Source organism: Alteromonas sp. HB246098 (assembly GCF_054890645.1).
In genome coordinates this window covers 173015-230685 of record NZ_JBTZUG010000001.1, presented here as the reverse complement: position 1 = coordinate 230685, position 57671 = coordinate 173015, and the positions used below count along the sequence as shown (strand labels likewise).

55 protein-coding genes and 1 other RNA gene (2 of these 56 running past the window's edge) are annotated in these 57671 nt (G+C 43.9%); 16 read left to right on the top strand and 40 right to left on the bottom strand.

The window, feature by feature from the left end; all coding sequences use genetic code 11:
- Nucleotides 1–802: the 5' portion of an ABC transporter permease gene (locus ACYTPF_RS01020; protein ID WP_461850878.1), read on the bottom strand. It extends 641 nt beyond the left edge of the window; the window shows 802 of its 1443 coding nt (coding positions 1–802); the start codon lies at nt 800–802; its stop codon lies off the left edge, out of view.
- Nucleotides 799–1521 (bottom strand): ABC transporter ATP-binding protein, encoded by a 723-nt coding sequence (locus ACYTPF_RS01015; RefSeq protein WP_461850877.1) that lies wholly within the window; start codon nt 1519–1521, stop codon nt 799–801. The genes ACYTPF_RS01020 and ACYTPF_RS01015 overlap by 4 nt, the downstream gene beginning before the upstream one ends.
- Nucleotides 1522–1835: 314 nt before the next feature.
- Between ACYTPF_RS01015 and ACYTPF_RS01010 the strand changes: the two genes are divergently transcribed.
- Entirely contained in the window at nt 1836–2438 is a 603-nt protein-coding gene (locus ACYTPF_RS01010; protein WP_461850876.1) for a thiamine biosynthesis protein ThiC, read from the top strand.
- A 125-nt stretch (nt 2439–2563) separates the two neighbouring features.
- Here ACYTPF_RS01010 and ACYTPF_RS01005 read toward each other — a convergent pair whose 3' ends face one another.
- The 3 genes from ACYTPF_RS01005 to ssrA form a co-directional block, all read right to left on the bottom strand.
- On the bottom strand, nt 2564–2938 hold the full coding sequence (locus ACYTPF_RS01005; RefSeq protein ID WP_461850875.1) for a helix-turn-helix domain-containing protein: 375 nt from the start codon (nt 2936–2938) through the stop codon (nt 2564–2566).
- A 32-nt stretch (nt 2939–2970) separates the two neighbouring features.
- Nucleotides 2971–3273 (bottom strand): type II toxin-antitoxin system HigB family toxin, encoded by a 303-nt coding sequence (locus ACYTPF_RS01000; protein WP_461850874.1) that lies wholly within the window; start codon nt 3271–3273, stop codon nt 2971–2973.
- Between the two features lie 222 nt (nt 3274–3495).
- Nucleotides 3496–3855, bottom strand: a transfer-messenger RNA (tmRNA) gene (gene ssrA / locus ACYTPF_RS00995).
- A gap of 394 nt (nt 3856–4249) precedes the next feature.
- On the opposite strand from ssrA, the gene ACYTPF_RS00990 reads away from it, so the two are divergent.
- Entirely contained in the window at nt 4250–5473 is a 1224-nt protein-coding gene (locus tag ACYTPF_RS00990) for an NADH:flavin oxidoreductase/NADH oxidase family protein (RefSeq protein WP_179983282.1), read from the top strand.
- Between the two features lie 99 nt (nt 5474–5572).
- Here ACYTPF_RS00990 and smpB read toward each other — a convergent pair whose 3' ends face one another.
- Nucleotides 5573–6052, bottom strand: coding sequence for an SsrA-binding protein SmpB (smpB, locus tag ACYTPF_RS00985; protein WP_179983283.1), 480 nt, complete (start codon nt 6050–6052; stop codon nt 5573–5575).
- 145 nt (nt 6053–6197) lie between these two features.
- Between smpB and ACYTPF_RS00980 the strand changes: the two genes are divergently transcribed.
- Both ACYTPF_RS00980 and ACYTPF_RS00975 read left to right on the top strand, forming a co-directional pair.
- Nucleotides 6198–6629 (top strand): type II toxin-antitoxin system RatA family toxin, encoded by a 432-nt coding sequence (locus ACYTPF_RS00980; protein ID WP_179983284.1) that lies wholly within the window; start codon nt 6198–6200, stop codon nt 6627–6629.
- On the top strand, nt 6626–6973 hold the full coding sequence (locus ACYTPF_RS00975) for an RnfH family protein (RefSeq protein ID WP_461850873.1): 348 nt from the start codon (nt 6626–6628) through the stop codon (nt 6971–6973). The genes ACYTPF_RS00980 and ACYTPF_RS00975 overlap by 4 nt, the downstream gene beginning before the upstream one ends.
- A gap of 87 nt (nt 6974–7060) precedes the next feature.
- On the opposite strand, the gene ACYTPF_RS00970 is transcribed toward ACYTPF_RS00975, so the two are convergent.
- Entirely contained in the window at nt 7061–7537 is a 477-nt protein-coding gene (locus ACYTPF_RS00970; RefSeq protein WP_012518305.1) for a MarR family winged helix-turn-helix transcriptional regulator, read from the bottom strand.
- 30 nt (nt 7538–7567) lie between these two features.
- The gene (locus ACYTPF_RS00965) at nt 7568–9538 is read right to left on the bottom strand and encodes a BCCT family transporter (protein ID WP_461850872.1); all 1971 of its coding nucleotides are present in this window, start codon (nt 9536–9538) and stop codon (nt 7568–7570) included.
- 322 nt (nt 9539–9860) lie between these two features.
- On the opposite strand from ACYTPF_RS00965, the gene ACYTPF_RS00960 reads away from it, so the two are divergent.
- Together ACYTPF_RS00960 and ACYTPF_RS00955 are read left to right on the top strand one after the other, a co-directional pair.
- Nucleotides 9861–12560 (top strand): TonB-dependent receptor, encoded by a 2700-nt coding sequence (locus ACYTPF_RS00960; protein ID WP_461850871.1) that lies wholly within the window; start codon nt 9861–9863, stop codon nt 12558–12560.
- 224 nt (nt 12561–12784) lie between these two features.
- Nucleotides 12785–14764 (top strand): tetratricopeptide repeat-containing sulfotransferase family protein, encoded by a 1980-nt coding sequence (locus ACYTPF_RS00955; RefSeq protein ID WP_461850870.1) that lies wholly within the window; start codon nt 12785–12787, stop codon nt 14762–14764.
- A gap of 80 nt (nt 14765–14844) precedes the next feature.
- Here ACYTPF_RS00955 and ACYTPF_RS00950 read toward each other — a convergent pair whose 3' ends face one another.
- On the bottom strand, nt 14845–15309 hold the full coding sequence (locus ACYTPF_RS00950; RefSeq protein WP_156086370.1) for a hypothetical protein: 465 nt from the start codon (nt 15307–15309) through the stop codon (nt 14845–14847).
- 301 nt (nt 15310–15610) lie between these two features.
- On the opposite strand from ACYTPF_RS00950, the gene ACYTPF_RS00945 reads away from it, so the two are divergent.
- Complete coding sequence (locus tag ACYTPF_RS00945; RefSeq protein ID WP_461850869.1) at nt 15611–16324, top strand: diguanylate cyclase; 714 nt, start codon at nt 15611–15613, stop codon at nt 16322–16324.
- A 214-nt stretch (nt 16325–16538) separates the two neighbouring features.
- Here the strand turns inward: ACYTPF_RS00945 and ppsR are convergent, their stop codons facing one another.
- Nucleotides 16539–17351, bottom strand: coding sequence for a posphoenolpyruvate synthetase regulatory kinase/phosphorylase PpsR (gene ppsR / locus ACYTPF_RS00940; protein ID WP_049586695.1), 813 nt, complete (start codon nt 17349–17351; stop codon nt 16539–16541).
- Between the two features lie 271 nt (nt 17352–17622).
- Here ppsR and ppsA point away from each other — a divergent pair, with 271 nt between their 5' ends.
- Both ppsA and ACYTPF_RS00930 read left to right on the top strand, forming a co-directional pair.
- Entirely contained in the window at nt 17623–19995 is a 2373-nt protein-coding gene (ppsA, locus tag ACYTPF_RS00935; RefSeq protein ID WP_461850868.1) for a phosphoenolpyruvate synthase, read from the top strand.
- 294 nt (nt 19996–20289) lie between these two features.
- Entirely contained in the window at nt 20290–20439 is a 150-nt protein-coding gene (locus tag ACYTPF_RS00930; RefSeq protein ID WP_179981858.1) for a hypothetical protein, read from the top strand.
- Nucleotides 20440–20847: 408 nt separating this feature from the next.
- On the opposite strand, the gene ACYTPF_RS00925 is transcribed toward ACYTPF_RS00930, so the two are convergent.
- The 3 genes from ACYTPF_RS00925 to ACYTPF_RS00915 form a co-directional block, all read right to left on the bottom strand.
- Nucleotides 20848–23109: a xanthine dehydrogenase family protein molybdopterin-binding subunit gene (locus tag ACYTPF_RS00925; RefSeq protein WP_461850867.1), complete on the bottom strand. Its 2262-nt coding sequence runs from the start codon at nt 23107–23109 to the stop codon at nt 20848–20850.
- The gene (locus tag ACYTPF_RS00920) at nt 23106–23612 is read right to left on the bottom strand and encodes a (2Fe-2S)-binding protein (RefSeq protein ID WP_461850866.1); all 507 of its coding nucleotides are present in this window, start codon (nt 23610–23612) and stop codon (nt 23106–23108) included. Before ACYTPF_RS00920 ends, ACYTPF_RS00925 begins: the two co-directional genes overlap by 4 nt.
- 352 nt (nt 23613–23964) lie before the next feature.
- The gene (locus ACYTPF_RS00915) at nt 23965–24180 is read right to left on the bottom strand and encodes a PGPGW domain-containing protein (protein WP_179983293.1); all 216 of its coding nucleotides are present in this window, start codon (nt 24178–24180) and stop codon (nt 23965–23967) included.
- Nucleotides 24181–24597: 417 nt separating this feature from the next.
- Between ACYTPF_RS00915 and ACYTPF_RS00910 the strand changes: the two genes are divergently transcribed.
- Nucleotides 24598–25014: a DUF4826 family protein gene (locus ACYTPF_RS00910; RefSeq protein ID WP_461850865.1), complete on the top strand. Its 417-nt coding sequence runs from the start codon at nt 24598–24600 to the stop codon at nt 25012–25014.
- A gap of 47 nt (nt 25015–25061) precedes the next feature.
- On the opposite strand, the gene ACYTPF_RS00905 is transcribed toward ACYTPF_RS00910, so the two are convergent.
- From ACYTPF_RS00905 to ACYTPF_RS00875, 7 genes are all read right to left on the bottom strand, one after another.
- Entirely contained in the window at nt 25062–25520 is a 459-nt protein-coding gene (locus ACYTPF_RS00905) for a GNAT family N-acetyltransferase (RefSeq protein ID WP_118495114.1), read from the bottom strand.
- Between the two features lie 9 nt (nt 25521–25529).
- Nucleotides 25530–26696, bottom strand: coding sequence for a cupin domain-containing protein (locus tag ACYTPF_RS00900; RefSeq protein WP_461850864.1), 1167 nt, complete (start codon nt 26694–26696; stop codon nt 25530–25532).
- 354 nt (nt 26697–27050) lie between these two features.
- Nucleotides 27051–27893 (bottom strand): adenylate/guanylate cyclase domain-containing protein, encoded by an 843-nt coding sequence (locus tag ACYTPF_RS00895; protein WP_461850863.1) that lies wholly within the window; start codon nt 27891–27893, stop codon nt 27051–27053.
- 104 nt (nt 27894–27997) lie between these two features.
- Nucleotides 27998–29365, bottom strand: a complete 1368-nt coding sequence (purB, locus tag ACYTPF_RS00890) for an adenylosuccinate lyase (RefSeq protein WP_179983297.1) — start codon at nt 29363–29365, stop codon at nt 27998–28000.
- A 13-nt stretch (nt 29366–29378) separates the two neighbouring features.
- Nucleotides 29379–30005 carry a high frequency lysogenization protein HflD gene (hflD, locus tag ACYTPF_RS00885; protein ID WP_179983298.1) on the bottom strand — a complete coding sequence of 209 codons (627 nt, stop codon included), beginning with the start codon at nt 30003–30005 and terminating at the stop codon, nt 29379–29381.
- Nucleotides 30005–31132, bottom strand: a complete 1128-nt coding sequence (gene mnmA / locus ACYTPF_RS00880) for a tRNA 2-thiouridine(34) synthase MnmA (RefSeq protein WP_461850862.1) — start codon at nt 31130–31132, stop codon at nt 30005–30007. Before mnmA ends, hflD begins: the two co-directional genes overlap by 1 nt.
- Nucleotides 31133–31517: 385 nt before the next feature.
- Nucleotides 31518–32060, bottom strand: a complete 543-nt coding sequence (locus tag ACYTPF_RS00875) for an rRNA large subunit pseudouridine synthase E (protein ID WP_461850861.1) — start codon at nt 32058–32060, stop codon at nt 31518–31520.
- Between the two features lie 514 nt (nt 32061–32574).
- Between ACYTPF_RS00875 and ACYTPF_RS00870 the strand changes: the two genes are divergently transcribed.
- Complete coding sequence (locus tag ACYTPF_RS00870) at nt 32575–34794, top strand: NADP-dependent isocitrate dehydrogenase (protein WP_461850860.1); 2220 nt, start codon at nt 32575–32577, stop codon at nt 34792–34794.
- Between the two features lie 554 nt (nt 34795–35348).
- Here the strand turns inward: ACYTPF_RS00870 and cspD are convergent.
- The gene (gene cspD, locus ACYTPF_RS00865; RefSeq protein WP_014949330.1) at nt 35349–35567 is read right to left on the bottom strand and encodes a cold shock domain-containing protein CspD; all 219 of its coding nucleotides are present in this window, start codon (nt 35565–35567) and stop codon (nt 35349–35351) included.
- Nucleotides 35568–35812: 245 nt separating this feature from the next.
- Between cspD and clpS the strand changes: the two genes are divergently transcribed.
- Complete coding sequence (clpS, locus tag ACYTPF_RS00860) at nt 35813–36133, top strand: ATP-dependent Clp protease adapter ClpS (protein ID WP_118495106.1); 321 nt, start codon at nt 35813–35815, stop codon at nt 36131–36133.
- Nucleotides 36134–36157: 24 nt separating this feature from the next.
- A complete protein-coding gene (clpA, locus tag ACYTPF_RS00855; protein ID WP_461850859.1) occupies nt 36158–38434 on the top strand; it encodes an ATP-dependent Clp protease ATP-binding subunit ClpA in 2277 nt (758 codons plus the stop codon).
- A gap of 162 nt (nt 38435–38596) precedes the next feature.
- Here the strand turns inward: clpA and infA are convergent, their stop codons facing one another.
- The 4 genes from infA to trxB all read right to left on the bottom strand — a co-directional run bounded on the left by infA (nt 38597) and on the right by trxB (nt 41373).
- Nucleotides 38597–38815 (bottom strand): translation initiation factor IF-1, encoded by a 219-nt coding sequence (infA, locus tag ACYTPF_RS00850; protein WP_008844395.1) that lies wholly within the window; start codon nt 38813–38815, stop codon nt 38597–38599.
- Between the two features lie 75 nt (nt 38816–38890).
- Nucleotides 38891–39613 (bottom strand): arginyltransferase, encoded by a 723-nt coding sequence (locus ACYTPF_RS00845; RefSeq protein ID WP_461850858.1) that lies wholly within the window; start codon nt 39611–39613, stop codon nt 38891–38893.
- Nucleotides 39610–40356, bottom strand: a complete 747-nt coding sequence (aat, locus tag ACYTPF_RS00840) for a leucyl/phenylalanyl-tRNA--protein transferase (protein ID WP_461850857.1) — start codon at nt 40354–40356, stop codon at nt 39610–39612. Before aat ends, ACYTPF_RS00845 begins: the two co-directional genes overlap by 4 nt.
- 51 nt (nt 40357–40407) lie before the next feature.
- On the bottom strand, nt 40408–41373 hold the full coding sequence (gene trxB / locus ACYTPF_RS00835; protein WP_118495102.1) for a thioredoxin-disulfide reductase: 966 nt from the start codon (nt 41371–41373) through the stop codon (nt 40408–40410).
- Between the two features lie 586 nt (nt 41374–41959).
- Here trxB and yfbV point away from each other — a divergent pair.
- Complete coding sequence (gene yfbV, locus ACYTPF_RS00830) at nt 41960–42409, top strand: terminus macrodomain insulation protein YfbV (protein ID WP_179983305.1); 450 nt, start codon at nt 41960–41962, stop codon at nt 42407–42409.
- Nucleotides 42410–42495: 86 nt separating this feature from the next.
- On the opposite strand, the gene ACYTPF_RS00825 is transcribed toward yfbV, so the two are convergent.
- The 3 genes from ACYTPF_RS00825 to ACYTPF_RS00815 form a co-directional block, all read right to left on the bottom strand.
- Nucleotides 42496–42948, bottom strand: a complete 453-nt coding sequence (locus ACYTPF_RS00825; protein WP_461851519.1) for a SprT family zinc-dependent metalloprotease — start codon at nt 42946–42948, stop codon at nt 42496–42498.
- A 105-nt stretch (nt 42949–43053) separates the two neighbouring features.
- Entirely contained in the window at nt 43054–44919 is a 1866-nt protein-coding gene (sppA, locus tag ACYTPF_RS00820) for a signal peptide peptidase SppA (RefSeq protein ID WP_461850856.1), read from the bottom strand.
- 195 nt (nt 44920–45114) lie between these two features.
- On the bottom strand, nt 45115–45300 hold the full coding sequence (locus tag ACYTPF_RS00815; protein ID WP_461850855.1) for a hypothetical protein: 186 nt from the start codon (nt 45298–45300) through the stop codon (nt 45115–45117).
- Nucleotides 45301–45344: 44 nt separating this feature from the next.
- Between ACYTPF_RS00815 and ACYTPF_RS00810 the strand changes: the two genes are divergently transcribed.
- Nucleotides 45345–45956, top strand: a complete 612-nt coding sequence (locus ACYTPF_RS00810; RefSeq protein WP_179983308.1) for an HvfX family Cu-binding RiPP maturation protein — start codon at nt 45345–45347, stop codon at nt 45954–45956.
- Nucleotides 45957–46153: 197 nt separating this feature from the next.
- A complete protein-coding gene (locus tag ACYTPF_RS00805) occupies nt 46154–46705 on the top strand; it encodes an NAD(P)H nitroreductase (protein WP_179983309.1) in 552 nt (183 codons plus the stop codon).
- A 130-nt stretch (nt 46706–46835) separates the two neighbouring features.
- On the opposite strand, the gene ACYTPF_RS00800 is transcribed toward ACYTPF_RS00805, so the two are convergent.
- From ACYTPF_RS00800 to nadD, 12 genes are all read right to left on the bottom strand, one after another.
- Nucleotides 46836–47675, bottom strand: a complete 840-nt coding sequence (locus tag ACYTPF_RS00800) for a DUF2797 domain-containing protein (RefSeq protein ID WP_179983310.1) — start codon at nt 47673–47675, stop codon at nt 46836–46838.
- Nucleotides 47676–47782: 107 nt separating this feature from the next.
- A complete protein-coding gene (gene ansA, locus ACYTPF_RS00795) occupies nt 47783–48790 on the bottom strand; it encodes an asparaginase (RefSeq protein ID WP_461850854.1) in 1008 nt (335 codons plus the stop codon).
- 138 nt (nt 48791–48928) lie between these two features.
- Entirely contained in the window at nt 48929–49891 is a 963-nt protein-coding gene (gene lipA, locus ACYTPF_RS00790; protein ID WP_179983312.1) for a lipoyl synthase, read from the bottom strand.
- Nucleotides 49884–50468 (bottom strand): lipoyl(octanoyl) transferase LipB, encoded by a 585-nt coding sequence (gene lipB, locus ACYTPF_RS00785; protein WP_461851518.1) that lies wholly within the window; start codon nt 50466–50468, stop codon nt 49884–49886. The genes lipA and lipB overlap by 8 nt, the downstream gene beginning before the upstream one ends.
- 87 nt (nt 50469–50555) lie before the next feature.
- A complete protein-coding gene (gene ybeD, locus ACYTPF_RS00780) occupies nt 50556–50819 on the bottom strand; it encodes a DUF493 family protein YbeD (RefSeq protein WP_269916520.1) in 264 nt (87 codons plus the stop codon).
- 101 nt (nt 50820–50920) lie between these two features.
- Nucleotides 50921–52105 (bottom strand): D-alanyl-D-alanine carboxypeptidase family protein, encoded by a 1185-nt coding sequence (locus tag ACYTPF_RS00775; protein WP_179983315.1) that lies wholly within the window; start codon nt 52103–52105, stop codon nt 50921–50923.
- Between the two features lie 410 nt (nt 52106–52515).
- On the bottom strand, nt 52516–53523 hold the full coding sequence (locus ACYTPF_RS00770; RefSeq protein WP_461850853.1) for a septal ring lytic transglycosylase RlpA family protein: 1008 nt from the start codon (nt 53521–53523) through the stop codon (nt 52516–52518).
- A 5-nt stretch (nt 53524–53528) separates the two neighbouring features.
- The gene (rodA, locus tag ACYTPF_RS00765; RefSeq protein ID WP_269916522.1) at nt 53529–54644 is read right to left on the bottom strand and encodes a rod shape-determining protein RodA; all 1116 of its coding nucleotides are present in this window, start codon (nt 54642–54644) and stop codon (nt 53529–53531) included.
- Nucleotides 54641–56557, bottom strand: coding sequence for a penicillin-binding protein 2 (mrdA, locus tag ACYTPF_RS00760; RefSeq protein ID WP_179983318.1), 1917 nt, complete (start codon nt 56555–56557; stop codon nt 54641–54643). The genes rodA and mrdA overlap by 4 nt, the downstream gene beginning before the upstream one ends.
- A 30-nt stretch (nt 56558–56587) precedes the next feature.
- Nucleotides 56588–57058 carry a 23S rRNA (pseudouridine(1915)-N(3))-methyltransferase RlmH gene (gene rlmH, locus ACYTPF_RS00755; RefSeq protein WP_179983319.1) on the bottom strand — a complete coding sequence of 157 codons (471 nt, stop codon included), beginning with the start codon at nt 57056–57058 and terminating at the stop codon, nt 56588–56590.
- A 114-nt stretch (nt 57059–57172) separates the two neighbouring features.
- Nucleotides 57173–57493, bottom strand: coding sequence for a ribosome silencing factor (gene rsfS, locus ACYTPF_RS00750; RefSeq protein WP_118495087.1), 321 nt, complete (start codon nt 57491–57493; stop codon nt 57173–57175).
- Nucleotides 57494–57510: 17 nt separating this feature from the next.
- Nucleotides 57511–57671 carry the final stretch of a nicotinate (nicotinamide) nucleotide adenylyltransferase gene (gene nadD / locus ACYTPF_RS00745; RefSeq protein WP_461850852.1) on the bottom strand. 541 nt of this gene lie beyond the right edge of the window, so only the last 161 of its 702 coding nucleotides appear in the window; its start codon lies beyond the right edge, outside the window — the gene reads right to left on this strand; its stop codon occupies nt 57511–57513.

The following is a 57671-nucleotide window of genomic DNA, read 5'->3' as shown; positions in this document are numbered from 1 at the left end:
CTGCATTCGTTGCGACGCTGCTCCCTAGGCGAGGAAGCAACACACACGCAGCCATCCAGATAACAATAAGTACGGTGAAGCTAACGCTACTTTTCTCAAATAACGCTGAACACGCAGTTACAACGGTAGCCCATAGCAAGAAGTAAACGGCGTAACTTAAGCAAAATAGCAGCACTACTAGCGGGCTTTCGCTTGAAAAAACAACATATAAGCAGGCCAGAAGCAAAGGGAGTAAGAACAACCCGCTAGCAGTAATTAGGGCTAAGAGTTTTCCTAACATTAGCTGCCAGCGCGTAGTACCTTGCGACAATAACAAAGTAAGTGTGCCGGCCTCGCGCTCTCGCGATACGCTGCCGTAACCAATGAGAATAATAAACAGTGGCGCGAGTACTAACGCAAGGAAGCTAGGGGTTAAGCTACTAAAACGCGTAAGCCCGGCCGATTGTCGCTGCTCTGCAAACATGGCGCTATTTTGTCGGTGCCCTTCTAGAAAAATAGCGTTGCCTGTGTAGGTGTCGACGCCAGGTTCAATCACGCTCAATGGAGTAGGGGCACGAAAGACATAGTGACCGTAATGCACCATGCGGTGAGGGTGCTTATCAGGCTGCGCTTTAAAGCGTTCTTCTGCTTCAGTTTGAAGGTGATCTCTAGCGTGCGCGGCCTCTTCAATGTGAAATGCATTTACAACTAGGGCTGCAAGGGTCAGTATGGCCCCTAACAACAGTACCGTTGCGGCGACTTTAGTGCGCAGCCAATAGCGCCACTGATCTGCACATATGGTTTTTGCTACACTAAATATCATGCTTTGCGCCCTGCAAATGCTGCGTGTACCGCTTCAGTATCAATAGGCGTATCGCCAACACGCTCGAAAGAGCCGGTTAGCTTACCGTTACTTAAAAGCACAATGCGGTGAGCGACCTGGCAAGCACCATACACGTCGTGGGTTACCATAAAAATGGTAGCGCCGCTGGCCGCAAGTTCAGAAACCAACGCATTAAACTCGTCAATAGCGGCAGGGTCTAAGCCTGAGGTAGGCTCATCTAAAAACAGCACTGGGGCATTACGCAACAAAGCAAGCGCAATTGCGGTTTTCTGACGCATACCTTTCGAGTAGTTTGATAACGCCTTATTCCATGAATCTTCTTGAAGAGCCACTTTGCGAAGTGCCGCAAAAATGTCTTCGTCTGATTTTTCTACACCAGCTACTGAGAGAAAGTAACTGATATTTTCCAAGCCAGAAAGGTGACCATAAAGGGTTACAGATTCAGGTAAATAAGCGACAGACTTTTGAACATCGTTAGGGTGAGTAGTGGCGTTGTGGCCCAGCACAGTAGCGCTACCACTGTTTGCTTTCATCAAACCTAAAAAGGTTTTAAGCGTAGTTGATTTACCGGCACCATTACCGCCTAAAAGCGCGAAAACTTCACCCTTACCAACATTGAAGTTTAGATTGTCTAAAAGCGTGCGGTTTTCAACGCGCACGGTAAGCGCATCTGCGCATATTACTGAATTTGTTTGCATTGTATAACGTGCTGTAACAGAAATTTGTGCGCAATGTTATATTATAACTAATTAGATGGAAATACGTTTTACTCTTAAGTGACAGTGGAATGACCAATCGAAAAGAAAAAGTAGTGCTTGAATAGAAAATTGCTGAAGATCTGAACGAAAAAGACTGGCCGATTGGTAGTGGTCTACCTTAATAGGCTAAGTTTCTCCTCTTTATAGATGATTTGCCATTTTTACCTAATTAAGTGAAATTATTAATTTGTTTTACCTGTCTTATAGCAACATCAATAAATGCTACTTACATATTTTAAAAAAAGAGAGCCATAATGGAATTTACTCATAAGCGCACCATACAAGCGACCGCATCACTATTACTGCTATTAGCAATAACACAGGCTGTTTTTACAGCGCTTTATAGCAGCGGAATTAGTTTTTCGAGGCAGTATGCCTGGGGATTTGAGGCCGTAATTTTTACCGTACTCGCTGCTTTTGCTAGTACCGCTATGGTGCAAGCAAAAAACGCGCAGCTAGGCTGGTCGGCAATTACTTTTAGCGCCGTTCTAAATATTGTGCAGGTAAGTATTGGCCTAACGTTATTTTCAACCTTCGGTCAGGTTGCTGGCGCAGTAGAAGGCGCTAAACCTTTGATTGGCGGTGTAGTATCTTTGTCTTTCATGATTTACTACGCAGCGAAATTGTTATTAGGATTAGCAGCCGTCGTTTTCGGCCTATTCTTCGTGGTAAAAGGCGGTAAAACGATTGGTGGTCTTACCGCTATAGTTGGCATGGTCGCTATGTTTGCTAATACCATACTAATCATATTTGGTCGTGATGGCTTTTTACCATCAGGTGTAGCTGGCGCTTCAGGTATGATTGCGACATTGTTGTTGGCTATCTGTTTGATCAGCTTAAACCGCAAAGCTAACTAGAGCTTAGTATCATCACTAGTGAGCAACCTAGTTAGATAAACTATGCAGTACGGCTTTTATTTGGGGGAAGACGACTAAGGTGATTGCGCCCCCATTCTATAACACCTTCAATGTCCTGGAAAACCTTATGTTTGAGTATGAGTTTGCGGTGGCTTTATCAGAGATTCGGCCGGAATACCCAAGCCCTCATGCAGTTTCCAGATCATTTTTAGCGTGAGTGAGCGTTTGCGATTGAGAATTTCATAGACTCGATTGCTTTTGCCAATCAAAGGCTCAAGGTCTTTTACTGTTAAACCTTTACGTTCCATTTCGAACTTTATGGCTTCAACGGGGTCAGGCAGTTCCATAGGGAAATGCTTAGCCTCATAAGATTCGATGAGCGTAACCATGACATCCAGCTTTTCACCTTCCGGGGTATTAGGGGCAGAAGTCATCAGACTTTCAATTTCTGTTAATGCCGCTCGGTAGTCGGCATCAGTTTTAATCGGTTTGATGTCCATGATTTTTCCTCTTGTTTCTACCTTTTGGGCAACTAAATAGTTTGAACGTCAATTTTGTCGTATTGCGAATGGGTACCGATGAATCGGATATAGACCACACGATAGGCATAGTTAATCCAAACGACCAAGCGGTACTTGTTACCCGCAATATTGAAAACTACTCGCCCATCTTTCAGGATACTGGCATTTCTAAAGTCCAGCTTTACATCTGCTGGTGCACTCCAATCGGCGCTTAACGCATGCCGGTACCAAGCGAGCGTTGGCTCTTTAGCGTCCATGTACTCTGGGTGTTCCTCCCAGAAAACTTTCAGTGTCGACAGGGCAATTATTCTCATAGATTTTATGCTAGTCCCATATTGGGACTTTTTCAACTAAAATATTTAGGAAGCCAACTATGTTTAAATATCATTAATAGATAACCAGAAGGGGACTACATAATAGGAGAGAGGTAAGCGAGGTGCCCCGGGAGAAGTTGAACGCGAAATTCTCTAAGTTATTGATTTTACGTTGTTGTAGACATAAAAAAAGACGTCATAGGACGTCTTAATTTATTGAATTGGTGGAGCTGGCGGGATTTGAACCCGCGTCCAGAAAATGTCTACCTTTGGTACTACATGCTTAGTTTGTCATTTATTTAACTGCTTGGAACTCCGACAAACAGGATTTCCTTGCAGCTGGCCTAATACTGTTTCGCGGTTCACCCTTAGACAAGGTTCCCTCGCTATCCTACTTGGATGACCTTCCGAATCCCCGCTAGCAGGAAGAGACTAGGGTGGAAGGGCCTATACCGGTTATTAAGCGGCTAGTGCGTAAGTTTCGTCGTTTGCGACTATTTAAATGCGGCTTTTTTAAGAGGCCAACCGCTCCTCTGCATGCACCTCCGGCTTCCTAGATCCTGTCGAATCCTAATCAGCCCCGAGTGTGATTTTCAATAATAGCACAAATGTTACGTCATTAAATGCTTTCTTTTAGAAAACGCTTTAAATTTTAAGGGTTTGGCTATAAAACAACCAAAAATAACACTTATGTTTTCAAAAGCTTACTATGCGAGCTAAGAAAACAAAGTTACCTTCATAACAGCAAGTCTATTATCGACTTAACTTTGATATGTGGCTAGCAACATTAGTTTTCAAGGGCCTGCTCTAATATAGGGATAAGAAAGCTTAAAAATAGCTTTCTGTTTCCGTTAAAAGGGCCTAACGTTTAATAATTTTTTAGAAAATTTTTAAGGAATAAGTACCTATGTAAGGATGCATTTAGCGGCAAGAACCATTAAAGTACGTCAGCATAATTAAAAGGCTTGTAGTGTAAATGTCTTCAGATTCCATATTGTATTCTCCTTATACCCTGCCGTGTGGCGTAACAGCGCGAAACCGTCTTGTTAAAGCCGCAATGGAAGAAAATATGTCGAGCATGGGAAACATTCCCGGTGAGTCTTTATATTCACTGTATCGATACTGGGCCCATGGTAATTTAGGCATGGTAATTACGGGTAACGTTATGGTTGATAAGGCAGCTATGACAGGGCCAGGTGGTGTTGCACTAGAAAAAGATACCGATATTGCGCCGTTTCATAAGTGGGCGAAGATCATTAAGTCGAATGGCGCATTAGCCATAATGCAAATTAATCACCCTGGTCGCCAAGTATTTAAAGCCATGCAGGGCAAAGCTATCGCGCCTTCTGCTGTCCCCTTAGATATGGGTAAACACTCTAAGCTATTTGCTCAGCCCCGAGAAATGACCTGCCAAGATATCCATGATGTATGCAAGCGCTTTGTCGAAACGGCTAAGCAAGCTGAAAAAGCTGGCTTCGACGGCGTTGAGATTCATGCTGCTCACGGCTACTTGCTTACGCAATTTTTATCTCCGCTTACTAATCAGCGCCAAGACGAGTGGGGCGGTTCTATTATTAACCGCGCCCGTTTATTAATAAATATCGTCAGCCAGGTTAGAGCGGTTTGCGCTAAAAACTTCATTGTTATGGTAAAGCTTAACTCTGCTGACTTTCAAAAGAACGGATTTTCTTTTGACGATGCTTGTGAAGTAGTAAATCGCTTAGAAGCCTTGGGTGTAGATGTGGTTGAACTGTCTGGTGGTAGTTATGAAGCGCCCGCCATGCAGGGCCAAACACGGGACGATACCACCCTTGCCAGAGAGGCATACTTTCTAGAATTTGCACAGGCCTTGGTGAGTAAAACCGATATTCCACTTATGACCACAGGCGGCATTAAAAGGGCCGAAGTGGCAGAAGAAGTGATAGAGCAAGGCTGTGCAATGGTAGGTTTAGCCAGTGCGCTTGCCATTACGCCCGACCTAGCTAAAAAGTGGCAGCAAGAATGGTCTTACTCAGGCATTATTCCACACTGCGCTTGGAAAGATAAATCGCTAGCGAGCCTTGCGAATATGGCGATGGTGCGACGACAGCTTAGGCGATTAGGAAATAATCTAACCACACTAAGAAACCCGTCACCGCTTTGGAGTCTTATTCTTGATATGCTGCATCGAAAGAAGATGACCAAACGAGACGTAGGCTAACGCCAATACCGTTTCGGTAAGGTTTTTTTACAAGGCTGCTTTATTAAAACTCAGCCGAAATCACGCTTCTTTTATAGCGCCACAAATAAAAACACAGCGTTAAACGCTGTGTTTCATCATTCTTTCTTTTTGGCGTTGCCAGTCTTTATCTTTCAAAGTGTCGCGCTTGTCGTGAGCGTGCTTACCTTTCGCTAGGTGAATTTCTAGTTTCACCCAACACTTTTTCCAATACATAGACGTTGCAACGATTGAATAACCTTGGCGGTCACGTGCGCCCATTAATCGATCTATCTCACGCTTTTTAAGCAACAGTTTGCGCGCGCGTTCAGGCGCAGCAATAACGTGGGTAGATGCCTGATTTAGCGGGCTGATTCTACAACCTACCAAATATGCTTCGGCATTTTGGATAATGATGTACGCGTCGGTAATGTTTACTTTACCGGCACGAATACTTTTAATTTCCCACCCTTGAAGCTCAAGCCCGGCTTCGAACTTGTCTTCTAGGAAATAGTCATGACGCGCCTTTTTGTTCTGCGCGATATTTCCTGAGGTGTTTTTGTTGGCTTTATTCTTTTTCATGCTGGCTATTATACTGATTGTTCAAAGGAATGTCTTTAGTTGTCATTGTTATCTTATATTGGGGCATTTGGTTCAAAACCGAATACAAGCGATACAAAATTTCTGTGATACAATGCGACTAAGAGTTTTAATTGTAGTGGGATCAATGCCAAGTATTCATAGAAGCGCGCTTGTAGCTCATAGCGCAGAAGCCATGTTTAACTTAGTCAACGATGTAGCTTCCTACCCTGAGTTTTTGCCAGGCTGTACCGATAGTAAAATCCTCGACACTTCAGCGCAAAGCATGAAAGCATCTTTGCTAGTTGCAAAAGCCGGCATCAAACAGTGGTTTACAACACACAACGTACTAGAGCCAGGTAAAAGTATTCAAATGCAGCTAGTAGACGGGCCGTTTCGTTCGTTAACCGGCGGCTGGACATTTTCAGCGCTCTCTGATGAAGCGTGTAAGATAGAGCTTAATCTTGAATTTGAATTCAGTAATAAGCTAGCAGAGATGGCATTCGGAAAAGTGTTTAACAGTTTGGCTACTAGTATGGTTTCAGCTTTCACCGACAGAGCGCGGAGTGTGTACGCATGAGTAATAAGCTCATCAATATTGAGGTTGCCTACGCATTGCCCACCAAGCAAACCATCATTGATGTTGCTATTCATGAAAATGCGACAGTAGAGGAGGCGATTAATGCGTCAAATGTGCTTGAGCAGTTTCCCGAAATTGACTTGAAAGCCACAAAAGTAGGTATTTGGAGTCGTGTTGTTAAATTGCGAGATACGCTTAACGACGGTGATCGGATAGAAATTTATCGCCCGCTGATAGCTGACCCTAAAGAGATTCGAAAACGTCGCGCTGAAAAAGCGAAAGAAGAGGGAAGGGCAGACAAAATTACTGGCGGAAAACTAAACCCGCTGAAAGCTAAGTCGTAGTTTCGTACAATTCGTTTTACCTTCATAGCAAATACAAAAATGGCCTTCATATTGAAGGCCATTTTTTTTTAGAGAAAACAGAAGCTATTAGCTTTTTTCTGAAATGCTGCCTAGTTCCAAGAAAGGCGAGGCATCGATATCTTCAGCATCCATCATGCTAGCAATACGCTGAACGGTAGCTACCATTTGGCTTTGCTCCCATTCTTTTAGCTGAGAAAAACGTTCAACAAAGTGCTCTTGAAGCGGACGCGGGGCGTCTACCACCGCTTCTTTTCCGCGTTCGGTTAAGAACACACCCACTTTTCGTTTGTCTTGCGTACTTCTAATGCGCGTAGCTAAGTCTCTAGACTCTAGTCTGTCCAAAATATTGGTGATAGTTGCAGGGCTTAAATTAATATTTTCTGCAATTTCGCGCACCATAATGCCGGGGCGCTCTTCAATATTTTGCATTACTAACAGTTGGGGGCCTGTCAAACCCACGTGTTTACTTAGCTGCTTGCTGCGTAGGTCTACAGCGCGAATAACGCGCCGTAGTGCCACTAATAGTTCTTCTTCTTTTCGCATGTTACTTCCAACAAATGCGTAACCACGTGGTTACTTAAGCAAATGAATAAAATGTTGGTGCTTATGGTAGTGATCGATTACGTCATTAATTACTGAAATTTTCGACCAACCCATAATGTCATAGTTCTGACCACCTTCACTCAGGTGAACCTCGGCGCGATAGTACGTTGCCTTTTTGTTTTCGTCCAGTGTTGGTGTGTCACTTGGACCAAATTCCGGCTGTTCTGTCGGCACTAGGTATACCGCGTAGATAAATTCGGGGTCGTTACCTAAATCAACGGTCAGGATAAGAGCTTCTTCATTATCTTCAATATTAATATTGAACTGCTGAGACTTAAACTCTTCACCAACTTCTGTTAGCGCAGGCATAACTACCTTGTTTACATATCGGCGAACAGCACTTTCATCCGGAAAGGTTACGATGTTTTCTAATCGGTCTTTCCAGTTTTTATCTGAATCGTTATGTAAAGGCGTACCAGCCATTACCTGCAGACTTTCTCGTTTGTAAGACTCAATCCTCAGTGCTTTTAACAAACCGGAAATAGCGATAAGCAGCACGATAGCAAAAGGCAGAGCAGCTGCAATTGTCATTGTTTGGAGTGCACCTAGTCCGCCAGCATAAAGAAGTATTGAACTTACAATACCTACACCAAGCGCCCAATACACGCGTTGCCACAACGGCGTATCGTTTTCACCGTGGGAACAAAGCATATCAACTACCATTGCGCCAGAATCACACGAGGTTACAAAGAATATAATTACCATAAGTACAGCAATAAAACTAAGAACTGAAGCAAATGGAAATTGCTCTAAGAATACAAACAACGCTACGGAGGTATCGTCGTTAACCATTTGTGCCAGTACGTCTTTTCCTTGCACCAAAACTTGGTCGATAGCACCGTTACCGAATATGGTCATCCAAAATAGTGTAAACGCAGAAGGGATAAGTAAAACGCCCATAACGAATTCGCGAATAGTTCGGCCGAACGAGATACGCGCTATAAATAGACCTACGAAAGGCGCCCATGCTAACCACCAGCCCCAATAGAAGATGGTCCAGCCACCAATCCAGTCTGTTTTTTCATAGGTGTACAGATTAAAAGTGTTTCGCACTATGTCAGACAAGTATGCGCCAGTGTTTTGCATAAAGGCCTGTAGTAAAAATACCGTTGGACCTAACGACAATACAATTAGCAGCAAAATAATAGCCAGCACCATGTTGGTTTCTGAAAGGCGACGAATACCTTTGTCTAGACCAGTTGTTACTGAAATAACCGCCAGGCCAACCACGCCTGCCATAATAGCAATTTGAACACCGGTATTCGAGGGCAAACCAAATAGATAGTTAAAGCCTGCATTAACTTGCGATGCGCCAAAACCGAGAGAGGTTGAAATGCCGAATACCGTTGAGGTTACTGCAAATATATCTACCACGTGTCCAGGCCAGCCATAAATACGGTCGCCGATAAGTGGGTAGAGTGCAGAACGAAGGGTTAAAGGTAAGTTTTGACGGTAGGCAAAATAACCGAGTATGAGTGCGACCACCGCGTAAATAGCCCACGCGTGTATACCCCAATGGAAGAAGGTCGTTTTCATTGCTTCGCGTACGGCGTCTATACTTTCTGCCTGTGCCGTGGGTGGAGACATAAAGTGCATTAATGGTTCAGCTACACCGAAAAACATTAACCCAATGCCCATACCTGCAGCAAACAGCATGCTGAGCCAAGTACCGAAACTAAACTCTGGTGTGGCGTGGTCAGGCCCTAATTTAATTTCGCCATAGCGAGACATGCCCAAATACACCACTGCTAGGACAATGATAGTAACGGTTAGAACGTAAAACCAACTGCCGTTTGAAACAATTACACTTTGCAATTTTTGGAAGACAGAGTCTGCAAGTTCGGGCGTACCCGCAGCGAAGATTAGTAAGCAGATGATTAACGCAGAAGACGTTATAAACACCGGCTTATTGAGTGGAGATTTCTTTTCGTTCTCAATCACGCAGTAATTTCCTTTCACCTTTTATTTCAACTTAGGTTATTACGGCGAAATATACAGCATGGAGCACTTTTAATAAATATCAGATGAAATAATTCGATTTATATGTATTTTAAAATTTCACTCAGTGCTTCGCGCTCGGGGGCTTCTAAATAACCTTCCAATATTAGACCTTCTGCTATTATTTACTACGTTTTGGTTAAATATCAATCGTTAGTGTAGTAATTAATTATAGTTGTTGTATTGTAATATATGATCTTTTTGATATGTGTATGAAGTAAACACAATCCGAAGAATAAAAACCAATTGAAGGAAACACACACAAATGCGAAAAACTCAGCTTAGCTGTGCCATCATCGCTGCATTGGCATCTACCTCTTTGGCTGCGCAAGAATCAGACGCGTCTGCTAAACTTGAAACCATTGAAGTTACCGCCACCAAAAGAAGTGAATCAATCCAAGATGTACCTGTTGCCGTCTCTGCTTTAGACGGTAAGGCGTTAGAGAACCTTGGTATTGATAACTTTCAAGACTACGTAGAATTCTTACCTAACGTAGTTTTCCAGGGTACAGGCCCTGGGCAAAACGAAATTTATATCCGCGGTGCCGCTACCACGCAATCAAGCATCACACTTTCATCGGTTCAGGCGCTTCAGCCTTCTGTTGCTTTTTATCTAGATGAAATGCCAGTTTCAATGGCAGGAAGAAACTTGGATATTTTCGCTACTGACGTAGAGCGTGTAGAAGTACTTCCTGGGCCGCAAGGTACGCTATTCGGTGCAAGTTCACAGGCAGGTACTGTTCGACTAATTACAAACAAGCCTGATCACTCGGGTTTTGCTGCAGGCTTTGATACCAGTATCTCCACCACCAAAGGCGGTGATATGAGTAACACGGTTGAAGCTTACTTTAACGTTACGCCAACTGATAATTTAGCCTTGCGCGTAGCGGCATATAACGATAGCCAAGGCGGTTGGATCGACAACATTGAAAACGATCCTGGCAATGGTGGCTACATTGGAAGTGCAGTGGTTATAGACCGTATATCTGCCAATGCACTTCAGGAGCAAGGTATTGACCCTGCTGACATGGATGCGCGTCGCGAAATCAATGGCTTCGCTCGCAGTGAAGCAGCTGTCGTTACGCCTAGAAACAGTGAACACGTTGAAGATAACTTTAACGATGCGGTTTACTCTGGCGCTCGTTTTGGCTTGTCATACATTATTGATGACAATTGGGATGTAGTGGTACAGCATACCGAGCAAACACTAGATACCGAAGGTGTATTTGCTTACGATCCAACGGTTGAAGGTGAAAGCTCAGCGATTCGCTTCCAAAGCGATGAAAACTCTGATGAGTTTGGTTTAACCACATGGACCTTAAATGGCCGTCTTGAAAAACTAGACGTGGTTTATACCGGTGGTTACCTAGACCGTGAAATAGACACGCTAACCGACTACACGGGTTATACAAACGGTGGTCTATTCTCGGCATATTACGTTTGTAGTTATACTGACCTTGATAGCCCAGACGATGCCCGTTGTCTTGACCCAACTAAGTACTACAAGGAAGACACTACGAGCACTCGTTTAACTCACGAGCTACGCTTTAGCACAACGATGGACACACCATGGCAACTAACCGCTGGCGTGTTTTATGACGAGCAAGAAGTGGCTTCGGTAGGGCAGTTCAAAATTGCAAGTACTGAGATATTCACTGACCTTGCAAAAACGCTTCAAGGTAATAAAGGCATTAACAGTGACGGTGGCCCTTTCTCACCTGAAATTAGCTTTGTAAACGATGTAACGCATACTATCGAGCAAATTGCAGTATTTGGGCAGCTAGGTTATGAAATTACTGACACAGTAACCGCTACCTTTGGTGCGCGCTGGTATCAAATTGACGACATTTACCGCGGCGCTACGTCAACTCGTGACGTAACAAGTCGTTTAGAAGCCTACGGTCAAGGAGTATTAGACCCAGCTGTTTACGATGGTCTTGGTCTTGACGGCCAGGGCGTTGTGGATGCTATTCAAGACGGTTCACTTGATATCAGCCTGTTAGGCGATGACGGCGTATTAACGGTAGATGACACTATCTTTAAATTCGGCCTAGACTGGAAAGTAAACGAAAACGTATTGTTATTCGCGAACTATTCAGAAGGTTTCCGCCCACCGGTAACTAATCGTTTAGGCGGTGACGCAGCAGCAAACAACACAGGCGCCTTTGCAGATTTCCGTGTACCGGTATATTCAACAACAGATACTTTGGACAACTACGAGATTGGTCTAAAAGGTGACTTCTTAGACGGTATATTGCGTGTTAATGCGACTGGTTATTACTCAGAAATTACTGATTTGCAAACGTCACGTTTTGACCCAGCTAATATTAGCTTCCTAGTATTTACCGACAACGTAGGTGATGCAGAAGTTAAAGGTATTGATGCCGACATTTCATGGCTTGCTACCGATAACCTAGTGATTAATGCAGCGTTTAGCGTGCTTGATACTGAGCTTGTACGCATCAACCCTGAGCTTGAAGGTATTGCCGCAGGTGTAGGTAGTGAACTGCCATATTCAGCTGACTTCTCGGGTAATATTAGCGCGCGCTATTTCTTCGAGTTGGAAGGTGGTAAAGAAGGTTTTGTTAACGCATCACTGACTTATACCGGCGACCGTCTTGCTGGCATGGTTATGAATGCCTACGCTATGGAAGACGCCACACGCCTAATCTACGGCACGGGCTCTGGTCTAAAAATTAAAGACGAGGGCGAGGTATTTAACGGTGCAACTTATCCAGGTGCTGACGGCGAAGTTATTCGTGGTGGCCGCTACATTCAAGAAAGTTATGTTATAGGTAATGTGTCTGTAGGTATGTCGTACGAGAGCTGGAAAGTTGAAGCATTCATCGATAATGTTTTCGACAAATCAGCGATTTTGAACATCGACACGCAACAGTACACGCCTAAAGTTGTGACAAACCGTCCACGTACCATCGGCTTGCGCTTCTCTTACGACTATTATTAATAGTTATCAGTGGATGATGTAACGTTAACCACGCAATAGCGTTATCAAACGGCAGACATAAGTCTGCCGTTCTCATTACTAAAGCTAAAAATTTCGGTAGTATCTGTATTTTGTAACCAAGGCGTAAAAGAAAATAGCAGTTGTGCTGAAACGCTCGTATTTATGTATTTAATTAGGCTCATAAAAGCGCGCTATATTTTGCAAATAGAATAATAAAGTAGGCTATGACACCAGAAGAATTTCAACAACAAGTACGCGCTGTAAAGCAGGCACTGCAGCGTGGACAGTTCTCAATTGCAATGGAAAGCATTCAAACGCTTTTTTCTGCATCGTTGAGCGATCAACAGAAGGCGGAAACACACTATTTAACAGCGGTTATTCAAAGGCTGTCTAAACAATATAACGAAGCGTTTAACCATATTGATGCGTTACTTGGCCTTAAGCCAGATTATGGTAGAGGATATCAAGAGTTAGCTTATTGCCATGAAGCCACCGGCAACCATCAAGCAGCGGCTAACGCATTTTTTAAAGCTACGCATTTTAACCCCGCGCTAATTAGCAGTTGGAAAAAGCTCCTTACCATCTATAAAAGCCATGACGACGTACCTGCAGTAACTATGGCGACCCAGCAAATCGAACATCTGCAGTCACTTCCTGCCCCCGTACTCGGTGCTTACGATTTAATGTATGAAAAGCAGTTTTCAGCAGCAGAGCAAGTATGCCGACAGTTTTTAACTAAGCATAAGCATCACCCAGAGGCAATGATGTTACTTGCTGAAATAGGCATGCAGCTTAAGGTATATAGCGATGCTGAATTTCTTTTAGAAAGCTGCGTTGAGCTTTATCCTGACAATGAGCGTGCCGCATTAGCCTATCAAAATGTTTTATCTAAACTAGGCAAATTCCCAGATGCGGTGAAGGTAGCGAGGGCGCGATTAGCGCTGAACCCAGAAAGCTTTGCTATTAAAACCAGCTTGGCCCATGCACTTGTTGGCGTCGGTCAGTTAGATGAAGCAATAAGCCTATACAAAGAAGTGCTGTCACAAAATGCTGATAGACCTAAAGTGTGGGTTGCATTGGGCCATGCGTTAAAAGCAAAAGGCGATACTACGGATGCCGTTAACGCCTATGAAAAAGCGGTTGAATACGCAAATGATTACGGCGACGCTTATTGGAGTTTAGCGAATACAAAAACCTACAAATTTAGCGACAACATGCTGTCGCAAATGTGCAAGCAAGTTGAAGCTAGCTCGATAAAGTTAGACGATAAAATTCACATCTGTTTTGCGTTAGGTAAAGGGTTTGAAGACAAAGGCCAGGCAGATAAAGCGTTTGCCTACTATGACCAAGGCAATAAACTTAAACAAAGTACGCTTCAATTTGATATTAGTAGAACAGAGAAGGCCTTAGACGCTCAGCAGCAGGCTTTCACGGCGAGTTCTTTCAATTCAAAACAGGGCTGCCAAGCTCCCGATCCTATTTTTATTGTGGGCTTGCCTCGCGCTGGTTCGACATTATTAGAGCAAATCCTCGCGTCACATTCGCAGGTAGACGGCACCATGGAGCTACACGATATATTAGGTATTGCTTCATCATTAAGTCATCAAAAAACACCTTATCCGCTTAACGTGAGCGAACTGGATAGTGCAAGCCTAGAAAAGCTTGGTGCCCGTTATATTGAGCAGACTAAAGCTTACCGACAGGGCGCGGCATTTTTCATTGATAAAATGCCTAATAACTTCATTCACATAGGCTTAATTAAAAAAATACTGCCTAACGCCAAAATTATTGATGCACGCAGACACCGAATGGACTGTTGTTTTAGTGGCTTTAAACAGTTGTTCGGTGAGGGGCAAGAGTTTAGCTATTCACTTGACGATATTGGCCGTTACTATAATGCTTATGAACAGCTTATGGATCATTGGCATAGTGTATTGCCTGGGGAAATTTTAACTGTACAGCACGAAGATGTTCTTGATGATTTGGAAGGGCAGGTTAAACGCATTTTAGATTTTTGTGGTTTAGACTTTGAAGATGCATGCTTAGCGTTTCACCAAACCAAACGGGTGATAAAGACCCCAAGCTCTGAGCAGGTTCGCCAACCTATATACAAAACTGGAATGGGGCAGTGGAAGCCTTTCGAAAACTATTTAGCTGAGCTTAAACAAGCACTAGGCAGAGACACGTCAAAGACAGATAATTAATGGATAGCCAAAAATGAAGAGTCATGGCTGTCTTTAAGCCATGACTCTTTTTTAATTAGTTAAAACGTATCAACCACTTTTTAAGGCTGATACGGTAGCGAAGATTGATGAAGGATAATGCGAATTTTTCCGTCTTCACATTGTTTGAAAACAAAGCTCTTGTTTACGAAAATATGGCTGTCGTCTTCGCCGATAAAGTGTACGTTACACTGAACAATGGCAAGTTCACCGTTTAAGATAAAGTCTTCTTTGCTATACCAAACTTTTACCCATGGCTTTAATTTAAACCCATTGTCGTTTGGATAGTCGCTATTACCGCCTACGAAATAAGATAAAGCGCCTTCTTTAGTTGGGCGAAATGTTTGAGAGCCAAAAGTAAGCGTAGGTTTAAAGAGTACTTTTCCATTATCGTAGTCGTAGTTATCTGACAGTACTTGTGAAGCGAATGCTTTTACATCGCCACCTTCAGCGTGCACTTTACCTACCGCTACTACATTGTCGCACCAAGTTTGTAGTGCGGTATGAACCATTTCTTCGGTGAACATGTTATTTCTCCTAAAATAATTTGCAATGTTATATTGTATCATTTGGTTTATTTACAATATCGATAATTTAATGAATTGTAACTGTTTATCCGTGATAGTCATTTTCTATCAGCAAGCGCTAAGACGTGTCGATTGCATAACTTCAACTTTTCCCATAAGAAAACCTGTTACCTATTAGACATTAAAAAATGTTAATCATTCTTAATCTAATCTTCTGTTTTCAACGTTACAACGTTATCTGGTGTCGAGTTTACAAGCTCTTACATCTGTAATGCTTAGACTTAATGTAGAAGGTTTAGTCATGAATGACGTTACACAGCTAATATTGATGTATTTCATCATACCGCTGTGGTTCACAGCAGGGATAGTCGACTGGTTTTGCCACCGCAGCAGTAATATTGCTGCTACCGCGGGGCCGAAGGAGTCCTTAATTCATCTATTGATGTTTCTAGAGGTAGGAATTCCTCTTTTTATGGTTCTCCTCTTTGAGGTGAATAGTTTAATTATTGCTGCAGGTATTCTGTTTTTCTTCTTACATGAATTAACAGCACTGTGGGACGTTAGCTATGCGGTATCGAAAAGAAGAGTGGGGCCTATTGAGCAACATGTGCACAGCTTTTTGGAAATGATACCGCTGCTGGCATTAATTTTGGTTATTGCCAGACATTGGCCTCATTTTATAGCGTTATTCGGACTAGGCGAAAGTCCTGCTGATTTTGGTCTGCGGTTTAAGCGAGAGCCCCTTCCAACTTGGTATTTATTATCAGTTATCGCCGTTGCTACCGTTCTAGAGTTTTTACCTTATGTAGAGGAGTTAATAAGAGGTATGAAAGCAAAAGAAGAAAGTTCAAAGGAAAAAACGACTGTGTCTTCAGATGAAGAAAATCAAAAAAATAGTGAGGCGGAGGTTTCACATCAAGATGCGGAAGCTGCGAGCCCCTATGCATCATCTGTTGCAGGTGAAGAAGACCCAGGTGTAGCGCTTGAAGAATTGGTAGAAAGCAACAAGAAGTGACGCTTCAATAGTAAATAATAAAAGGGCAAGCAAGACCGCAAATACTAGAGCTACTATCGCCTAGTTAGCCTAAACTTGACCAGAATCTAGGTAATGTGGTGCCTTGTCGCTTTACATAGTTAAAGGCACCACCGCGACATAAAAAGTGTTGTATAAAATACAGCGGGTAAATATGGCAGCTTCGTACAAAGTTACTGAATACTTAAAAGCCCGCTTAGTACTTACGACGTTTGAGCCCCGTCTCTGCCAATATTTTTGCTGAAATCTCTTCAATCGAGTACTTAGTGCTATTTAAAAACGGGATTTTTTCCTTTCTATACAAGTTTTCTACTTCTCGCAGTTCCATTCGACACTGTGGCAGCGATGCATATTTGCTGTTTGCACGGCGCTCTGAACGTATTTGATGGAGTCTATCCGCTGCAATCGTTAGCCCAAAAAGCTTATGTTTGAACCTGCGTAGGGCAGGGGGAAGCTTTAGCATGTCGCCCATGTCTTCCTCTGTAAAAGGGTAGTTTGCTGCTTTTATTCCGTATTGAAGCGCTAAATAAAGGCTTGTGGGGGTTTTACCCGAACGGGATACACCGGTAAGTATGATATCGGCTTCGTCGTAGTCTTTTAGGTTAGAACCATCATCATTGGCCAACGCGTAGTTCACGGCTTCAATTCTAATGTCGTAGGTAGTTTCATGAATACTATGCGTACGATGCTTTTCTGGTTTAGAAGGAACACCCAATACTTTTTCTAACGGCGCGACAAATTGATCCAGAAAATTATAGTTAATACCTACAGATTTAGAGATTATCTTGCGAATATCTACATTCACAATTGTATAAAAAACGAGCGGCCTTTCTCCGGTGTCTTGAAAACTTTCAGAAATTTGCTGCAAAACTTTGTGAGCTTGTTCCTCAGTTTCAACGAAAGGAATGGTGTTGTGGTTGAAAGAAACGGGGAACAGGGAAAGCAGGGCGTGGCCAAAGACCTCTGCAGTGATGGCTGTACCATCTGAAATATAAAAAGCTGTGCGCACAACATATCCTTAACATTGGTGTAATTTAATTACAAAAGTAATAAAGGGTTTACTTTCTGAATTTCCCCATTCTAAGATGATTTCGTCGAAAAGCTACACGGTTCTTGTGAATGACAACAAATTTCAAAGGTTTGCTGTCAAACGTAATGGACAGCGTTAACAGTGGTTTTCACCACATATCGACAACAATTTGATGAGTTTCAGGTGATAAAAAGCACAAACCTGAAATTAACCTCATACCCTACACATAAAAAAGCTGGAGGCTTGGGCTGTGCAAGAATACGTACTTTGGTATCAAGAACTGGGCATGCATGATGTGGGTCGCGTAGGCGGCAAAAATGCATCATTAGGCGAGATGATCTCAAACCTGGCGAACGCCGGTGTGCAGGTGCCGGGTGGTTTTGCTACCACCGCCGAAGCATTTAATGAGTTTCTAGAGCAAAGCGGCTTAGAAGCACGTATCCACGAAGTCTTAGACTCGCTAGACGTAGACGATGTGAATGCGCTTACCGAAGCAGGTAAAAACATTCGTCAGTGGATCATCGACACGCCATTTCAAGGCAAATTAGAAGAAGAAATCAAAACCGCATTCGTCACGCTACAGGGCGATGCAGGTGAAGAAGCATCATTCGCCGTGCGTTCATCGGCCACAGCTGAAGACATGCCTGACGCGTCTTTCGCAGGGCAACAAGAGACTTTCCTAAACGTTAAAGGCTATGAAGCCGTGCTTGTGGCAATCAAGCACGTGTTCGCATCGCTATTTAACGACCGCGCTATTTCTTATCGCGTTCACCAAGGTTACGACCATAAAGGTGTGGCGCTATCTGCTGGTATTCAGCGCATGGTGCGCAGTGATATCGCTTCATCAGGCGTTATGTTTACTATCGATACAGAATCTGGTTTTGAAGATGTTGTATTTATCACCAGTTCATTTGGTTTAGGCGAAATGGTTGTGCAGGGCGCGGTTAACCCTGATGAATTCTACGTTCACAAGCCAACACTTGATAAAGGCCTACCTGCTATTGTTCGTCGTAACCTTGGTAGTAAGCTAACCAAGATGGTGTATTCAGATGATGAAGCACACGGCAAACAAGTATCTATTGTTGATATTGATGCCGCTGACAGCAAAACCTTCTCGTTGACTGATGACGAAGTGATGGAGCTTGCTAAACAGGCGCAGATCATTGAAAAACACTACAAGCGTCCTATGGACATTGAATGGGCCAAAGATGGCGCAGATGGCAAGCTTTACATCGTACAGGCTCGCCCTGAAACGGTACGCAGCCGTGAAGACTCACAAAGCATTGAGCGCTTCCAGTTAAAAGGTCAAAGCAACATTGTTTGTGAAGGCCGTGCAATTGGTCACAAAATTGGTGCTGGTGTAGCCAAAGTACTTGATTCAATTGAAGAAATGGACAAAATCCAGGCGGGTGATGTTCTGGTAACTGACATGACAGACCCTGATTGGGAGCCTATCATGAAAAAGGCGTCTGCCATTGTTACCAACCGTGGCGGCCGGACTTGTCACGCTGCAATCATAGCTCGTGAATTAGGTATTCCAGCGGTAGTAGGTTGTGGTAACGCAACTGAAAGTATTAAAAATGGCGACAAGATTACTGTGTCTTGCGCTGAAGGTGACACCGGCTTCATTTATGGCGACGAACTAGAGTTCGACGTTGTGACCTCACGCATTGACGCAATGCCAGAGCTACCGCTTAAAGTGATGATGAACGTGGGTAACCCCGATCGCGCATTTGATTTTGCTCGCTTGCCAAACGCAGGTGTTGGTCTTGCGCGTCTTGAGTTCATTATTAACCGTATGATTGGTGTGCACCCTAAAGCGCTGCTTAATTTCGACAGCCAACCAGAAGAGTTGAAAGAAGAAATAAGCGACATGATCGCAGGTTACGAATCACCAACGGAATACTATATCGAGAAATTGGTAGAAGGTATTTCAACCATTGGCGCAGCCTTCTCACCCGAGAAAGTTATCGTTCGTATGTCAGATTTTAAATCGAACGAATACTTCAACTTAGTGGGCGGTTATCAATACGAGCCAGATGAAGAAAACCCAATGTTAGGTTTCCGTGGTGCAAGCCGCTACATCTCTGAAGACTTCCGCGATTGTTTTGCCCTTGAATGTGAAGCCATAAAGCGCGTTCGCAACAAAATGGGCTTGACCAATGTTGAGATCATGATCCCGTTTGTTCGTACATTAGAAGAAGGTCGTCAAGTTATCGAGCTTCTTGAAGAGCAGGGACTTAAGAAAGGTGAAAATGGCCTTCGCGTTATTATGATGTGTGAACTACCATCGAACGCATTGCTTGCTGATGAGTTCCTGGATATTTTCGATGGTTTCTCAATCGGCTCTAATGACTTAACGCAGCTAACGCTAGGACTAGATCGCGACAGCGGCCTTATTGCACACTTGTTTGACGAGCGTGACGAAGCGGTGAAAGCACTGCTTTCAATGGCAATCCAAGCTGCGAAGAAACGCGGTAAATACGTGGGTATTTGTGGTCAAGGCCCATCTGATCACGAAGATTTCGCTGCCTGGTTAGTAGAAGAGGGTATCGATTCGGTATCGCTTAACCCTGATACTGTCGTTGAGACATGGCTATACCTTGCTGAAAAGCATGGCTAAAATCCAGGTACAGTGTTCTACGTTTGCAAGGTGACTTGCCAATGTAGCGCTAGGTGGATACGAGTAAAAAGAGACCTTTTGGTCTCTTTTCTTGTTTAAGGAAATCCTTAAAACCTTGTGTCGTTTTTACTAAGATTTATGTCAGCGTTACATTCCTCAAAAAAACTATGGTTATTTCGTAAAAGTATGCGCTTTTGGTCATTGTTCACATGACTTTGTGTAACTAAAAATGTAATATTACAATATGACTTACACATTAAGATTTACATTAACAATTAACTTGGTTGAACTCTTATGGCACATAATGACAGCGCAGTTTCAGTAAAACAATCCGAAGAAAATGTTATGCAATCAGGCTCTGTAGTAGAACAGCTGGCGCAAGCCCAAAAGGAAATTAACGAACTTAAAATGCAGCTAATGTGGATGGAACGCAATTACGAGTAAACATTACCTACAATAAGGTGAGCATTTGCTGGTGTCATTTGAAAGTGGGCTTTGATTTGTGAAAGTTTACAGGTTCACTTTCATTTTAAGTTTTTTGCACAGCCTGTTATCAGCAATATCAGAACATTTTGTGAAGCAGTGCTAGTCGAATTTACGATTGGTCTGATATGCGCGGTATTTGCTTACACAAGTTATGGTATCTTTATCCACCTTTTTATTGCCTGCGTTGTTATATCGATAGCTTGTTTTTGCCTTAGTATTTACAACATTTACAGCCTCTTCTCTTACCCATAAATCGCTTTTTTCACGCTTTTATTGATACACACAGAAATTCGATATAAACGTATAAAAAAGGGTAAACACCCTATGTGTTTACCCTTTTTTATTAGATTGAACCACCCAAGCGCATTAAGCTTTTAGCTGGTCACCTATAGGTAACTGTCGAATACGTTTACCGCACGCAGCAAATATCGCGTTACACAGTGCTGGCGCATATACCGGCGTTGCTGGTTCGCCCACACCCGCTGGTGGCGCATCGCTTTCAATCACTTCTACGTCTACTTCTAGCGGTGAATCGCTCATACGCGGTACGCGGTAGTTGTGGAAGTTACTTTGTTGTACGCGACCTTTATCAAAGGTAATACCATCGCTTATCGCGGTGGTTAGTCCGAAAACTAGCCCGCCTTGTACTTGGTTTTTAACGGTGTCAGTGTTAACCACTGTACCTGCGTCAATCGCAGCCCAAGATTTAATGATACGTAGCTCTCCATTTTCAGTAACTTCAACTTCGACTACAGCGGCAACATAGGTTAGGAAACTACGGTGGGCAGCAATGCCTAAGCCGCGGCCCTTAGGCATTTCCCGTCCCCAATCAGACATGGAAGCTGCTTTTTCGATAACATGTCTGAGGCGGCCTATGTCTAAAGGGTACTCTTCTTTATCTGCACCATAGTTATCGTAGTCAGCGCCTTGTTCAGTAACATCTACAATGCGTGCAGGTCCTATGGTATCCAGTAAATAGTCTTTGGGATCGCGTCCAGCTTTATGCGCAGCCTCAGATATGAAAGACTGAATGGCAAAAGCATGGAAAATATTAGAAACAGATCGCATCCAGCCAACGCGCGCCATGGCTTTTGCGTTTCCTACCTCTAGCTTCAAATTAGGGGTGTTAATTGGGTTATCTGTAAAACCTAAGCGCAATTCGAAGCCCATAGGCGTTGTGGCGCCTTCTTGGAAAAGTGCCGCTATTGGAGAAAACGCAGTTCTATGTAGGTAAGCGTCTATTGCCCCATTTTCATCTAAACTTGCTTCAACGTGTTGAGCAGATACCGCGTGATAGAAACCGTGTTGAATGTCATCTTCGCGGGTCCACTGTACGCGTATTGGCAGCCCAGTCTTCATTGAAAGATAAGCTGCTTCGGCAGAGAAGTCTGGTTTAGATTTTCGGCCAAAACCACCACCTAACATAGTGACGTTGACTTCCACCTTTTCCTTAGGGATCCCTAATAACGCTGAAATCGTCGCCATATCTGCTTGCGGATTCTGCGTGGCGGCCCACACTTTAACCGCTCCGTCTTTAAAGTGTGCTGTGGCGCATGGGGGCTCCATAGGGGCTTGCGCTAGGTGGGGGATATAATAATCTGCAATAAGTTTATCCGACGACTGAGATAACACTGCAGCTGCATCACCTTTTTCTCTAACATGTGTTTGAGATGAGTTAACTGTAGAAAGCAACTCGGTCTTAAAAGCTTCAGAATTGTAGGCGCTATTTTCGCCGTCATCCCATTCTACCTTTAAGGCTTTGCGGGCTTGCCACGCTGCCCAAGTATTTTTGGCAATTATGGCAACTCCGCCTTTCGGTTGAAATTGCAATGCGCCACTAGGCGCCGGTATCTCTACTATATCTACTACGCCTGACATCGCTTTAGCAGCGTTACTGTCAACGCGCTTTACTCTGCCTCCCACAACAGGCGGGCGCATCACAACGGCAACCATAGTGTTAGGAATTCTTACGTCCGCTGCGAAAGTCGCTGAACCAGTCACAAGATCGTGTAAATCGATATGCGCCATTCCAGTGTTAATGTAGCGCCATTCTTCTCTGCTTTTGAGCGTAATTTCTTCTGAAGCGGGAGGAATGAAATTGATAGCGTCTTTTACTAGGTCTTTATACGATAATGTTTTACCCGAAGAGTGGGTCACAACATGCTGGTTTGCTGTACAAGAGTCTGCAGGCACACCCCACCGCTTGGCAGCGGCGTGCTGCATCATGTAGCGTACGCTTGCGCCCATTTCACGAAGTCGTTGCATGTTGTAGCGAATGCTTCTTGAACCGTCTGTGTTTTGGTCGCCGTACTTCGGGTCGCCTTTACCTTGTATAACGATAACCTTATCCCAAGCCGCTTCCATTTCGTCTGCCACAATTTGAGCAATTGCGGTCCGAATTTGCTGACCCATTTCACTACGGTGGCAGGTTACTTCTACCATGCCGTCGGGGCGCAGCGCCACGAATAAGTTTGCGCGCTTTGCGTTTTCTGCTGGTTTAGCTAAAACGCCAGCCATAGCGCGAGGAGCACTGCCCATAAAATAGGTACCTAGTACCAATGCACCTGCTGCAGTGGTCGACTTTAAAAAGCTGCGACGATTCATATCAAAATAGGTATTCTCACTCATGCTTCTTCTCCCGCTTTACTTGGGTCAAAGTAGCTAACACCCGCATTGCCGCCCATAGATTTCGATGCAGACTTTATAGCCTTGTGAATGCGAGGGTAGGTGCCGCAACGACAGATGTTGCCTGACATATTCTGAACAATCTCTTCGTCACTTGGTGTTGGATTAGTTGATAAAAGACTTGCTGCCTGCATTATTTGTCCGCATTGGCAGAATCCACATTGTGGTACTTTGTGTTCTATCCATGCTTTTTGAACGGGGTGGTCGCCATTTTCGCTGAGACCTTCAATAGTCGTAATCTTTTTGCCTTGTACTGCTGACACAGGCATTACGCAAGAGCGTTGTGCCACGCCGTCAATGTGAACAGTACACGCGCCACATTGCGCCATACCACAGCCAAACTTAGGTCCTGTAAGGTTTAATTCGTCACGAAGGTACCACAACACTGGTGTTGAAGGGTCACCAGAGAATTCGTGTTTGTTACCATTAACGGTAAACGTGATCATGGTCTTGTCTCCATAGGTAAGCGATAAATATGAACTACCCAAGCAGTAGTGCGTTATTTGAACACACTACAGAATTCATACTATACGGTTACATTGCCTGATGATACGAACTATCTAAGATGCTGAGCATGCAAAGATAAATGCCACTACTTTTATTATTAAAGGCTTCGCAATTGTTTATTCAAATTACGTTAACACGCATTGCATCTTTACGCATTTACATAAGATTAAATGTTAGGTGTCTGCGATAAAATAACGTAAGAACCGCGAAAGAAATTCTTATGCAGTAAAAGGAGTATAGTGTTGTGTGGGCGAGGCGTGTATATGAAGAGGGGAAAAGCTCCGGTAAGCGCTATCGAAGCTTTCGCATAAGAAGAAAACGGTCTATTTTGCGTGCGCTCATTGTCATTGTTCGCTGGCTATACTTAAGCCAGCCACGTGCTCTTGGCCAGTCGTAACTTAACAGTACTAAACCTGCTACGACAAAAAGGATAGAGCCAGGAAGTAGTGTCAAAACAATTCCGCCAACAAATAAAATTGCTCCCAGAGTAAGTCTTAGTATACGCATTTGCCTGCACTCGTCTTATAAGTTTGGTGTATTTACAGTGTCGCTCAACTCTAGCTTTTTGCCAATAACAAATATGTAAATGTTTGTGCCTGTCTAATATCGGGAGGAAGCCTGTTTGAATATTAGAAAATAATATTAAAGGGCTATTATTAAAGTGCAGGCACAAAGTATGCCTCGCACTATTGATGAATAAATAATCGTTTAAAAGCCCAAGTTTGATGATCGGGCTGATTGCGCTGGAAAGCGTGCTAGAAATACAGTACAAAGAGGCACAGACAAAGTAGTAATTAGCGCTATACCGATATGGTTCTTTGAAAGAAGTGCGGTGTACAACCGTAAACTATAACGCGTGTATTGCTTGGGAATTCACGCAACGAAGTTTTGCGCAATAAAAACAAATATAAGAAGAGACCAATTATGGCTGAACAACAAGAAAGACAACCTATCAGTGAAGAAGAACACGGGGATTGGGTAAGAGAGCAGTTTCAGAAAGCAAATAAGTTTCTAGCAGAAAATGGTATCTTGTTTGACACCGTTATCACTGAAGATAGCCGTTACTTAATGCCGTATCTAGCGGTGTGGAAGATTAAAGCAATGGACGGTAAGCTTTATTGGGTAATAAGCGGTGACTTACCTTCTGATTACACACCAGTAGATAATGCGAAAAATGCGAAAGAAGTATTGCGCCATTTTTCTATGCATTGGCAACTCAAAGCAGAAAATTTGATTAACGCTAAGGGTGCAGACGAAAGCCAAAAGGCGTTTGGAGCGCTTTTAGTGAATCGCGCTGAAAGCTTATTTGCGATGCAAAATACGCCAGATCTTTGGGTGTAACAAGCAAGGCGTTTAATCAGTTCATATCGCGTTAGATAACAAGCGTCTTAGTGAAGTTGGGTGACATCTGGCAGAGGAAATCGCTCTGCCGGACATTGAAGCCTTTGTCTGGGAACGCCCGCGTCCATAAACACGTTTCCGTCCGGTTTAAACCCAATAGATTGGTGATATGAGACGCTTTCCAAATTACAGATAACTTTGATTATGGGAAGGTTATTTTGTTTAGCCGCTGCTATTAAAGCGCCAAACAAAGCGCGGTAAACAGGAAGTGTTCTGTGACAGCGCTTAACGGCAATACGGCCAAGTTCACCTTTTTTCGTTAAGCGCCCCGTGGCAATGGGTTCGTTTTGGTCGTTGACTATCAGCACATGGCACGCCGAGCTATCGTGTTCGTCGAACTCGCTAGCTTCCGGTACTTGCCACTCTAAAACAAATACATGTTCCCTAAGTGCTTTAAGTCGATGTTTATCCTTTTCCCAATCGACGTTTTGTATAGTAAACGCCATATTTTCCTGTTAATCCTCGGCCCATTCCCAATAACCATTGTTAATAAGTGTAGTTAAGGTTTCTAAAAATGTAAAAGAAGGCGCATCTTGGCAGCATGTTGCGTTCAAAACGGCACCCGATGCTAGCACTTCAAACCATTCTTGGTCACTTTTCGCAAAAGTGAATTGACTGCCGTTTACATAAAGAGCGCGCGGTAAGCCACGCTTGCCATCACAAATTAACGCGCGAATGCCGGGCGCGGGAGCAAAGCTAATGCCTGCCGCGAATTCATTTGAAATTTGCTCTAAGGTGACTTCATCTTCGAGTGGGAATTCCGGAACCCCTTGTTCGCTCATGGCTTCTAGAAGGGAATACGTGAAATCTTCACTATTAATAGCGTCTATCAGTTGCTGTTTAAGCGCTGCAACATCGCTGGCGTTAACTAGTGCACTGCTTGATTGTATTGTTCTGCCAGCATCGGTAAAGCGGTAATTTCCAGCACCTTTATCCAGCATCATTGCCAGGCTTTCAGCCAATTGCAGATTGTCTGGTGCGCGATAGCCCACTGAGTAGGTCAGGCTGTCTTCAACTGTTGCGCCATCATGAGGCCAACCCGGCGGCACATAGACCACATCGCCAGGTTCACAAATAACATCTATGACAGGCTCAAAGCCTTCAATTTGTCTTAGTTTCGGGTGTGGGCACACTTCTTTGTAGTTTGCAGGTTTACCTACACGCCAGCGCCTTTTTCCTTTACCTTGAACAAGGAACACATCGTATTGGTCGATGTGAGCCCCAACACCTGCTCCATTTGTAGCGAAGCTTACCATCAGGTCGTCTAGTCGCCAGTTAGGAACAAAAGAAAAAGGTGCGAGAATTGGCGCAACGTCCGGTACATACTTATCTACGCCCTGAACAAGTAGTGTCCATTTACCCTTGCATGCCTTTTCAAAGTCGCTGATTGGCCCTTGTTCAACGTGCCAGTTTCCTTGGTCATTGCTTATGATTCGAGCGTCGACATCTGCCTCTTGTGCGAGCCCTGCCAAGTCGTTTTCATCTATAGGATCTGCAAAGTTTGGAAAAAAATTCTTTATTACCACAGGCTTTTGTTGCCAGTAGTGCTTTAAGAAAGTTTCGGCATTAAAGCCTGTACCTGTTTGTGCATCGATAAAGTACGTATTGTCGTTGGTGCTCATCGCATCTCTTTTTTGTAAGCCAAAATTAGTGGTGTTCCCTCGCGAAGCTTAGTGAAACTGATTACACAAAGCGCGGTTTACATATGAATAAAGCACAAGTTAGCGCAAAGCATAGATGAAAGCGTAAAAATAGAACTAAGGCGAGGTGATAGTGTAAAACCGGCATTATCAATTATTGAAAAGGGGATTGCTACCTTATTGTCTGAAAAGCTTAGCGAGAATATTGGTTGGTGTTGATGATAAACATAGGCTGTGTGTACAGAGCGTGCAAAAAGAAAAAAGTAAAAAGAAAAAGTAATATCAAGCAAAGATAAATGCTTGTTGCTCAAATTGTGTTTTTGCCCTTATGACTATCTAGCAAATGTAAGCATTCAGTAATGCCGCTTTGACTTTAATTTGAGTGTTGTAAAGTGCTCGTTGGCCCACCTGATTAGTTAAAATCCGAATTGAGTTTTGATTGCCGCTAATAGAAGCACAGTTATCAGGTTCACACGGTTTAACTGAATCTTTGGTTATTGGTAAGTCATTTTTAACGCTACCCGTGTGCAGCGCATGATAAGTTTTTTCACAAATCGCAATAGTGTTAGGGGCGGTAGCTTGCTCTAACATTGCTGCTTTGTTCACGGTTGTTCCCCAAATATCAAAGCCTGATGATACGCGAGAAGAGTAACCTGCCAGTAGAGCACCGGCGGCAATACCCGAGCGTAGCTGACAAGACGAAGACATTAATAAAGTGTGGCTGCTAACAAGGTCACGAGCCTTGATGGCAAACTCCATCGCGCAGTGAGCTACGTCTTGAAGTACCCGAAAAGGTTCATGTCGATAAGCGGCGTGGAGGCAAGATTTAGCAAAACTAGATTCACTGCAAAAACCCACGGCAATATACTGGTCGCCGTTGGTTTTAAGCGGTACAAGTGCTAGGTCATTTGCTGTTTCATCAAACTGGCTAAACAGTGTTTCCACAATACCAGTACACATTGTATCGCCGTATTGCTTTGCTAAACCTTGATAATTCGATAGGTCACAGAAAATTACAACGGCGCATTGCACTTCGTGTTTTACGCTTACACCCTTATTGGCATCGTTTTGTACTTGCTTAGCATTTTGTAACGCATTCGGGTGAAGGGGCTTTATAGTCGGCCCGCTTTGGTCACTAGGCGTGACACGGCCTTTATCGTCATTATTACGTAAGTCCATCTACATGCTCCCAATTACTATCCGTTTAACGATTAAATAAAAAGTAGGTATAAAAAAACGCGGTACTCTGACCGCGTTTTTAGTGTAGTGGAAAGCGTAGGGGCTTATAACTGATCTACCAGCCTGATTGCGTCGCCAATGTAAGTTGCCGGCGATAAAGCTTTCAGCTCGGCTTTAGCGGCATCTGGCATGTCTAAATTATCGATAAACTCGGCGATAACTTCAGCATTTACTTTCTTACCACGAGTTAACTCTTTAAGTTTCTCATAAGGCTTTTCAATACCGTAACGACGCATTACCGTTTGAATTGGCTCTGCTAATAGTTCCCAGTTATTGTCTAGCTCGTTAAGCAAGCTCTGCTCGTTAACTTCTAGCTTACTAATACCTTTTAACGTAGCTTGATACGCAATAACTGCATATCCCACACCTACGCCAAGGTTACGAAGAACCGTTGAATCAGTAAGGTCGCGTTGCCAGCGCGAGATTGGCAATTTGGCAGCAAGGTGGTCAAAGATAGCATTGGCTAAACCCAAGTTTCCTTCCGAATTTTCAAAATCGATAGGGTTAACTTTATGCGGCATAGTGGATGAGCCAATTTCGCCAGCAACAGTTTTTTGCTTAAAGTGACCTAGTGCAATGTAACCCCAAACGTCACGATCGAAATCGATAAGAATGGTGTTAAAGCGGGCAACAGCGTCGAACATTTCAGCGATATAATCGTGAGGTTCGATTTGCGTAGTGAACGGGTTCCAAGTAAGTCCAAGTGAGGTAACGAACTTTTCTGAAACGCCATGCCAGTCTACATCTTTATAGGCAGACAAGTGTGCATTGTAGTTGCCCACAGCACCGTTAATTTTGCCAAGCAGTTCAACACCTGCAATTTGACTGCGCTGACGCTTCAAGCGAATAGCCACGTTTGCCATCTCTTTACCCATAGTAGTAGGAGAGGCTGGCTGACCGTGGGTACGGGCCATCATAGGTACATTCTGATAACGCTTAGCAAGTTCTACTAGCGCTTCGATTAATTTGTCACAGTAAGGAAGAATAACAGTTTCGCGGGCTTCACGAAGCATTAGGCCGTGAGAAAGGTTGTTAATGTCTTCAGACGTACACGCAAAGTGAATGAACTCATTGACCGCAGAAAGCTCACTGTTGTCTGCTACTTTCTCTTTAAGGAAGTATTCAACGGCTTTTACGTCGTGATTTGTTGTGCGCTCAATTTCTTTGATACGCATCGCATCTTCAACGCTAAATTCAGCGACTATTTGATCTAATAGCGCGTTTGACGTGTCTGAGAAGGCAGGAACTTCTTCAATTTGTGGGTTAGTAGACAGCATTTGCAACCAACGTACTTCTACTTCTACACGGTATTTTAATAAGCCATATTCGCTGAAAATACTGCGTAATTCTACGCTTTTGCCAGCATATCGACCATCGACAGGGGAAATTGCAGTTAACTGACTCAGTTCCACCTTAAGCTCCTCACTAGTTTATTAATCGTAGTGCTTTAACAGCACTGTTAAGAATGTGTTTGCGTTTAAATAATATGTTTCTTCGTTTACCGCCCATCTGACGCCACATTACCGCTGCCCTTACGCCCGCAAGTAAAAGGGCACGCACTTTGTGTTGATTAGCAGGTTGGCTCAAATAATCTGGGTTGCCCGCCACCTGAATACGCGGAGCTAATGGACTGATGATATCGCTGTAAATACTTGCTAATGAGGACACAATTTGCGGGTTTTGAAAGTCAACGTGGGCAAGCTGGCGCTGAACGTGTGAAATGCGTTCGCCGAGCTCCTGCATAGCTTTAGGCTTTCTGGCTAGCTTTCTTTCAAGGCCTAAGATACTTGCGATATAGCGGGTTAGCTCTGTGTCTTTTGTTGCTTGCTTGTCAGATAATTGCGCAGCAAGGGTGGTGTAACCGGTTTTTAAGTTAGACAATTGCCCAAACACCTGTTGAGGAGTTTCAGGGTCGGTAACCAGTATGCTTGATAAACTTGCTTCGATGGCTTCGTTGTCAGCTGCGCCTCGTCTGGCTAGCTGCTGCACTAGCGCAGCAGCCTGACATACCCCAGCTAGGGCCAAATTATTCTCTATATCAGTATCTAGCATCAGCGAATGTAACTCTCAATAATACCGCCGCCAAGGCAGACTTCTTCACTGTAAAATACCGCCGACTGGCCCGGTGTTACCGCCTTTTGTGGTTCGTCAAACACAACTTCGATAGTGTCGTTTTCAGTTGGCGTAATAGTACAAGGGATATCCGCCTGACGATAACGCGTCTTAACCACCGCCCGCATAGGCTCAGTTAATGTTTTTCTGTCTACCCAATGTAGCTGCTTGGCAACCAAACCTTTTGAATAAAGGCGAGGGTGATCGGCACCTTGTCCTACAATAAGTACATTGCGGGCAACGTCTTTATCTACTACATACCAAGGGTCATCACCGTATTTAGCTAAACCGCCAATGTGAAGGCCTTTACGCTGACCTAGAGTGTGATACATCAAGCCTTCGTGTTGCCCAATTTCTTCACCTTCTGCGGTTTCGATAATGCCAGGCTGCGCTGGTAGGTAGCGGGCTAGGAAGTCTTTAAACTTGCGTTCGCCGATAAAGCAGATCCCTGTTGAATCTTTCTTATCGTGGGTAATCAGCCCTTGCTCTTCAGCAATTTTACGCACCAGTGGTTTTTCAATATCACCCACAGGGAAAAGGGTTTTAGCAACGTGCTCTTCACCTAGCGTATACAAGAAGTAACTTTGGTCCTTGTTGTTGTCGAGACCGCGCAACATCTGCCATTTGCCGTCTACTTCACGGCGGCGAACATAGTGTCCCGTGGCTATATAGTCTGCACCAAGGTCCTCTGCAGCGAACTCAAGAAACGCTTTAAACTTAATTTCTTTGTTGCACATAATATCTGGATTAGGCGTTCGGCCCGCTTTGTATTCTTCTAAAAAATACTCAAATACGTTATCCCAGTATTCTGCAGCAAAGTTGATGGTGTGCAGCTCTATGCCTAGCTTGTCAGCAACCGCTTGCGCATCTTTTAAATCTTCCGCAGCGGCGCAGTACTCATCGTTATCATCTTCTTCCCAGTTTTTCATGAAAAGACCTTCAACCTGGTATCCCTGCTGTTGAAGCAGGTAGGCTGAAACAGACGAATCGACACCGCCGGACATACCGACGATCACTTTTTTGCTGGCGTTAGATTCAATATCACTCACTACAGATTGCACACTCATTTGATTAATAAAAAAGAAGCCTTATTTGCTAATGGGGTCATGCATTAACATACTTATGAATTTGCCAATACAGTTACTTATTTGGTGGGCTATTCCACCAAGCTGCTATGTGAGCTTTAACGTAAGTTACCAAGAACAAATAGGCCTGTTTTCGAGGTCGCGGATTTTATCAGATTCCGATCGGTAATTCACATTTAATCCTTATCTGATTAAGTAATTAAATATGTACGTGGACATGCTCGGTTCTTAACGCATAAATGTTTCTATGCGTAAATAAGCACCACAAGGTGCAGCTATGCCTATCGGTTGATATATTTCCAGCCTCTTGATGCCACATTAGTGTGGTCGTCAAAGGTGAATTCAAGTATCGGATTTGCTTTTATCATCAAAAGCTCACGTACTTACCATTCTCAATGCCATCTATGGTCCAGCTGCCTACTCGATATCTTATAAGGCGAAGGGTAGGGAAACCTACGTGCGCTGTCATACGTCTTACTTGTCGGTTTCTGCCTTCTGTGATGGTAATTGACACCCAACTAGTTGGGATAGATTGTCTGAAACGCACAGGTGGGTTTCTTGGCCATACATCGGGCTCCTTCATCGCTTTTACTTTAGCTGGGCGAGTCATGCCGTCTTTTAATTCAACACCATCGCGTAGCGCCTGCATGGCTTTTTCGTCCATTACACCTTCAACCTGTACCCAATAGGTTTTGCTGGTCTTGGCCTTGGGGTTTGCCAGTTTGTGTTGAAGCTTACCATCATTAGTGAGTACTAAGAGGCCTTCAGAATCTCGGTCTAGGCGTCCCGCTGCGTAAACATCGGGAATATTAATGTAATCTTTTAGCGTCTCTCTACCGTCCGCGTCGGTAAATTGAGAAAGAACTTGAAAGGGCTTATTAAACAGCACCACTTTGGCGTTTGAAGACATGTTACTTCCGCTTGTTGATTGTCGAGATTTCGGTGGGGATTTTACTTCAAATCAAATTAACGCGCTTGAGAAAATTCAGCACAAATAGACGTTTCTGCACAGTAGTTTGTCGATAAATTCGGTGATCTTATGTGCTAAGACAATGGTATGACTTGTAACTCAAACTTTCGACCCTATACTAATGGTCGCTCCCATTTTTATAAGAGAGCGCATCTGCATAATTATTAGACAGTTTTAGCAGTGACAAGCGGGCTTGCTTGTACATTAGACCTTGCCGCTTTGCGTAACTATTAAGTTAAGCGCATAGCAACGAGGGGCTTATTGCTAACATAGGGAATTGAATAATATGCAGGGAAGAAAACAGCAAGTGACCTAATGCTCAATAAAAGCAAAAGGTGGAAAACATCAAATACGTTTCGCAATGACTGTGGGCGTAACATTAAACATGTTACGGGTTGTTGCGACCTAATGGACTAAAGACGACAGTACCCTGTCGAAAAAATTGAGGTATATAATGACCAAGTCTAAGATCATCTATACGAAGACTGATGAAGCGCCAATGCTGGCGACTTACTCACTTCTTCCAATCATCCAGAAGTTTGCAGCAGCTGCAGATATCGACGTTGAGCTAAGCGATATTTCATTAGCTGCGCGTGTATTGGCAAATTTCCCTGAGTATCTTTCTGAAGAACAAAAAGTGCCAGACGCGTTAGCTGAACTGGGTGAGATGACCCAAGACCCGAACGCTAACATCATCAAGCTTCCAAACATCAGTGCCTCAATTCCTCAGCTTCGTGCAACGATAAAAGAATTAAACGATAAAGGCTTCAACGTACCAGAGTTCCCTGATTCACCTAAAAATGCTGAAGAAGAAGAGATTCGTGAGCGCTACGGCAAGGTATTAGGTAGTGCGGTTAACCCGGTACTGCGTGAAGGTAACTCTGACCGTCGTGCGCCTACTGCTGTTAAAAATTATGCGCGCAAGCACCCGCATTCAATGGGTGAGTGGTCTCAAGCGTCTCGTTCACACGTAGCGCACATGCGCGGCGGTGATTTCTACTCTGGTGAGAAATCAGTGACAGTAGAAAAAGACGGTCACGTTAGCATTGAATTTACTGGCAAAGATGGTAGCAAGAAAACACTTAAGCCTCGCGTAGACTTGCTTGCTGGCGAAGTGATCGACGGCATGTTCATGAGCAAAAAGGCGCTTTGCGAGTTCTTCGAAGAGCAAATCGAAGATGCGAAGAACACTGGCGTTCTATTCTCACTACACGTAAAAGCGACCATGATGAAGGTGTCTCACCCAATCGTGTTCGGTCACTGTGTAAAAGTGTTCTATAAAGATTTATTCGACAAGTGGGGCGACCTGTTTGAAGAGCTTGGTGTTAATCCAAACAATGGCCTTGGTAGCGTTTACGACAAAATTGCGAGCCTACCTGAAAGTCAGCGTTCTGAAATTCAAAAAGATATCAACGCATGTTATGCAGACCGTCCGCCAATTGCGATGGTTAACTCTGACAAAGGTATCTCGAACCTACACGTACCAAGTGACGTAATTGTAGATGCGTCTATGCCTGCAATGATCCGTAACTCTGGGCAAATGTGGGGACCAGATGGAAAGGCGCACGACACTAAAGCGGTTATTCCTGAAAGTACTTACGCCACCATTTACCAAGAAGTTATTAACTTCTGTAAGACACATGGTGCATTCGATCCAACAACAATGGGTACGGTACCTAACGTTGGTCTAATGGCACAAAAAGCAGAAGAGTACGGTTCACACGATAAGACGTTTGAATTAGAAGCAGACGGTACTGTGTCAATTGTTGACCAAGACGGTAACGTTCTTATCTCTCACGATGTTGAAGAAGGCGATATCTGGCGTATGTGTCAGGTGAAAGATGCACCTATTCAAGATTGGGTTAAGCTAGCGGTGACTCGTTCACGTCAATCGGGTATGCCTGCAGTATTCTGGCTAGATGACGAGCGTGCTCACGATGCGCAACTTATCAAGAAAGTTGAAAAGTACCTTCAAGACCACGATACAAACGGTTTGGACATTCAAATTATGTCTCCTGTACGCGCTATTCGCTACAGCATGGAACGTGCGCTTCGCGGTTTAGACACTATTTCAGTAACAGGTAACGTACTTCGTGACTACCTAACTGACTTATTCCCAATTCTAGAACTGGGTACAAGCGCTAAGATGCTATCAATTGTTCCATTGATGGCAGGCGGCGGTCTTTATGAAACTGGTGCGGGTGGTAGTGCACCTAAGCACGTACAGCAGTTTGTTGAAGAAGGCCACTTGCGTTGGGACTCACTGGGTGAATTCCTTGCTCTAGCGGTATCGCTAGAAGATGTTGCGATTAAACACAGCAACACTAAAGCAAAAGTAATTGCTTCTGCCTTAGATAAAGCAACTGAGAAGCTACTGAACAACGGTAAGTCGCCACTTCGTAAAGCAGGTCAGCTTGATAACCGTGGTAGCCATGTTTACCTAGGTTTATACTGGGCTGAAGAAGTAGCAAACCAAACTGAAGATGCAGACCTAGCAGCGCAGTTTAAGCCAGTGTATGAAGAGTTATCTGCAAAAATTGATGACATCTTGGCTGAGATTGATGCAACTCAAGGTAGCGCGCAAGAAATTGGCGGTTACTACTACCCAGACGAAGACAAGCTTTTCGCAACAATGTCTCCTAGCCAGACTTTAAAAGCGATTCTTGGCGCATAGATTCTTGACCATAGCGTTTAGACGCGGCTGTATTATTGCATCCGCGTAAGCTTGCCTAGATAGCTGTTAGTGTTATCTAAATACCATTAGAAAGCCCGCTTATATATTTAAGCGGGCTTTTTTTATGCCGCTGACTAGTTAAGGCTGGTATTGAACGTAGGGTATAAGAAGTACGGTATAGCAAAGCGCAGAGTGAAAATACCAAATTAGCAGGATAAGGAAGTGCTAAGTCAGTAAAATTAAAAAGACGCTGAACGGCGAAATGAGAAAGGAATGCCGATTAAAAAGAAACATGAAAGTACGTAAATAGTAAAAACAGCGTCAGCTCGCGCAAACTGGTTTTAGAGATATCGTTAAATCTTAAAAATTTATAATTAAACAGAAAAGAGAGGTGTAGGTTCTAGGAACAAAAGGTCTGAGAATACTGTATTAGAAGATTTAAAGACGACGAAATACCTGACGCCCAATAGCGCCCATATCACGTTAACGTAGCAAAAACCTACAGCGAAAAAATCAAAAGCCCGACGCAAGGGTCAGGCTTTTTGAATTCTTTATTAACGCTCTGGTTCTTCTTTGAAGCCAATGTTCTCAGCGTGAAGACCTTTAGGGCCCTGCTGAACTTCGAACGTTACTTCCTGACCTGCTTTTAGCGAACGATAGCCTTCCATTTGAATCGTAGAGTAATGTGCGAAAATATCTTCACCACCATCCTCAGGCACGATAAATCCAAAACCCTTTGCGTTGTTAAACCATTTAACTTTGCCAACCGCCATACTTCGACTTCCTCTTAATCCTTGAACTCACGAGTATCTGCCCCCATTATAGATCCGGAGACACGGTGGAAAGAGTATTGACTGTAGAAACTTTAAAGTGACTGCTTTAGAGTGACAAACGTGCAATACTCAAAACCACAATACAAAATGTAGATTTTTTAACCATATTATGTCAAGGGCAAATGTGAATAAATTTATACAAAAGTTTGTACACATATGTGCCGGTATACCACTATTATTAAGTTATGAGTAAAGACAACGCTATTAGTATCGAAAAGGAAAAACAAAAAGACGCGCAGCGACAAAAGCCGCAGCCGCCTCCCATGTATAAAGTGTTGTTGAACAATGACGACTATACACCGATGGATTTTGTCATTGAGGTACTCAAAAAGTTTTTCAATATGGACGATGAGAAAGCCAACCAACTTATGCTGACCGTTCATTATCAAGGAAAAGCCGTGTGTGGCATTTTTACTGCTGAGATAGCAGAGACAAAAGTGATGCAGGTTAATCAGTACGCACGCAAGCATCAGCATCCGCTGATGTGCACGATGGAGCAAGCATAAGGTTTTTTGTAGAGGGCGAGCAATATGTTAAATAAAGAATTAGAACAAACGTTAAACGATGCGTTTGTATTTGCCAGAGAGCACCGTCACGAGTTTATGACGGTTGAGCACTTGTTGTTGGCATTGCTTGATAACTCAGCTGCTCGCGACGCGCTCAAGGCTTGTGGTGCCGATATTGAGGCAATCAAAAGCGAACTCCTATCGTTTGTTAAAGATACCACGCCACTTATCTTAGATGACCAGTTAAACGAACGGGAAACACAGCCGACGCTAGGCTTCCAGCGTGTGCTACAGCGTGCGGTATTTCACGTGCAGTCGTCAGGCAAAGACGAAGTAACTGGCGCCAATGTACTCGTTGCTATTTTCAGCGAACAAGAATCGCAAGCCGTTTATATCCTTAAAAAATCTGATGTTACTCGCTTAGACGTTGTGAATTTTATTAGTCACGGCGTTAGTAAGGCGGACGACGATGAGCCCGTTAACCCAGAAGCAGCTGAAGAAGGTGAATCAAGTGAAGAGGGCGGTTCTGCATTAAGCAAGTATGCTACTGATTTAAATCGTCACGCTAAAGATGGCAAAATTGACCCGCTCATCGGCCGCGATTCAGAAGTAGAACGCACAATTCAAATTCTGTGTCGTCGCCGCAAAAACAATCCGTTGCTTGTGGGTGAGGCAGGTGTAGGTAAAACTGCAATTGCGGAAGGCCTAGCTTATAGGATTGTAAACGAAGACGTGCCTGAAGTTATCGCAGAAAGTACAGTGTATTCACTTGATTTGGGCGGGCTGCTAGCTGGCACCAAATATCGTGGTGACTTTGAAAAACGTTTAAAAGCGATTTTAAAAGAGCTTGGCAAAGACAAACACGCAATTTTGTTCATTGATGAGATACATACCATCATTGGTGCAGGCGCGGCGTCAGGTGGCGTAATGGACGCGTCTAACTTGCTTAAGCCTAAACTATCTAGCGGTGAACTTCGCTGCATTGGTTCGACTACTTATCAAGAGTACCAGGGTATCTTTGAAAAAGATCGCGCACTTGCTCGTCGCTTCCAAAAAGTAGATGTGACTGAGCCAAGTGTGAGCGATACTACCAAGATACTACTTGGGCTTAAGAGTCGTTATGAAGAGCACCACAATGTGCGCTTTACACAAAAAGCGATTCAAGCGGCCGCTGAACTGTCAGCTAAATACATTAATGAGCGTCATCTTCCAGATAAAGCTATTGATGTTATGGACGAAGCCGGCGCGAGCCAGCGTCTGTTGCCACCGTCAAAACGCAAGAAAACAATCAATGTAGGCGATATTGAGCAAATTATTGCAAAAATGGCGCGTATTCCTGAGAAATCTGTATCGGCTTCTGACAAAGAAGTTCTTAAGAACTTAGGCCGAAACCTTAAGATGGTTGTGTTCGGTCAGGATAAAGCCATAGAGACGCTAAATGACGCTATTTTGTTATCGCGCTCAGGTTTAGGCAATGAAGCAAAACCTATTGGTAGTTTCTTGTTTGCTGGCCCTACCGGGGTGGGTAAAACAGAGGTAACACAACAATTGGCGAAAACCATGGGCGTAGAGCTAGTGCGTTTTGACATGTCTGAGTACATGGAACGCCATGCCGTTAGTCGCCTTATTGGTGCTCCTCCAGGTTACGTAGGTTTTGACCAAGGTGGTTTGTTAACAGACGCGGTAATTAAGAATCCGTACTCTGTTGTGCTTTTAGATGAGATTGAGAAAGCGCATAGCGATATATACAACATACTCCTTCAAGTCATGGATCACGGCACGCTGACTGATAACAACGGCCGTAAAGTAGACTTCAGAAATGTTGTGTTGGTAATGACTACCAACGCAGGTGTGCAGGAAACGGTGCGTAAGTCTATTGGCTTTAAACAGCAAGACCACAGCCACGATGCAATGTCTGAAATAAACAAGGTGTTTACCCCTGAGTTTAGAAACCGTCTCGATGGCATTATTTGGTTTAATCACCTTGATCCAGAGATTATTCTACAAGTGGTTGATAAATTCATTATCGAGCTTCAGGCACAGCTTGACGTTAAGGGTGTGTCGCTAGAGGTAACCAGTGCTGCGCGAGCTTACATGGCCGAGAAGGGCTATGACAAAGCGATGGGCGCACGTCCTATGGCTCGGGTTATTAAAGACGACCTTAAGAAGGAGCTTGCGAATGAATTGTTATTCGGTGAGCTATCTAAAGGCGGAAATGTGAAAGTAGATTGTGTTGATGACAAGCTTACCTTCGAATACTCAGGCGTTGATGCTAAGTCTGAAGAAGCAGAACCAAGCTAGAATAGCACATTAATACTGAGCAGTGACCTAGCGTAGCGTTAGGCAATACAACTGACGTTGTTTACCTAGCGCTACAGTTTCTTTTTGACACTGTAACCACTAGATACGAAAAAGCCCGATATTAATCGGGCTTTTTTTATGCGTTACCGCTTAAATGGCTCATTATCTTGCGCGATAAATGATACGACCTTTGGTCAAATCATAAGGAGTCATCTCAACAGTGACCTTATCGCCAGTAAGAATACGGATATAGTTCTTACGCATTTTACCAGAGATGTGTGCAGTCACTACGTGACCGTTTTCTAGTTCAACGCGGAACATAGTGTTAGGTAGTGTGTCCAACACAGTACCTTCCATTTCAATACAATCTTCTTTTGCCATGTAAAGCAGTTACCTCAGTAATTCAAAATTTTTGCCGCGCAGACCTTACCCAATCTTGGGTTCGGTGTAAAGCAATTAAGTGTCTATTTTACTATTTTTGCTAAATAGATGCCATTCATTGTCACTAAACTGCTCAAATGGCAAAAATTTATGTTTGTAAGACATTTTTTTACAGCCATCTACGTAGTACCCCAGATAGACGTATCGATGGCCTAAAACCTTCGCTTGCTCAATTTGCATCAATATCATCCAGGTGCCCAAAGAGGCTGAACTATAGTCGGGGTCAAAAAACGTGTAAAGCGCAGAAAGTGCCCCCATGTGTTCGTTGGCATCGACGATATCAGTGACGGCTACAGCAATAAGCTTGTCGCCATCATAGGCCTCTAAATAATGGGTTGTCATCCACTCACACAATACGAAATTATCAAACTGTGTTTTAGATGGCGGGTACATACTCCCATCTGCATGGCGCTCTGTAATATAGCGCTCATATAGGGGGTAGTAAGTCGATTTGGTTTTATCAACGAGCTTTACACTAAACCCTTTATTATTTTTAAGTAGTCGCTTCTGACTACGAGAAGGTGCGAAATCGTGGACCGGTATTCGCACAGATTTACACGCGTGGCAGGCAGGGCAGTGGGGGCGATAAATTTGCTCGCCGCTTCTACGAAAGCCCGCTTGTATTAATTGCGAATATCGCCACGCCTGAAAATCATTATTTTCGGCGTACACTAACAACTGCTCTTGCTCATCAGGCAAATAGCTACATGAAAATGATTGCGTTATACCAAACTTCACGGAGTAATCACTCTTGGCTTCCAACGATTAAGGTAGTCTTCAGACAGCCTACCGTCTTCAGTTAAAGTGTGGTTGTTATTTTCCAGTTTTTCAATAAAGTTTTCGCGAGGCAACACGGTAGCGCCCAGTGATGACAAGTGATCAGTGGGAAGCTGGCAATCGATAAACGCCATATTTTGAGATTTCATATGTTCGACCAAGGCCAACATGGCAAGCTTAGATGTATTGCTTTCAACGTGGAACATAGACTCGCCGCAATAAATTTTCCCAATTCCCACGCCATACAGCCCGCCAACTAGCGAATCTCCATTCCATACTTCTACCGAGTGCGCTAAACCCAAACCATTGAGCTGCCGATAGGCGTCAATCATGTCGTCGGTAATCCAGGTTTCGCTGTTCAATTCACCCGTATTAGGGTTCTTACGAGGTGTTGATGAACAAGCTTCTATCACACGGTCGAACGCATGATTTAAGGTTACTTGATACTTTTTCTTACGAGCGAGCTTCTTAAGGCTTTTCGAAGCAACAAAGTTGTCGAGTTCGATAATGGCTCTTGGGTCAGGTGACCACCACAACAAAGGTTCGTCGTCGCTAAACCAAGGGAATATTCCTTGCGAATAAGCTGAAAATAAACGGGCTGGGCTGAGATCGCCACCAAACGCTAACAGACCGTTGGGGTCTTCCAATGCGGTATCGACAGAAGGGAAGGGAGCGCCTTCTTCTATGTAGTGTAACGCTATCATAATTCAGCCAGAAAAAAGCCCCACAGAATTGTAGGGCTTAGGTATAGAGTATTAACCTTGCTCAGGCATGGTACCGTCTAGGTACTTTTCGGCGTCTAACGCAGCCATACAGCCAGTTCCAGCTGATGTAATAGCTTGACGATAAATGTGGTCGCTCACGTCACCCGCGGCAAATACACCTTCAACGCTAGTTTGAGTTGCGTTTCCGTTAGTTCCACTATTCACTACGATATAGCCATCTTTCATTTCTAGCTGGCCATCGAAGATATCAGTGTTTGGCTTGTGGCCGATAGCTACGAAAAGACCCATAACATCAATCTCTTCCGTCGCCTCACTGTTGGTATCTTTGATACGAACTTTGGTTACGCCCATCTCATCACCAAGCACTTCATCAAGGGTACGATTTAGGTGAAGGACCACGTTGCCATTCTCAGCTTTTTCGCGAAGACGCTTCTCTAGAATTTTTTCGCTTCTAAAGCTGTCTCTTCTATGGATAACGTGTACTTCTGAAGCAATGTTCGAAAGGTATAGCGCTTCTTCAACAGCCGTGTTACCACCACCGATAACCGCTACTTTTTGGTTGCGGTAGAAGAAACCATCACAGGTTGCACAGGCAGATACACCTTTACCCATAAAGGCTTGTTCTGACTCTAGGCCTAGGTATTTAGCAGAGGCACCTGTTGCAATAATTAATGCGTCACAGGTATACGTACCGCTGTCACCATAAAGAGTGAAAGGGCGCTTTGAAAAATCAGTTTTGTTGATATGATCGAAAATAATTTCGGTATCAAACTTTTCTGCATGCTTTTGCATACGAACCATGAGATCAGGACCTGTAAGTCCTTCTGGATCGCCCGGCCAGTTTTCTACTTCAGTGGTGGTAGTAAGCTGTCCGCCTTGTTGAATACCAGTTAACAATACAGGTTCAAGGTTTGCACGTGCAGCGTAAACCGCCGCTGAATAACCCGCAGGGCCTGAACCTAAGATAAGTAGACGGACGTGTCTGCTTTCTGCCATTTTCCTCTCCAAATAATTCACCCTTTATGGGTTACTTATAAAATTCTCTTAGAAAGCTAGGTAGGGGCGAAAATTCGTAAATCAAGCTCAATACCCAGTTACTTTTATTATAGTAATCTGCCAGCGCATTATCTGCAGGTCGTCAGTTAGTTGTGTTAACAAAAGTAACAACTAAGCCATACAAGACTATGTTCAGGCTAAAGCGCTATATGATGCCTTCAAGAGCTAAAAATGTCACTTAAAGATAGGCTCAATTTATACCTTTTAATTATTACGATGCTTTTAACTTTGTAGTACCTTTTAAGCATGACCGCTGAATTTATGTACCGAAGGCATCTAAAAAGTGAGCCAGAACGTAACTAGAGCACAGTGGGGGCGCAGAAGCGCTTTACAGCGGCTTCGACAAAACTTAATTACCCAAATCGTTATCTTATTTGATAAAATGTTTTGTGTCGCGTGTTCCGCATAGGAGGCGCCGCATTCAAAGTAAACAAAGAAAACGAGTAAAAATTACGCAACTAAATTGTAATAGATAAAAAGCAGTTTACAATTTAACTATACCTATCTGAGAACGAAGAGGTGAACCATGTCTCAATCAGTAATGACGATGTTGAAAAACGGTCAGCAGTACATGAAGACATGGCCTGTGAGAAAAGAGCTTTACGCTTTTTTCCCAGAATGCAGAGTAGTAGCAGCCACCAAGTTTGCTATTAAGACTATGCCGCCGGTTGCTATGTTGTCATGTGCGCTTTTATATCAAAACTTAGGTACAGACTATCTCCCCCAAACTATTACGATTGGTGCTTTTTTCTTGAGTTTACCTATGCAGGGTTTGCTATGGTTAGGGCATCGCTCAGATCAATATCTTCCACCACAGCTAAAAAGCTGGTATCAGGAAATTCATTCTAAAATGCGTACGCAGGGAGTGAATATCAGTAATGCTAAGTCAAAGCCTAAATATAAGGAGCTGGCTCAGCTACTTAAAACGGCCTTTAACGATCTAGATAACGCATTCACTAAACACTGGTTTAATTAAAAGCCACCTGTTGTTTCAAAACTCTCGTAGCCTACTAATAGTAGTCTAGCTACTAGGCAAACTTTTATTCTATAAATGGAGAGCGTTTAGGCGGCTCTTAGCAATGCCTGACATTTTCGACACTTATACTGTGCGCCTTTCAAAATATTATTGTGTCTGCGCGTAGATAACGCGTATGTGTCGCAGTCGCAAAAATATTGGAAGGTTTTTGTCACCCGTTTTACATCAAACTGATGGGTGGCTGCAGGTGTACGGTTAAAAACACTATGCATAACCGATTGCCATTCTCTGCCATGGGGTTGAACCTTTCCAAATAACGTCCATACCAGTAAATGACTTACTTCATGAGGTATCACGTCATTTATAAAGGCGTCGACATTTTCTTTGAAAAGAAGAGGGTGAAAGTTTAGGCGGTTTTGCTGCAAAAACGCCGTTCCGGCACTCCTACCTGAACGTCTAAACGTAATGGTCGGGCGTTCAAACTTACGGTTAAAGTAACGCTCTGCTTGTTCAAAACAATAAAAAACAGCGTCGGTAATTACGCGACGCTGTTCATTATTTAAATCATTTGAAGCGATGTTTCTGCCTCACTCTATGTCTTTGCGTAGTTAACGGTATCTAATGTTAAGTGTATTTATTATTAGCTACTCGACATCACAAGGTAAACAAAGCACGTAGGTTCCTTTAGGGTCGTTCAGCTTATTAACTAAACTAAACTCTTTAAGTACGCGCTTAAACTCGTTAACGAGTGACGAGTCGGCGTGAGCAAACTGCCACTTTCCTACGAACGTCATGGCTTGACCGAAAAATTCTTTCCAGAAAATTTCCTGTGCGGTTAACGTGCGCTGTACATAGAAGGTGTCATAGTTCTCAAGTTCTGCAATCTCTGCGGCGGCAGCGACAGCGTCATCGAGTGTTCCTAACTGGTCAACTAGACCTAGCTCAATTGCATCTTCACCAATCCATACGCGACCTTGTGCAACGCTATCCACTTCCTCGACTGACATACCACGAGCGTTAGACACTAGCGATAGGAAGTTACCGTATGTGTTTTCAACGTTACGCTGAAGAATTTGACCAAACTCTGGAGCAAGAGGGCGTACAGTTGAAAAACCAGCAAGTTCTGTTGAGCCTACACCGTCACTGTGAATGCCCAAATAATCAAGCGAGTTTTCGTATGTCATGAACATACCGAATACGCCGATAGAGCCTGTAATAGTGCTTGGGCTTGCAATAATCTTGTCGGTGCTTGCCGCTATCCAGTAACCACCAGATGCTGCGTAAGTGCTCATAGACGCAATAACAGGCTTACCTGCTTGTTGAAGCTGTAGAACTTCCTGGCGAATGATTTCAGAGGCAAAAGCACTGCCACCGGGTGAGTCGATTTGAAGGACAACGGCTTTAACGTTGTCATCTAAGCGCGCTTTTCTCAATAGACGAGCGGTACTGTCTCCGCCTATAGTGCCAGCTTTTTGATTGCCGTCTAAAATTGTACCTTTAGCAACGACGATAGCCACTTTATCCATGTCTGACTCAATGACAGGCATAGGAGGATTAACCACTTTCAGATAAGATTTAAACGTAGTGAGGTTTACACCCTGCTCGTTATCACCTTCGCCCACTAATTCGGTTAACTCTAGCCTTACTTCCTCGCGAGTTTTCAACGCATCAACCCAGTTGTTGTCAAGCGCATACTGGGCGAAGTCACCACCGGCCGCTTCAAATTTTGCTAATAGGCCTTGAAGTGTTTCATCGAAATTTGCTTCATCAATACCGCGAGCGGCTGCAACGTCAGCTTTATACTGTGCCCAATAGCCGTCTAACCATTGCTTTTCAGCTTCTTTAGCTTCCTCAGACATATCATTTCGCATAATCGGCTCAACGGCAGATTTATACGTTCCTACACGGAAGATATGGGTTGTTACTTTCAGCTTTTCCAACATGTCTTTGAAGTACATGCCGTAGCGACCGTAACCTTCAAACATTAATCCACCCATTGGGTTTAGGTAGATGTTGTCTGCGTGGGCTGCCAAGTAGTATTGGTCTTGCGAGAAGTAATCGCCAATGGCGTAAACGGGTTTTCCTGATTCTTTAAATGCATCGATAGCGTTCGCGACAGTGCGCAGTTTATCTAAACCGCCTCCGGTTAACCCGTGAAGGTCAAGTACTAGGGCTTTAATGCGTCGGTCTTTCTTGGCATTCTCTAAAACCTTCATAACATCGCGAACGAGTACTTCCGGGTTTTCGGGCTCGCTACCAAGCGATTCCTGCAAAAACTGTTCAAATGGGTCGATACTTTCCTTTTCAATAACTAGCTTACCGTTCAAGGTAAGATACAACGCGCTATCTTTATTTACTGATAACGGCTCATCGCCCTGACCGGCAATGGCGATAATCAACCCAACAAAAATAACAATGAATATCACATTAAAGAAAAGTTTGCGGGTGAAGTTAAGCATCGTCCACAAGCCAATAAACAAGGATTTAGTCCAATTTCCTTTGGCTGCCATTTTTATCACTACCTTTTTTGAATTAACTAATCAGAGCAAGATGAAACAGGTGTATCAAGCCCAATGTACTGCATCCTATTATGTTACCTAAATCGAGTAAGATCGCTAACTTAATTGTAATTTTTTGTAAGCGCTTTTGGTTTGTGTGACGGCAACGGAGAAATTTAGATTAAAAACAACGGTGGTTAGTGTAGGTCACGGGTTTGTTTCATCCTGCGCTAGCCATTTACTAATTAACTTAGCTATGCGCGCATGATCTTCCTCGCTCATTAGCATGAGGAGCTTTCCGTTACGCGCTTTGTAGTTTGTTTTTTCTTGGCCTTTTCGCATTATTCGAGAGAAGGGGGATGACTTATCTTTGCGAGGTGAAATTTTTTTCATAAAGCGCCGTTCTTATTTTCTAAGCACACCGGATAGGTAAAACAATGACACACCTCTATCAACAATTTGTTACACGGCTTCAATTAGCCGACGGTATCCCATTACTTCTATTGCGCCTATATTTAGCCCCTGTAATGATACAGGCAGGATGGAACAAAGCATCTAGTTTTGACAGTATAGTCGATTGGTTTGGAAACGATGATTACGGCCTTGGATTACCTATGCCACTGGTCATGGCATTTCTGGCTACAGCGGCTGAGTTAGTAGGTGGTATTTTGTTGTTGTTTGGCGCTTTAACGCGATTGGTTAGTATACCTCTTATGATAACAATGGTCGTCGCCATGGTAAGCGTGCATGCGGAAAATGGATGGCTAGCCATAGCGGACGCTTCGTCTTGGTTAGCAGATGGTACTATTTTATTGAACGAGAGCATTATGGCTGCACCGGAAAAGCTGTCGGCCGCTAAGTCGTTGCTTCAAGAGCACGGTCACTATGACTGGCTAACCTCAAGCGGCAACTTTGTTGTACTCAATAACGGTATCGAGTTCGCGGCCACCTATTTCGTTATGTTGTTAGTATTGTTCATTTATGGTGGCGGTCGTTTTTTCAGTGTGGACTACTATTTAGGAAAAATGTTTAGCCGCAAAATGGATTAGTTTTACGGTTATTTATACTCAAGACATTCACGTTAAAAGGCCGGAATTTTCTGGTCTTTTTTGTTTATCAGCCGTAGGATCTACCACATAGTACAGGTATGCTTTTTATCTCTGTCATACCATTTTAATTACGCGCTAGCATATGGGCCAACAACCATATGAGCCAACAACCATATGAGTGAAAAGTAGGGACGTAAATGGACGCATTAACATTATTACTTAATAGAAGTTCTCAGCCTCGGCTGGAAGCACCTGCGCCAAGTGGTGATGCCTTGGAAAATATCATGCAGGCAGCCCTTCGAGCGCCAGATCACGCGTGCTTAACGCCGTGGCGTTTCATTGTATGTACAGGTAAGGGTCTAGATAAACTGGGTGCCCTTTATGAGCAGTCAGCGATAAAAAATGAAAAGACGCAAAAGGAAATTGAGCGTGCAGTTCAACTCCCGAAGCGCGCGCCTATGATAATTGTTGCTATTGCAAAACACAAAGAACACGAAAAAGTGCCCCGTGTTGAGCAAATTGCTTCTGCAAGCTGTGGTGTTATGGCCATGCAAATGGCTGCAGTTGCACAGGGATTTAATGGAATGTGGCGTACTGGTGGCTATGCGCACTGTGAAACAGTGAGAAACGGGTTAGGTTTAAGCGAAGAGGATGAACTAGTGGGTTTCTTATATCTAGGAACGCCGGCGTTTGAACCCGCACCTAAGCCGCAAAGAAATAGTGATGACTACTTTGAATATTGGCAATAAGTGTTAGTTTTCTCGCTAAGTCATCACAGTAAACGATATCCATAGCGAGCTGTTGTCAATACGGGTCTGTTGTTGCTATTAACTAACAATAGACCCAACAACAGACCCAACAACAGATCTGACAGACGTTTTAAAACGATAGATTTACGTTGTAGCCCGCGAACTTTCTTATATTGATAACGCGGTCACCGTCTAGCATCCAATACTGACCTTTAACCCCCTGCAACACGCCGCTAAACGACGGGTCCTTATCAAGATTCAAAGATTTTATCTTAATTGGGTATTCTTCTACCGGGTAGTGAATATCGTGTATCGGCGTAGACACTTCTGAAACGGCTTGAAGACCTTTCTCTTTTTTAAGCGCCTCTAAATCATTTTCAATTTTGCTCATCAGCTCTGATTTAACCTGCTCTAAGTCGACCTCATCGGGCTTTCCTTTAAGCATAGTGCGCCAATTGGTTTTGTCGGCTATATGGTCTTTGCATAAGGTTTCAACTAGGCCACTTGTCAGCCTGTCAGGCACGCGCAACATAACAGTAGCCTGTGTTGCACCTTGGTCCATCCAGCGTGTAGATACGCCGTCTGTGACTTGACGGGTAATACCTACTTTTACGGTACCTGTATTTGCTAAGTAAACAAAGTGTTCGCTAAAGCAATGTTCTTCGCCCCATTGAGGCTCTCTACACGTACCCTCGTGGTAGTGGCACTTTTCTGGTTTAATAATACAACTGTCGCATTGAGCAAGTGAAATTAGGCAGGGGTAGCAATACCCTTGGTTAAAACTTTTCTTAGTTTTACGATTACAATGAACACAGTTAATCTCACCGGAAAAAGTAACGGACACCTCTTTACCGATAAGTTCGTTGATATCCAGTAATGCATCGCCAATAGGCAGTGTATAGTTAACCTTGTTATTTTCGTCAGCAGAGGTACGCATCTTTTTCAGCATACCTGAATAGTTTGTTGTCACTTTTTAAACCTTTACTCTTTGAAATCTTTCTTACTTGGCACTATTGCTACGTTTTAGATAAAGTTACGTCTTAAATAGGGCCTTCAGCGTTAACCTTTTATGTAAGCTTAGTCGCTTAATTCGCCACGCAGATTTTGCGTTAGCAACTTACAGACATCTTCAAAAGGAAGCCCTTTACTTAACAAATAGTGCAGTTTGGCAAGAGCGGCTTCAGGGGTCATATCACTACCTGACAAGACGCCCACTTCCTGCAAACCGTGTCCTGTGGCATAACCTCCCATGTTTACGCGTCCGCGCATACATTGGGTGCAATTTAAAACCGGTATCTCACGAGATTTAGCGTATTTAAGCTGTGCAATAAGCTCAGGGTTCTGGGGGGCATTCCCCACGCCGTAGCTAAGTAAGATTAGTGCATTTACAGGCTGCTGCAGGGTGTTTTTAATTACCTCTGGTGCTATGCCTGGGTATAAACTCACCATGCCGATAGGCTGTGCCGACACGTTAGATACGGTTAAGTTGTTTGTGGGCGCTTTTACGAGTTCTCCTGCCTTAAGGCGGATATTGATGCCAGCCTCCAATAGAGGAGGGAAGTTAGGCGAGTCGAATGCGCTAAATCCGTCTGCATCCACTTTACGGCTTCGGTTACCACGTAAAAGTCGGTTATTAAAGAAAAGCCCGACCTCAGCGATAGGAAAGTTCGCGGCTACAAATAACGCATTGAGTAGGTTAACTTGGCCGTCAGAACGAAGCTCAGCTAAAGGGATTTGTGACCCAGTCACTATTACTGGCTTAGACAAGTCCTCTAACATAAAGCTTAGCGCTGAGGCCGTGTAAGCCATTGTGTCAGTGCCATGCAATATAATGAAGCCGTCATACTTGTCGTAGTTATTGGCGATATCATCGGCAATACGCTGCCAATCCGTGGGATCCATATCTGAAGAATCAATGAGATTGTCGTATTCATGGAGCGTAAAAAGGGGCATCTCCGAACGATGAAACTCAGGCATATTTTTAAGCGTGTCTGACAGGAAGCCCGCGGCTGGAACGTAGCCTTGTTTAGATGGCTTCATACCAATTGTTCCGCCTGTATAGGCGATATAAATATGTTTGCGCATGAAAATGCTCTTACCCTTCAAAGCCCTTGAAAAAAAGGGACTGCGTATTTTGAGGGCATTCTAACAATACCTGTGGGTTTGTCACCCAGAAATAGGGGCAAAAAAAGCGGTGAAGACCACCGCTTTATGTCACATTTTTTATTTTACTTCCTTGCCCGCTGCCTGTTGGTCGGCGTGGTAGCTAGAGCGAACCATAGGGCCGCATGCTGCATGAGTGAAGCCGATCTCTTTAGCATAGTCACCTAAAGCATCGAACTCTTTCGGGTGAACATAACGTTTAACCGGGTAGTGGTGACGGCTTGGCTGAAGGTATTGACCTAAAGTAAGCATATCTACATCGTGTGCACGTAAGTCATCAAGTACACCTTGAATCTCTTCGTTTTCTTCACCCATTCCCATCATAAGACCTGACTTAGTCATAACATCTGGGTGCTGTGCTTTGAACTTTTTAAGTAAGTCCAGTGACCACTGATAGTTTGCACCTGGACGACACTCGCGGTATAAGCGCGGAATGGTTTCAAGGTTGTGGTTAAATACGTCGGGTACGCCGTTTTTGAAAATCTCAAGCGCACGGTCCATACGGCCACGGAAATCAGGGACTAACACTTCAATGGTTGTCGAAGGGCTGTGTTCGCGAATTGCGTTTATGCAGTCTACGAAATGTTGTGCTCCGCCATCGCGAAGGTCATCGCGGTCTACAGAAGTAATAACCACATAACGCAGATTCATTTCAGCGATGGTTTTGGCGAGTTTTTCAGGCTCTTCTGCACTTGGCGGAAGCGGCTTACCATGGGCTACGTCGCAGAATGGGCATCGACGGGTACAAATATCACCTAAAATCATGAAGGTGGCGGTACCGTGATTAAAACACTCTGCTAGGTTAGGGCAGCTTGCTTCTTCACACACAGAGTGAAGATTGTTTTTGCGCAGGGTTTTTTTAATGTGGTCAATTTTCTCGGTAGTGCGAGGAAGTTTGATTTTGATCCACTCAGGCTTGCGCAGCATTTCTTCCTTTTCTGTAGGAATAATGGTGACGGGTATGTGTTTTACTTTTTCATCATCGCGAAGTTTTACCCCCGCTTGAGGTCGTGCGTTACTCATCAAAACCTTCTTTATATGTTGGCTGTGCAAGGGAAAGCGCTTCTAGCAACAGGTGCGTTAATTCCTTACCAGCGGTTTCAAGTGTCTTTGGACCATTAAGGCGCGCGGTATCGATCATTTCCATACCGGCGTAACCACATGGGTTGATACGCTGAAACGGTGATAGGTCCATATTAACATTTAAAGCCAAACCGTGAAACGAGCAGCCATTACGTATTCTTAAACCTAGCGAACAGACTTTCTTCTCGTCGACGTATACCCCAGGCGCGTCGGGCTTTGGATAGGCCTTTACATCATACTTGGCAAGTAGTCCGACCACTGCTTCTTCCATTGCAGTGACTAAATGACGCACGCCTAGCTTGCGGCGCTTTATGTTAAGCATCAAATAAATGACTTGCTGGCCTGGACCATGGTAGGTAACTTGACCGCCACGGTCTACTTGAACCACGGGTATATCGCCAGGCATCAGTATGTGCTCAGCTTTACCCGCTTGCCCTTGAGTAAATACCGCATCGTGTTCCACAAGCCATATTTCATCAGTTGTATTCTGGTCGCGCTCATCAGTAAAGCGCTTCATCGCTTCAAAGATTGGCGCATAAGGCTGACGACCTAGTTGACGTACAATAACGCCATCTACGGTAGCCAATGTCGACTGCTCATTCACTTAAAGTACAACCCTAACAAGCTCTAATTTAGCTAACTCAGTGTAAATGGTTTCCATATGCTCTTTACTGGTAACACGCACGCTAACAGACACCGAGTGGTAAGTACCTTTACTGCTTGGTTTCACCGTAGGTGAATAGTCGCCAGGTGCATGCTGTTGAAGACATCCGACTACTTGTTCTGGTAGGTCTTCGTGGGCAACGCCCATTACTTTAAAGGTTTGGTTTGTTGGAAAATCTAGTAGTTCGTCGAAACGGGTATCCATGCGATATCCTTGGTACTTAAAATATCATATAAAAAAACGGCCAGATTGTAACAAATCTGGCCGCTTCACAACTAGCTTTTTAACGTTTTCAGTATGGTAACTTACTCGTCGTCAAAACCTAGCTGAAGCATAATGTAGTCTTTAGCGCGGTTAAAGAAGCTGCCTTCTTTTACTTCTTGAAGTGTTACCAAAGGGTAACTCGCTACATCTTCACCATCTAGCTGTAGGTAAAGTTTCCCAACAACTTGGCCTTTTGCAAGCGGTGCTTCTAGCTTGTCGTCAAGCTCAAAGTTAGCTTCTAAGTTTGCCGCCTGACCGCGCGGAATAGTAATGGGGGTAGATTGATTAATTCCAAGGTCTACGGTTTCTCTATCACCCATGTAGATACGGTGCGCTACAAAACTATGACCAGCTTCATATGGCGTTAGTGTTTCGTAAAAACGGAAGCCGTATTTAAGCAGCTTTTTGTTTTCAACTTTACGCGCACGTTCGCTGTCTGTACCCATAACCACTGAGATTAGGCGCATTCCACCTTGTTCCGCTGAAGTGATTAGGCTGTAACCCGCGTCAGACGTGTGGCCAGTCTTGATACCGTCAACGTTTAAGCTTTTATCCCATAATAGGCTGTTGCGGTTGTATTGCTTAATACCGTTGTAGGTAAATTCTTTTTCGCTGTAAATTTTGTACATTTCTGGTGTCTCAGCAATAAGCGCGCGAGACAACACAGCCATGTCACGTGGTGTAGTGTAGTGGTCTGGGTCGTGCAAGCCGTGTGCGTTTACCCAGTGAGAACTTGTCATACCAAGTGATGCTGAGTGAGCATTCATCATGCTAGCAAACGCAGATTCCGAGCCGGCTACGTGTTCGGCCATTGCAACACAGGCATCGTTCCCTGATTGCACCACGATACCGCGAAGTAAATCACTTACAGAAACCTGTGTTCCTACTTCGATGAACATTTTTGATGAATCTGGGAATTTCTTCGCCCATGCATTTTCAGAAATAGTGACTTCATCGTCCAGACTAATGTTGCCCGCTTGAAGCTCTTTACCAATGACATAAATCGTCATTATTTTGGTTAAGCTTGCTGGTGCAAGCTGCATATCTGCGTTTTTTGACGCAATAACGTTACCGGTTTCATAGTCGGTAAGTAAAAAACCTTCTGCAGCTACAGTGGGGGCTGGCGGTGTCACTACTGCAGCGTTAGCTGTGTGCAGTAATGTCCCCATCACCAAAAAGGCAAATGAAAGTAATGACGGTTTAGCGCGTTGAATTATTCTGAGCATGGTTCTAATTTCTTTGACCGTTTATCCGTGTGAGTTAAAGCTTACCCTGTTATTGCGATAACCGCGAAGCGAATACCTTAAAACATGGCTACCCAATTTTAGCTTTTGTCCAGTTCGTAACCGAACTCTGACTATTTACCCATATTTTCTTTGGGCAGTACGAGATCTTAACGAAAGGCTGCTTATAAGACTAGGTTTTATCAAAAAAGTTTAAGGGATAGTAGGGATAAGACGAAGAAACCGTGATATTGCCTGCTGAATGACACAAAGCTGCCACAATGTCGTTGATTTTATGAGCGGGAATAAGCTGGCAAGACAACAAGCTTATATTTTTATGCGGGGGCGCAACCTTCTATGGGTATGTATATCTCCGTACAAAAAAGCTGTGAGATTGAGTACTCGGTAACAGCTTATAGCGTTTGTGTAATTGCGTAAGCGTTAGGGTAACCGTTTTGCTTTAATTGCTCGAGCACCTCTGCCACAACAGCTTCGTCGTGAATAGGCCCAAGCTGGAGTTTATAAATGTTATCAGCTACCGGCAGGTGAGCGGGAATTTGATACAAGGCCGATAGTACGTTGGAAATGGACTTTGCTTTTTCAGCGTTTGAGAGCGCTGCAACTTGTATGTAGACAGCATCGGCAACGGTATTGCTGCTAGGTTTAGTTGCTGTTTTATCAGCTTTTGCTGGGTCAAGAGGGGGCTTAGGCGACGTACTGGCTATCTCTCGAGGAGGAGTTACAGCTATGCCTAAGTACTCATCGTAGGTCACCGTTGGGTTATTGCCTACCGTGACATTGTTTTGTTCGTCAAAATGAATAACTTCCAATTTAACTTTTGCAGTGCCTTTACTGTGATAGCCAAGTTTCACTGCGGCGGCGTATGATAAATCTATAATCCTATTATCATGAAAAGGACCGCGGTCGTTAACACGAACTATGGCTTGCTTGTTGTTTTCTAAATTAGTAACGCGTACATAAGAGGGAAGCGGCAATGTTTTATGAGCGGCGCTCATAGCAAACATGTTGTAGGTTTCACCGTTTGAGGTTAAATGACCATGAAACTTCTGGCCGTACCAACTTGCATAGCCTACCTCTTCATAGCCTTTACCGCTATTCATAGGCGTATAGTGTTTGCCCAATACTTTGTATGGCCTGCTGTTGAACATGCGATAGGCTTCGTATTTGGGGACCGCGTCTAATGTTTCAGGCTTTTTTGCAACATGTTTTGGTGCAGAATCTTGCTGTTGAGTGTATCGGCTAGACTGAGAAGGCGCGCTTTGACACCCAGCTAACAAGATGGCGGTAAATACAGCCGCGCTGCAACGCATAAAGTGTTTACGCGCAAATGCGTTTGGTAAGCTTGCTTGAAATGCGCTTACATTAACTAAATCAAGTACCGAAAAAAGGCGCTGAAACATACAAGTTATCTAGACATTAAACGTTTTTGAGTGGCAATGGCCATAAGAATGCCAAAACCTGCCATCAAAGTCACCATAGATGTTCCACCAAAACTCACTAAGGGTAAGGGGACGCCTACCACTGGGAGTAATCCTGAAACCATGCCCATGTTGACAAATACATAAACGAAAAAAGTAAGCGTGATACTACCGCCGAGTAGTTTCGCATAAGCATCTTGTGCGCGACTTGAGATAATAAGTCCGCGCATAATGATAAAAATATAAATTGCCATTAAGCACATGACACCCGTAAGACCAAATTCTTCGCTAAATACAGAAAAAATAAAGTCGGTATGGCGTTCTGGCAAAAACTCTAACTGAGATTGGGTACCCTGTAGCCAGCCTTTACCGTCAACCCCGCCTGAACCAATGGCAATTTTAGATTGAATAATGTGGTAGCCAGAACCGAGAGGGTCACTTTCTGGATTCAAGAAGGTAAGAACTCGTTGTTTCTGATAATCTTTCATTAAGAAAAACCACATAACAGGCGTAAAGGCACCAATAAGACCGCCGACGATAGAAATAAGTCGCCAACTCATTCCGGCCAGAAATATGGCAAAAATCCCCGAGCTTGCTATCAGCAGTGAAGTTCCTAAATCGGGTTGCTTAGCAATCAGGATGGTGGGCACAACCACCAGGCCAAAGCCAACAATGATATGCGTGGTGCGTGGCGGCATGGTGAATTTACTGATATACCACGCTACCATCATAGGTACGGCAAGCTTCATTAATTCAGAAGGCTGAAAACGAATAAAGCCTAGATCGAGCCAGCGCTGTGCGCCCTTACCCATGTCGCCAAACAGCAGTACGGCTATAAGCATTAATAGGCCAGCAGCATAGGCATAGGTTGAGAAAAACCTAAACACGCCTAAAGGGGCTTGGGCTAGAGCGAACATGACGATAAAACTAAATCCCAGCCTAATAAACTGGCGCTCCATTTGCTCCATATCCTGTCCAGACGCAGAATAGAGCGTAAATAGTCCAACACAACTTAGTACGAGCAGACCAACCAGTAGCCAGCCATCAATGTGAATTCGCTGAAGAAAGCTTATCTTATTAGGGTTTATCGTGGTTCGCTTCACTGGTTTGCCCCTAATTTATTCTCACTACTTGCTGTATTAACGTCGGCAGTTTCAAAAACACGGTCTCGAAAGTAAAAGTCCATGATTTGACGCGCAACAGGCGCCGCGTTCTTACTACCACCACCTACGTTTTCAAGTACCACAGTTACCGATATTTCTGGGTCATCAAAAGGTGCAAAACCTACGTACATGGCGTTGTCGCGAAGGCGCTCGTCTATTTTACTGGCGTCGTATTCTTCATTTTGTCCAACCGTAAAGAGCTGCGCTGTACCTGTTTTACCCGCTGAATCATATGGTGTATCTGCAAACGCATGGCGTGCTCCGCCTTCATCGCCACTTACCACATCGCGCATGGCGTTTAATACCACGTCTAAATTTTCACGGTTTTTAATCTCTATAGGCCGAAGCGACTTAAGTGGGATAAGGTCAACAGAGCTATCTGTATTCATATAGCCACGAATAATCTGAGGGATATAGCGTTCGCCGGCATTAATTAACGTGTTAACTGATGTGTTTAATTGCACAGGGGTAGTGGTCCAGTAACTTTGGCCTATACCGACAGGTATAGTGTCGCCAATGTACCAAGGCTGATTGAATCGTGCGCGCTTCCAACCTCGGCTTGGCATATTCGCGTCAGATTCTTCATAAAGATCGATACCGGTAAAATCTCCGAAGCCGAATTCATACATAGACTCACTAATTTTATCGATCCCTAATTTGTAGGCCAGTTCGTAGTAGTAGGTATCGCAAGATACTTCGATTGCTTTTGAGACATCTACTTTACCATGGCCCCATCGACGCCAGTCACGCCAAACATGGGATACATTAGGTAATTTGTAGCGACCTGTATCGTTAACCGTATAGTCTTTTGTAATAACGCCTTCCTCAAGACCAACAAAACCTAAATGAGGCTTGATGGTAGAAGCAGGAGGGTATTGACCTTGAGTAGCACGGTTAATAAGTGGCCGGTCTGGTGAATTCAACAGCGCAGAATAATTTTTACTGCTGATACCGTGCACGAATAAGTTCGGGTCGTAGCTGGGGTTAGAATATAGGGCGAGCACGCCGCCGGTTTTAACATCGGTTACGACTACTGCGCCGCGCATACCTTCTATTATTCGCTGAGCTTCTAACTGAAGCTCTAAATCTAAGTTAAGTACGATGTCTTTGCCCGGCGTTGGCGGTTCAACACTCAGCACACGAATGATACGACCCTGATTGTTTACTTCAACCTGCTGATAGCCGACTTTACCGTGCAGTAATTCTTCGTGGTATTTCTCAATACCTAATTTGCCAATGTCATGAGTTGCCGCATAATTATCTTCTTGTCCTGCTTCAACAAGCTTTTGCAAGTCACGTTTATTAATACGTGCCACATAACCGAGGGCGTGGGTGAGGGTTTCTTTGTACGGATAATGTCTAGCTAGACGGGCTTCAATTTGTACGCCCGGAAATTTGTGTTTGCTGGCAGAAAAAAGCGCGACTTCCTCTTCGCTTAATTGTGTGCGAAGGGCTACGGGTTTAAATCGACGGGTACCCTTAAGCGTTGACTGAAAGCGCTCTAACTCATCGCTTGTGATGTCCATTAATTCGGTTAGATCAGCAAGGGTCTGGTCAATATCATCGACCTGTTCGGGAATGACTTCTAAGCTAAAAACCGGGCGGTTTTCCGCTAAAAGTACACCATTTCGGTCGTAAATAAGACCGCGGTTTGGTGCTATGGGTAAAACTTTTATTCGATTACCGTTAGAGCGGGTTTGGTAATCTTCAAATTGGGTAACCTGTAAAGAATAAAGGTTGTTTAGCACAATGCCCAACATGGCTACAACGATAATAAAAGCGATAGTCGCGCGGCGAGCGAACAAATTCGCCTCAGCAGAATGATCGCGAATTGCTTGTCGTTTTCGAGGCATTGACTTCCTTTGCATTAGTGTAGCGATTTCTTATTCACGGTGGTACGGGTGATTTTGCGTGACCGACCATGCGCGGTATAGGCTTTCGGTGAGAATAATTCGAACAAGAGGGTGGGGGAGCGTAAGGGCTGATAAGGACCATTTCTGTTCCGACGCCGCGATACACTCGGGCGCCAATCCTTCAGGCCCGCCGATAAGAAGGCTTACATCGCGCCCGTCCATTTTCCAATTGTTGAGTTGTTTAGCCAGTGTAGGGGTGTCCCAAGGCTTGCCCGTTACTTCTAAGGTAACAACGCGGTTTCCTTTAGGAATAGCAGCCAGCATTTGCTCGCCCTCTTTCTCTAAAATGCGCTTTATATCGGCGTTCTTACCCCGTTTACCAGCGGGAATTTCAGTAAATGACACCGGCATATCGTTGGGAAATCGACGAATAAATTCTTCAACGCCTGTGTTAACCCAGCCTGGCATCTTTGTTCCGACCGCCACAATTTGTATACGCACTTAATGTACCCTTACCGCAGGAATTAGTTTTTCTCTTATACAATAAAGGCCATACGCTAATGAGGTATGGCCTTTATCGACCGTGTAGCTATGTATTTCTAACCGGCGTCTAAATTACTGCGCCCACAGTTTCTCTAACTGGTAGAAGTCACGGGTTTCGTCCTGCATAACGTGCAAGATAACATCACCAAAATCAACAAGAACCCATTCACCTGTTTCTTTACCTTCCACACTCCCAGGAGCATGACCGGCATTTTTTGCTTCAACCATTACGTTTTCAGCAATAGAAGATACGTGGCGTTTAGAGTTACCCGAACAAATGATCATGGTATCTGTAATCGTTGATTTGCCGCGAACGTCTAGTTCGATAACATCACGGCCTTTCATGTCGTCAATTTTGTCTTTAACAAACTGTTTGAGCTGTTGACTCTCCAAGAGCTTTCCTCACTTACTTAACTTTTATATAACTGATGTTCGTTTATGTAGGCTAATACGCTTTCTTCTAGCCAAGACTCGGCAGAAGTAGCCTTTAAAGCGTTTGGCGCATTCGCTTCGTAAGACGTGGCAGCATCTGCTAATACGTCACGAATTTCAGTAGATGAAACACTATACA

Excerpts from the sequence above, each read along its gene's own strand:
- ACYTPF_RS01015 (WP_461850877.1), bottom strand. The coding sequence starts at position 1,521 with ATGCAAACAAATTCAGTAATATGCGCAGATGCGCTTACCGTGCGCGTT.
- ACYTPF_RS01010 (WP_461850876.1), top strand. The coding sequence starts at position 1,836 with ATGGAATTTACTCATAAGCGCACCATACAAGCGACCGCATCACTATTA.
- ACYTPF_RS01005 (WP_461850875.1), bottom strand. The coding sequence starts at position 2,938 with ATGGACATCAAACCGATTAAAACTGATGCCGACTACCGAGCGGCATTA.
- ACYTPF_RS01000 (WP_461850874.1), bottom strand. The coding sequence starts at position 3,273 with ATGAGAATAATTGCCCTGTCGACACTGAAAGTTTTCTGGGAGGAACAC.
- ACYTPF_RS00990 (WP_179983282.1), top strand. The coding sequence starts at position 4,250 with ATGTCTTCAGATTCCATATTGTATTCTCCTTATACCCTGCCGTGTGGC.
- smpB (WP_179983283.1), bottom strand. The coding sequence starts at position 6,052 with ATGAAAAAGAATAAAGCCAACAAAAACACCTCAGGAAATATCGCGCAG.
- ACYTPF_RS00980 (WP_179983284.1), top strand. The coding sequence starts at position 6,198 with ATGCCAAGTATTCATAGAAGCGCGCTTGTAGCTCATAGCGCAGAAGCC.
- ACYTPF_RS00975 (WP_461850873.1), top strand. The coding sequence starts at position 6,626 with ATGAGTAATAAGCTCATCAATATTGAGGTTGCCTACGCATTGCCCACC.
- ACYTPF_RS00970 (WP_012518305.1), bottom strand. The coding sequence starts at position 7,537 with ATGCGAAAAGAAGAAGAACTATTAGTGGCACTACGGCGCGTTATTCGC.
- ACYTPF_RS00960 (WP_461850871.1), top strand. The coding sequence starts at position 9,861 with ATGCGAAAAACTCAGCTTAGCTGTGCCATCATCGCTGCATTGGCATCT.
- ACYTPF_RS00955 (WP_461850870.1), top strand. The coding sequence starts at position 12,785 with ATGACACCAGAAGAATTTCAACAACAAGTACGCGCTGTAAAGCAGGCA.
- ACYTPF_RS00950 (WP_156086370.1), bottom strand. The coding sequence starts at position 15,309 with ATGTTCACCGAAGAAATGGTTCATACCGCACTACAAACTTGGTGCGAC.
- ACYTPF_RS00945 (WP_461850869.1), top strand. The coding sequence starts at position 15,611 with ATGAATGACGTTACACAGCTAATATTGATGTATTTCATCATACCGCTG.
- ACYTPF_RS00930 (WP_179981858.1), top strand. The coding sequence starts at position 20,290 with ATGGCACATAATGACAGCGCAGTTTCAGTAAAACAATCCGAAGAAAAT.
- ACYTPF_RS00925 (WP_461850867.1), bottom strand. The coding sequence starts at position 23,109 with ATGAGTGAGAATACCTATTTTGATATGAATCGTCGCAGCTTTTTAAAG.
- ACYTPF_RS00920 (WP_461850866.1), bottom strand. The coding sequence starts at position 23,612 with ATGATCACGTTTACCGTTAATGGTAACAAACACGAATTCTCTGGTGAC.
- ACYTPF_RS00915 (WP_179983293.1), bottom strand. The coding sequence starts at position 24,180 with ATGCGTATACTAAGACTTACTCTGGGAGCAATTTTATTTGTTGGCGGA.
- ACYTPF_RS00910 (WP_461850865.1), top strand. The coding sequence starts at position 24,598 with ATGGCTGAACAACAAGAAAGACAACCTATCAGTGAAGAAGAACACGGG.
- ACYTPF_RS00905 (WP_118495114.1), bottom strand. The coding sequence starts at position 25,520 with ATGGCGTTTACTATACAAAACGTCGATTGGGAAAAGGATAAACATCGA.
- ACYTPF_RS00900 (WP_461850864.1), bottom strand. The coding sequence starts at position 26,696 with ATGAGCACCAACGACAATACGTACTTTATCGATGCACAAACAGGTACA.
- ACYTPF_RS00895 (WP_461850863.1), bottom strand. The coding sequence starts at position 27,893 with ATGGACTTACGTAATAATGACGATAAAGGCCGTGTCACGCCTAGTGAC.
- hflD (WP_179983298.1), bottom strand. The coding sequence starts at position 30,005 with ATGCTAGATACTGATATAGAGAATAATTTGGCCCTAGCTGGGGTATGT.
- mnmA (WP_461850862.1), bottom strand. The coding sequence starts at position 31,132 with ATGAGTGTGCAATCTGTAGTGAGTGATATTGAATCTAACGCCAGCAAA.
- ACYTPF_RS00875 (WP_461850861.1), bottom strand. The coding sequence starts at position 32,060 with ATGTCTTCAAACGCCAAAGTGGTGCTGTTTAATAAGCCCTTTCAAGTT.
- ACYTPF_RS00870 (WP_461850860.1), top strand. The coding sequence starts at position 32,575 with ATGACCAAGTCTAAGATCATCTATACGAAGACTGATGAAGCGCCAATG.
- cspD (WP_014949330.1), bottom strand. The coding sequence starts at position 35,567 with ATGGCGGTTGGCAAAGTTAAATGGTTTAACAACGCAAAGGGTTTTGGA.
- clpS (WP_118495106.1), top strand. The coding sequence starts at position 35,813 with ATGAGTAAAGACAACGCTATTAGTATCGAAAAGGAAAAACAAAAAGAC.
- clpA (WP_461850859.1), top strand. The coding sequence starts at position 36,158 with ATGTTAAATAAAGAATTAGAACAAACGTTAAACGATGCGTTTGTATTT.
- infA (WP_008844395.1), bottom strand. The coding sequence starts at position 38,815 with ATGGCAAAAGAAGATTGTATTGAAATGGAAGGTACTGTGTTGGACACA.
- aat (WP_461850857.1), bottom strand. The coding sequence starts at position 40,356 with ATGATAGCGTTACACTACATAGAAGAAGGCGCTCCCTTCCCTTCTGTC.
- trxB (WP_118495102.1), bottom strand. The coding sequence starts at position 41,373 with ATGGCAGAAAGCAGACACGTCCGTCTACTTATCTTAGGTTCAGGCCCT.
- yfbV (WP_179983305.1), top strand. The coding sequence starts at position 41,960 with ATGTCTCAATCAGTAATGACGATGTTGAAAAACGGTCAGCAGTACATG.
- sppA (WP_461850856.1), bottom strand. The coding sequence starts at position 44,919 with ATGGCAGCCAAAGGAAATTGGACTAAATCCTTGTTTATTGGCTTGTGG.
- ACYTPF_RS00815 (WP_461850855.1), bottom strand. The coding sequence starts at position 45,300 with ATGAAAAAAATTTCACCTCGCAAAGATAAGTCATCCCCCTTCTCTCGA.
- ACYTPF_RS00810 (WP_179983308.1), top strand. The coding sequence starts at position 45,345 with ATGACACACCTCTATCAACAATTTGTTACACGGCTTCAATTAGCCGAC.
- ACYTPF_RS00805 (WP_179983309.1), top strand. The coding sequence starts at position 46,154 with ATGGACGCATTAACATTATTACTTAATAGAAGTTCTCAGCCTCGGCTG.
- ansA (WP_461850854.1), bottom strand. The coding sequence starts at position 48,790 with ATGCGCAAACATATTTATATCGCCTATACAGGCGGAACAATTGGTATG.
- lipA (WP_179983312.1), bottom strand. The coding sequence starts at position 49,891 with ATGAGTAACGCACGACCTCAAGCGGGGGTAAAACTTCGCGATGATGAA.
- lipB (WP_461851518.1), bottom strand. The coding sequence starts at position 50,468 with ATGAAGCGCTTTACTGATGAGCGCGACCAGAATACAACTGATGAAATA.
- ybeD (WP_269916520.1), bottom strand. The coding sequence starts at position 50,819 with ATGGATACCCGTTTCGACGAACTACTAGATTTTCCAACAAACCAAACC.
- ACYTPF_RS00775 (WP_179983315.1), bottom strand. The coding sequence starts at position 52,105 with ATGCTCAGAATAATTCAACGCGCTAAACCGTCATTACTTTCATTTGCC.
- ACYTPF_RS00770 (WP_461850853.1), bottom strand. The coding sequence starts at position 53,523 with ATGTTTCAGCGCCTTTTTTCGGTACTTGATTTAGTTAATGTAAGCGCA.
- mrdA (WP_179983318.1), bottom strand. The coding sequence starts at position 56,557 with ATGCCTCGAAAACGACAAGCAATTCGCGATCATTCTGCTGAGGCGAAT.